Raw genomic sequence first — 57671 nt, 5'->3', positions numbered from 1 at the left:
GCCGATCCTCGCGATCGTGCCGCTGATCGGCCTCTGGTTCGGGTTCGGCTTCACCAGCCGGGTGGTCGTCTGCGTCCTGATCGCCCTCTTCCCGATGATCGCCAACACACTGTTCGGCATCCAGTCGGTGGACCGTACCCACCACGACCTGTTCACCCTCCAGCGGGCGAGCCGCTGGGCCCGGCTGCGCAAGCTCGAACTGCCTGCCGCCCTGCCCTCGGTCTTCACCGGGCTGCGCACCTCCTCCGGCCTGTCCGTGATCGGCGCGATCGTCGGCGACATGTTCTTCAAGCAGGGCGAGCCCGGCATCGGCACCCTGCTCGACGTCTACCGCTCCCGGCTGCAGTCCGAGGATCTGTTCGCCGCGATCATCCTCGCCTCGTTCTTCGGCGTCGCGGTCTTCGCCGTCTTCACCCTCGTCGCGCGGCTCGCCGTCGGCTCCTGGCACGCCTCGGCCGACCGGACGTAGCCCCGCCCTTTCCCCGCCTTCCCTTCACCTCCGGCCTTCCCTTCACCTTCCCTCTGGTCCCTCAGGGAGTCAGTCATGCCTTCATCCGCCAGACGCGCCGCCATCGCGGGCGTTTCCTCCGTCATCACCCTGGTATCGGTCACCGCCTGCGGCGGTGGTTCCACCGCCTCGACCGGCTCCGCGGACAAACTTCCTGCGGCCCCCGCCGCCCAGCGCCTGGCCGGCGTCTGCCCCAAGACGGTCGTCGTCCAGGTCGACTGGGAGCCCGAGGCCGAACACGGCCCCCTCTACCACCTGGTCGGCCCCGGCTACACGGTCGACACCGCGAAGAAGCGGGTCACCGGTCCGCTGGTCGTCGACGGCAAGGACACCGGCGTCGACATCCAGATCCGGGCGGGCGGCTCCGCCATCGGCTATCAGAGCGTCCCCTCGCAGATGTACGTCGACAAGAGCATCACCCTGGGCACGGTCACCACCGACGTGGCGATCACGGCGTCCGCCAAGCAGCCGGTCACGGCCGTGGCGGCGCTGATGAAGAAGAGCCCGCAGGTCCTGATGTGGGACCCCGCCACCCACCCCGACTGGAAGACGATCGCGGACATCGGCAAGTCGAACGCGAAGGTCGTCTACGTGGACGGCAGCACCTACGCCTCGATGCTGGTCGCGAAGGGCCTCATCAAGAAGAGCCAGCTGGACGGGAGTTACGACGGCGCACCCGCCCGCTTCGTGTCCAACCCAGGCATCGCCCAGCAGGGCTTCGCCACCGCCGAGCCGTACATCTACCAGCACGAGGTGTCGGCCTGGAAGAAGCCGATCAAGTACCAGCTGCTCGCGGACGTGGGCTTCAACGTCTATCCGGAAGCCCTGTCGGTGCGCAGCGGTGAGCTGAAGTCGCTCAGCCCCTGCCTGAAGAAGCTCGTCCCCGTCCTGCAGCAGTCGGCCGTCGACTTCGCGGCTGAGCCGTCGGCGACGGTCAAGGTCATCAGCGACCTGGTGCAGCAGTACAACACCGGATGGGTCTACTCCGAAGGCACCGGCACTTTCGCCGCGAAGCAGATGGTCAAGCTCGGCATCCTCGGCAACGAGTCCGACGGCAGCATCGGGAGCTTCGACATGAAGCGCGTCGCTTCCGCCCTGAAGACCTTCACCCCACTCGTCGAGCAGAGCGGCGCCAAGGTCAAGCCGGACCTGACCGCCAAGGACGTGGCGACCGACGAGTTCATCGACACCTCGATCGGACTGAAGTGATGACGACCGGAAACCTGACCGCACTCACCGACCTCGTCGACGACGGACCGGCGACGAAGGTGACGGAGCGTCAGCCCACGCCCGGCATCGAGGAATTCTGCACCGAGGCCGCCGAAATCCTCGGCTCCGACGGGGTGATCCGCGATCCGTCCGCACGGGAGAAGGCCTCCTGCGACTGGGCGCACATGTCACCCATCCTGTCCGCGAAGCTCCCCGCCGGGCACGCCGAGGCCGTCCTCCGCCCCACCTCGCACGAGCAGCTCCCGGGCATCCTGGCCCTGGCCCACCGCCACCGCGTTCCCCTCACCCCGCGCGGCAAGGGAACCGGCAACTACGGCCAGGCGATCCCGCTGTACGACGGTGCCGTGCTCGACCTCACCGGCTGCGGCCGCATCCTGGACGCCGGCGACGGCTGGATCCGTGCCGAGGCCGGGGCGAGGATGTCCGACCTCGAAGCTCACGCCCGCACGCTGGGCCAGGAGCTGTGGATGTTCCCGTCCACCTTCGGCACCACCCTCGGCGGCTTCCTGTCCGGCGGCAGCGGCGGCACCGGCTCGCTCGTGCACAGGACCAACAGCGACGGCTTCGTCCGGGAGCTGACGGTCGTGCCCTGCACGGCCGACGCCGAGCCCTTCACCGTGCGGGAGTCGGACACGCTGCCGTACATCCACGCCTACGGCACCACGGGCTTCATCGCCACCGCGACCGTACAGCTCCAGCGGGCCCGCACGTGGACCGGGCTGTTCGCCGCCTTCGACGACTGGGCATCCGCCACCGCCGCCCTCTCGGCCCTCGTGCGGATGGAACCGGCACCGCGCCTGGCCTCGCTGGACGAGGCCGGTCTCGTCAGGGTCTACCGACCGGACCCGGCACTGGACCCCACGGCCCTGAGCGTGCGCGCGATCGTCGAGGAGGAGGCCGTCGACCAGGCACGCGCCATCGTCGAGGCGTCCGGCGGCAGAGTCCTGGACGTCCGGCCCGCACCGGACGGCCCCGCGCTCATCAGCTCGATGTCCTTCAACCACCCGACCTACCACCTGATGAAGGCCGAGGACGGCTGGTTCCACCTGGAGATCGGCGGCGACGTCCTGCTCGGCGACACCACCGAGATCAGGAAGGTCTTCCCGGACACCCTGCTTCACCTGGAGGGCATGCGCTCCGGCACGGTCGGCATGCTCATGGCTCGCTACCAGGACGAGCAGACCGTGTACGACGGCATCGCCGCCCTGCAGGCGCTGGGCGTCGGTGTGCACAGCCCGCACAACTGGCACGTCGACCGCCGCCTGGACCTGGTCCGGGAGGCGGCCCGCACCGCCGACCCGCTGGGCCTGCTCAACCCCGGCAAGATCCCCGCCGCATCCGAGGAGACCTCGTGACCTTCACCCGGTTCATCGACCTCCGCGGCCCGGACATCGAGCGGCTCGGCGAGGACACCGTCGCCGTGCTGCCCGTCGGCGCGGTCGAGCAGCACGGGCCCCATCTGCCCGTCGCCACCGACTACTACATGGCCGAGGCCGTCGCCGAAGGCGCCGCCCGGCTCGCCGGGGAGAGCTGCGACATCACGCTGCTGCCGGGGCTCGCCTACACCAAGTCCGACGAACACGCCTGGTCGCCGGGCACGCTGTGGCTCAGCGCCCGCACCCTGCTGTCCGTCCTCGACGACCTCGGCCGCTCCCTGGCCGCCGGCCCCGTACGCCGGCTCGCCTTCCTCAACGCGCACGGCGGCAACAGCGCCCTGCTCGGCGTCGCCCTGCGCGAACTGCGCACCCGGTACGGCCTGCGCACGTTCCTGCTGCACGCCTCCCTCCCCGCCGACCAGGGTGGTACGTCCCCGGTCACGGAGTACGGCATGGGCGTGCACGGCGGGCTCAAGGAAACCGCCGCCATGCTCCACCTCCACCCGGACCTGGTGGACATGGACCAGGCCCGCCGCAGCGTCCCCGAACACCTGACGTCGTACGAGCACATCGGCTTCGGCAAGCCGGTCTCCTTCGGCTGGACCAGCGACGACTTCGCCACCGGCAACGGCCTCATCGGCGATCCCACGGGAGCCACGCCCGAACTCGGCCGCAAGCTGGTCGACGCGTCGATCGCCGCGTCCGCCGCCGCGTTGCGCGAATGCGCGCGCTTCCTGCCCGACCGCCCCTTGACCTCCTGAGGGAGCCCGCCATGGCCAACCCCCCGCTGCACACCCCGCTGCACGACATCACCGCCCACCACATCACCGAGGGCGACACCGTCAAGCTCGCCGTACTCACCGGCCCCCGGGACGGCTCGCCGACCACGGTCGTCCTCGAGGTCTGGGAACCGGGCGGCGCCCAGCCCCTCAACTGGCACCCCGAGTCGGTCGAGACCTTCGTCGTGCTCGCCGGCCACGGCCGCGCCGCCAGCGACGAGCACGAACGCGACCTCGCCCCCGGCGACATCCTGGTCCTGCTCGCCGGGTCCAAGCACCGCATCGTCAACACGTCCGCCACCGAACGCCTCTACACCCTCACCGTCATGTCCCCCGACGAGGGCTTCGCCGACCTCATCGAAGGCGGGCCGCTCGCCACGCTCGACGAGCAGGACCTGGCCGTACTGCGGGCGGGCACGTCGTGACCGATTCCCCGGACACAGATCTCCTCGGCGCCTTCTGGGCGTACGAACAGGCACTGGCCGCCAACGACCTGACCGGCCTTGACCACTGGTTCCTCGACGCGCAGGGCACCCTGCGCGCCGAGGGCGACACCGTGCTGGTGGGCCACAGGGCCATCGCCGACTTCCGGCGCGGACGGGGCGGGGCTCCGGCGCGGGTCGTCGAGCGCGTGCACGTGGTCCGGCCGGCAACCGGGGTCGCGGTCGTGACCGCCGAGACCCGGCGGCAGGACGGGACGCGCGGACTGCAGACCCAGGTGTGGCAGCACACCGACGCCGGGTGGCGGATCGCCGCCGCGCACGTGAGCGCCGTAGCCGCGCCGACGCCGGACGAGCGCCCCGATCCGGCGGTGTGGCGTGTGGCGGGTCGCCACGAGGAAGGTGGGCCGCTGGTGGCGTCCACTGGACAGGGCCCGCTGGCGCACGTCCGCACCGCCGTGAAGGACCTGTTCGCCGTGGCCGGGCAGCGCGTCGGCGCGGGCAACCCCGCCTGGCTGGCCGAGGCGCGCCCGGAACCCGCGCACGCAGACGCCGTACGACGGCTGCTCAACGCCGGCGCCGAGCTCACCGGCATCGCCCAGACCGACGAGCTGGCCTTCAGCCTCGCCGGGACCAACGCCCACTACGGCACCCCCGTCAACCCCGCCGCGCCCGGCCGGATCACCGGCGGCTCCAGCAGCGGCCCGGCCGCCGCCGTGGCCCGTGGCTGGGCGGACCTGGGACTGGCCACCGACACCGCCGGCTCGATCCGCGTACCCGCCTCCTACTGCGGCCTTTACGGCTGGCGCCCCACCCACGGTGCCACCCCCACTGGGGGCCTGCTGGCGCTGGCACCCTCCTTCGACACCGCCGGCCTCCTGGCCCGCGACCCCGCCCTGCTGCGGACGGCAGCCGAGGTGCTGCTGCCCCCGGACGACGACCCTGTGCCGGTTGCCGAGCTCATGGTGGACGAGGAACTGGCGTCGCACGCCGAGCCCGAGGTGCGCGCCTCCTTCGAGGCCGCCTGCCGCGCGCTCTCTCTGCGCACAGAGCTGCCCCTGACGCGTACGTCCACCGGAGCCGCCGAGCACCTGGAGGAGTGGTTGGCCGCCTTCCGTACGGTCCAGGCCGCCGAGGCCTGGGAGCGGCACGGGGCCTGGATCACCCGTCACCTGGGCGCCCTCGCTCCGGACGTCGCGGGGCGCTTCGAGAACGGACGCCGGGTGAGCGCGGCCGAGCGGGCCCAGGCGGAACAGGTCCTGGCCGGCGCGCGCAAGGCACTGGACGCCGTACCGCCGCCCGGGAGCGCCCTGCTGCTGCCCGCCACGAGTGGTCCCGCCCTCCACGCCGGCGCGCCGTCCGAGGAGGTGGAGGCCGTACGAGCCGCCACTCTCCGCCTGACCTGCCTCGCCTCGCTGGCCGGGCTCCCGGCGGTCGTCGCGCCGCTGCTGCGGGTGCGCTCACTGCCCGTGGGGCTGTGTGCGCTGGGCGCCCCGGGTACCGACCGGGCGCTGCTGGACCTCGCCGCCCGCACGACCGAATCGAGGAGTCCCACGCATGCCTGAGTCCCACGGTCTGATCGGGCCCAACTCCCGCAACGCCTGGCGGGCCGACGGCAGATGCGTCACCCTGGCCCGACCGCACCGAGACCCGCGTCCGGTCACCGTCGAGGCGCTGCCGCAGACCGTGGTCGCCGATCTCGCCGCCACCGCGCTGATCGTCGTCGACATGCAGAACGACTTCTGCTCTCCCGACGGCTGGCTCGCCTCCATCGGCGTGGACGTGACCCCCGCCCGCGCCCCGATCCCCGTCATCGCCGGCCTGCTGCCCCCGCTGCGCGCCGCCGGCGTCCCGGTCGTCTGGCTCAACTGGGGCAACCGCCCCGACCGGGCCAACCTTCCCCCCGGCGTCCTGCACGTCTACGACCCGGACGGCACCGGCGGCGGCATCGGCGCCCCACTGACCGGTGGCGCGGGCCGGGTGCTGGAGCACGGCAGCCCCTCGGCCGCGCTCGTCGCCGGGCTGGAGGCGGCGGAAGAAGACATCCAGGTCGCCAAGTACCGGATGAGCGGCTTCCAGGACACCGAGCTGGACAGTGTGCTGCGCAACCTGCGGGTCGACACCCTGCTGTTCGCCGGCGTCAACGCCGACCAGTGCGTCCTGGCCACCCTCATGGACGCCGCGAACCTCGGCTACGACGTCCTCATGGTGGAGGACGCGGTGGCCACCACCTCGCCCGCGTACTGCATGGACGCCACGCTCTACAACGTCCGCCAGTGCTTCGGATTCACCCTCCCCTCCGAGGCCCTGAGAGAGGCCCTGAAGTGAACCTCCTCCAACCCGGACTCGGCCCCCTGGACGGCGACCACTACCTGCCCGCCGACCCCTCCCGGGTGCACTGGGGCCTGCTCCCCAACGCCACCGCCAAACCGGCGCTGACCGTCCGCTCGGGCGAGACCGTCACCATCGACACCATCAGCCACGAGGGCATCCTCGAGGACCAGGGCCGCGACCCGGCCGCCTTCTTCAGCGCGGCCGGCATCCCGGCGAACGGCCTCCTGCACGACGCCATAGAACTGGCCGCCTCCGCACGCGAACACCTGCCGGAGACACACGGCCCGCACGTCGTCACCGGACCCGTGGCACTGCACGGCGCACAGCCCGGCGACGTCCTGGAGGTCGAGGTACTGACCCTGCGCCGCCGCGCCCCCTACGGGGTGATCAGCAACCGGCACGGCAAGGGGGCCCTCCCCGGTGAATACCCGCGGACACCTCCGGGCGAGCCGGCCAGCATCGTGGCGACCGTGGGCGACGACGGCCGGGGCCGGCTCCCGGTCGGCGACGGCCGCCAACTCACCTTCCCCCTGCGCCCCTTCCTGGGCATCATGGGTGTCGCACCGGCCACCGAAGCCCCCGTCCACTCCGTACCGCCGGGCCCGCACGGCGGGAACATCGACGTCCGCCACCTCGGCACCGGCACCCGGCTCTTCCTCCCCGTCCAGGTCCCCGAGGCCCTCTTCTACGTCGGCGACCCGCACTTCTCCCAGGGCGACGGCGAGGTCGCCCTCACCGCCTTCGAGGCCCCGCTGCGCGCCACCCTCCGCCTCACCGTCCACAGCGACCCGGCCACCCGCTCTCTGGCGGCCCGCCTGCGCGCCCCCTTCGCGGAGACGCCCACCGAGCACATCGTGCTGGGCCTCGACCACGACCTCGACGAGGCCCTGCGCAACGCCGTACGCGATGCGCTCACGCTTCTCACGGACCGGTTCGACATTCCCGGCCCCGTCGGCCTCGCCTACCTCAGCGCGGCCGCGGACTTCCACGTATCCCAGGTGGTCGACATGGTCAAAGGCGTCCACGGCCGCATATCCAAGGCGGACCTGGCGTAGGGTTCCTTCGGCCGCGATGGACGGAGTGTCGAGTTCGCTGATCACCACAATGGAAGGGTGATCACCACAACCGAAAAGCGTGCCTGCTGCGCCGGCATGGCCCATCGCCTGTCAGGCCCCCCATGAACTGCCCCACCTGCTGGACCGGTTGCGCCGCCTGTCCGGCGAACGCAGCCGCCGTTCCTGTGCTGGACGGCGTCTCGGCCCGCCGACGATGCCCGGGAAGGCGGTAGGGGAGACGGTGATTATGCCGGTGAGTGCGGCACTGCCAGGACTGCAATGCGAAAGTCGACGAGGCGGCCCCGGTGATGCCGGTCGCGCGGTCAGGTCCACCCGGCCAGCCCCGGTGTCGTAGCCGGTGGCGCCGGTGAGTGGCTTGGCGGATGCCACCAGCGCGGCCTTGATCCGCTCGCCGGTCCGGTCGGGGTGCTCCTGGGCGAACATCGCGGCGGCGCCGGCGGGTGTGTGGCGTGGCCATGGAGATGCCGCACATCGCCGCGCTCGGTGCCGCCGGGTCACCCTCGCTGTCGTGCGCGACCCCCGCCGATCGGCATCTGGCCGGCCGTCATTTCCCCCAGATCTTCCGGTACGCCTCGCGGTAGCCCGACGGGTCCCAGGTGGTGGCGCCTTCGCTGTTGTCGGCCGTGGCGATGTGCACCGGCGCCACGTATCCGCTGTGGGGACGGCCGGAGAAGGCGCGGTTGAACTCGTCGACGATCTGCCAGCCCTGGAGGGACAGCGGCTCGGGCACGGTGGCGGCCTGGTACTGCCTGCTGTTCACGCGCTGGAAGGCGGACGGGTCGCCGTCGCCGGCCCCGATGTTGAAGGGTGGGCCGGAGCCCTTCTCGCCGGCGGCGCGGAAGGCGGGGGCGGCGTCGGCGAAGTACAGGTCGTTGATGGCCACGGAGTGGGTCCAGCGGTTCTGGAAGCGGGACAGCAGGGAGGAGATCTCCTGGGGGGTGCGGCTGCTGGCGTCGGGGATCGGGATGTTCTCCACCGAGAGCAGCCGCACCCCCTGGCAGCTCGCCAGGTCCTTGCGGATCAGGTCGGACTTGTTCCGTGCGAAGGGGATCGAGGCATCGGTGATGAGCACGACCCCGGCGCGGCCGTCGGAGTCGGAGATGATCCACTGCGCGCTGATCCGGGCCACGTCCTGGACGCGGGTGGTGACGTTGGTGAAGAGGTCGGGCTGCCTGCTGGGGCCGGGTTCGGGGACAGCGTGCCAGCCGACGAGCGGGATGCCCTGTGCGTTGGCGCGGGCGGTCTGCTGGGCCGTCGAGTCGGGGTCGAACCCGCCGATGACGATGCCCGAGGGCCGCAGGGCCACGGCTTCGCTCATGGCCGACTGGATTCCGGCCGGGGTGCCGCCGCCGTCGATCACCCGGACGTTCCAGCCGATGGCTCGCCCGGCGTCGCGCACCCCGTTGGCGGCGCCCGCGACGCCGGGGTTGGTCATGGTCTGGGCGACGTAGACGATCGTCCTGCCGGACACCGCTTCGGGGCCGCTGGTGGGCCCTGCCCAGGGGATGTCGTTGCGCTGTGCGCGCGTGACGGCTTCCCTGGCCCGGGTGTGGACGGCGGGGCAGCCGTTCGGGCCCGTCGCTGTCTCCTCCGCGCTGTCGGAGGAGGAACCGCGTTCGCAGCCGACGAGGGCGGCGGCCGTGGCCAGCACGGCGCAGGAGGCGAGCCGCGCGGTGCGGGCTGCGGGGGCGGCCTTGCGGGTGCGGTGCACGGGAGCTCCAGTGAGGGGATCGGCGCGGCGGGCGCGTGCGAGGGGTCAGGGCGGTGACGTTCCGCTCTCCGGCGCCGGGGCGGACGGGGATGGGGGCGGCGGGGCGGGTGTGTGGCGGGTCGCGCCGCCGCGCAGTCGTCGGCGGGCCGCGTAGCCGGCCAGGCCCACGGCGATGAGCAGGGTGCCGCCGTTGAACAGGGGGACGGTCCAGAACTCGGCGCCCAGCTGGCCGATGCCGGTGAGGCCGACGGCGAGGACGGCGACGGCGACGACGGTGCCGAGGGCGTTGGGCCGTCCGGGTTTGATCGCGGTGGAGCCGAGGAGGGCGCCGACGAAGGCGGGCAGCAGGTAGTCCAGGCCCACGCTCGGGTTGCCGATCTGCTGCTGGGCGGCGAGCAGTACGCCGGCGAGACCGACGATCAGGCCCGAGGCGGCGAATGCGTAGACGGTGTACTTGCGGGTCGGAATGCCCACGAGGTCGGCCGCGCGCGGGTTCGAGCCGACGACGTACAGGTATCGGCCGAGCGGCAGGCGCTCGAGCACCAGCCAGAGGACGGCTGCGAGGGCGAGGACGTAGAAGGCGGGGACGGGGAGGCCGAGGAACGAGGAGTCGTAGAGGTCGGTGAAGGCGGGCGGCAGACCCTGTGGGCCGGCAACGATCCGGCTGCCGTCGGTGATCCATCCGGTCACGGCGTACATCATGCTGCCGGTGCCGAGGGTGGCGATGAAGGAGTCGATCCGGCCGAACTCGACGACGACGCCGTTGAGGACGCCCACGGCGAGTCCTCCGGCCAGCACGGTGAGGCAGGCGAGCGGCCAGGGCCAGCCCGCTTCGACGATGAGCCACAGCACCATCACATGGGCCAGGCCGAGGCCGTAGCCGATGGAGAGGTCGAATGCGCCGGTGATGATGGGCACCATGGCGGCGAGGGCGAGGATCGCCGGGATCGACTGGTTGGACAGGATCGAGTCGAGGGTGTCCTGCGTGGGGAAGGTGTCCGGCAGGGCGAGGGAGAAGGCGAGGTAGAGCAGGGCGGTGAGGGCGAGCAGGCCGTAGGCGCCGACGAGGTGGCCGCCGGGGCGGTGCCGGTGCCGGGGCGGCGGCGTCATGAGCGCCGGGCCGTGGACGGGGGCAGGGCCGAGGCCGCCCGGGTGAGTCCGGCGACGGTCAGGGCGGGGCCGCTCAGTTCCGCTGTGACGGTCCCGCGCACGAAGACCAGCGTGCGCCGGCAAAGGCTCGCCACCTCCTCGAAGTCGGTGGACAGCAGCAGGACCGCGAGGCCCGCCTCCAGTGCCTCCCGGAGCAGGCGGTGGATCGCGGCCTTGGCGCCGACGTCGACGCTCGCGGTCGGCTCCTCCAGGATCAGCAGGTGCAGGTCCGACCGCAGCCAGCGGCCGATCATGACTTTCTGCTGGTTGCCGCCGGACAGGGTGGCGATGGGGGTCTCGGTGTCCCGGGGGCGCACCGCGAACCGTTCGATCAGGGCTGCGGCCCGGGCCCGTTCACTGCGGGGGCCGATCCAGCGCGGTCCGGGCGGGCCTCCGGCGCCGGGATTGGCCAGGAGGTTCTCCCGTACGGTCAGCTCGGCGAGGCAGCCCTCCCGCAGCCGGTCGTCCGGTACGAGGCCCACCCCGCGGGCGACGGCCTCTGTGACCGTACGGGGACGGTAGGGCCGCCCGTGCAGCAGGGCCCGCCCGTCCAGGAGGGGCCGGGCGCCGGCGAGGGCGCGGCCCAGGTCCATGTGTCCGGCTCCGGAGAGGCCGACCAGTCCGAGGATCTCTCCGGCCCTCAGTTCGAGGCTGACGGGACCGGTTTTGGCGGTGCGCACGCCGTCGAGGGTCAAGGCGGGCGGTGCGTCGGCCGGGGCTCCGGTGGTGCGGTGGAGGGACGGTTCGTCCAACTCGCCGACGATGTCGTGGACCAGCCGGGCCGGGCTGCGGCCGGCCAGCGGGCCGCGGCTGACGAGACGGCCGTCGCGCAGGACGGCGAAGGCGTCGGCGACCCGGTAGACCTCGTCCAGGCGGTGGCTGACGTAGAGGATGGCGTGCCCTTGGTCGCGCAGGTCGTGCAGGACGCTGAAGAGCCGGGCGCTGTCCGCGGCGGGCAGGCGGGCGGTCGGTTCGTCGAGGACGATGATCCGTGCGTGTGTCGCCAGCGCCCGGGCGATGGCGACCAGCGAGCGGTCGGCCGGCGCGAGTGTGGAGACCGGGGCGCCGGGGTCGAGTCGGGCGGAGACGGTCCGCAGGGCGTCGGCGCAGCGCGCGCGGGTGCGCCGCCAGGAGATCAGCCCGGACCGGCGCGCGTACCCGGTGCTCAGGGCGAGGTTCTCGGCGACCGTCATCCACTCCACGAGCCCGAGGTCCTGGTGGATGAAGGACATGCTCCGGGTGGCGGTCGGGCTGCCGAGAGCCTCCCCGGCGACGGTGATCTGTCCCGCGTCGGCGTCGTGGACGCCGGCGAGGACCTTGATGAGGGTTGATTTCCCGGCGCCGTTGGGCCCGAGCAGGGCGAGGACACTGCCGGGATGGACGTCCAGATCGACCCCGGCCAGCGCGAGGGTGCCGCCGAACCGTTTGCTGAGCCCGCGAATGCGGATCAGGGGTTCGGGCCCGAAGGGCGAAGCCGCCCTCACCGGCATGTCGGGAGCATCGCACACCCGCTCAAACTACAGCACTTCAGGCATTCTTCGGAGCGACGCGACACCGATGGGGCGCCCTCCTGGACGGGAAACTGGACGGCAAAGGGGTCGGCATGGGGCCGGTCGCCTGTCACGCGGCGTCGAGCCCGCACTCGGCCCAGATCACCTTGCCCTCCGGCAGATAGCGCGTGCCCCAGCTCTGCGAGAGCTGCGCGACGAGGAACAGACCGCGGCCGCCCTCGTCGGTACTGGCCGCGCGCCGCAGGTGCGGGGCGGTGTTGCTGGCGTCGGAGACCTCGCAGATCAGGGTCCGGCCGTAGAGCAGCCGCACCCGGATGGGCTCCGCGCCGTGCCGGATGGCGTTGGTGATCAGCTCGCTGAGGATCAGCTCCGCGGCGAACGCGGCCTCCTCCAGTCCGCGGTCGGACAGCCACCGCATGGCGGACGCCCGGACCTCGCCGACGAGGGCCGGGTCGGCGGACATCTCCCAGCCCGCGATCCGGTCGGGGTCCGTGGCGTGGACGCGGGCGACGAGCAGGGCGATGTCGTCGTGCGGGTGCGCGGGTGCGACGGTGTCCAGGACCACCCGGCAGGTCTCCTCGGGGGCGCGCTCGGGGCGGGCCAGGGCCTCGCGCAGCTGCTCCAGGACCTCGTCGACGTCACGGTGCCGGTCCTCGATGAGCCCGTCGGTGTACATGACCAGCTGACTGCCCGCGGGCAGATCGACCTCGGCGGCGTCGAAGGGCAGGCCTCCGAGGCCGAGCGGGGGACCGGCGGGGAGTTCGGGGTAGGTCACGGTGCCGTCGGGGTGCACGAGCGCGGGCGGCGGGTGCCCGGCGCGGGCCATCAGGCACCGCTGTGTGGTCGGGTCGTAGATGGCGTAGAGGCAGGTCGCGCCGATGACGCCGGCGCCCTTGCCGTCCGGGTCCTCCCGGTCCAGGCGGCCGACGAGGTTGTCCAGGTGGGTGAGGACCTCGTCGGGCGGGAAGTCGAGCTCGGCGAAGCTGCGGGCGGCGGTGCGCAGGCGGCCCATGGTGGCCGCGGAGAGCATGCCGTGGCCGACGACGTCGCCGACGAGGAGTCCGACGCGGGAGCCGGACAGGGGGATGACGTCGTACCAGTCGCCGCCCACGTCGGACTCGGCGGGCAGGTAGCGATGGGCGACCTCGACGGCGTCCTGGTCGGGCAGGCCCTGGGGGAGGAGCCGGCGCTGCAGGGCCAGGACCATGCTGCGTTCGTGGGTGTAGCGGCGGGCGTTGTCGATGGACAGGGCGGCACGGGAGGCGAGTTCCTGGGCCAGGGAGCGGTCGTCGTCCCCGAAGGAGGCGCCGAACCGGTAGAAGCTGGCGATGCCCAGGACGACACCGCGGGCGAGCAGCGGGACCGCGATGAGGGACTGGACGTGGGCCAGCAGGCGCGCGGTGTGCTCGGGGTCCTGGGCGAGCCAGCCCGCGGCGGCCTTCAGGTCCGGTTCCAGCACGGCCTCGCTGCTGGTGAGGCAGCGCAGCTGGGGCGTGGTCGGACCGAAGTCGATGCGCTCGCCGAGCGCGGTGAAGGGCAGGCCCTCTCGGATGCCGTGCAGGACCGTACGGCGCAGGTCGGCGAGGGGCTCTGCGGACTCCTCGCCGCGCAGCACGGCGTCGGGGAGGTCGATGGTGACGAAGTCGGCCAGTCCGGGGACCGCGGTCTCGGCCAGTTCCTCGGCGGTGCGGCGCACGTCCAGGGTGGTGCCGATGCGGGTACTGGCCTCGGACAGCAGCTCCAGACGCCGGCGCGCGGCCAGGGCGTAGGCCCCGACGTGCGGCTCTCCCAGCATCACCAGCGCCCGGGCGGGGAACGCCGCCTCGGAGATCTCATCCGCCTCGCCCCGGCCTCCGCCGGCCGCGAGGGGCGGGCCGGGCTCGGAAGCGCTCTGGCCCCCGCGAGTGGTGAGGGCCGCGCCGGGCTCGGCGACGCCCTGACTCCTGCCGACCATGCCCGACTCAACGACGTCCTGGCCCCTGCCGAGCGTGTCGGGCCCGGCGACGCCCTGACTCCTGCCGACCGTGCCGGGCTCGGCAGCCCGGTGGTGACCACCGGCCGCGTCCGGCTCGGCGGAACCCCGGTCACCGTCGCCCGCGACCGGGCCGACCCGGCGCCCGTCGCCTGCCGCCGAGAGGGCCGCGCCGGGCTCGGCGCTCGCGTGCCGCCCGGCCGGGCCTGCGTCTCCGTCGGCCGTGATGACCGGGCCGCGGACCGCCTCAAGGTGGCCGGGCGGCAAGATGATCGCCGGACGCGCGGCCGAGAGCGGGGCGGTGAGGGTGGACAGCTCGTCCGTCTGGTGGGGCACGGCAAGCGGCTGCCCCACCGGGGCGCCCGGCAGCACGGCCTCGATGGCGATGCCCCGCACGCCGGAGCTGCTCGTCACCGGGCGGCTCACGAGGGTCACCCGCCGGCCGCCGGGAAGGGCCACCTCGACGGCACCCCGCTGCGCGCCGGAGATCAGCTCGGCGGCCTTCTCCTTCAGAATCGCCTCGTCACGGGAACGGAACTCGTTCGCCAGCGCGTCCATCGCCACGCCGCGATGCGGCGCGCCGGTTCCGGCCCCGGCGGCCAGGTACGTCCGCAGCAGGGCGCCCTCGTGCGCGGAACTCTGCGCCAGAAGCCGTCGTTCGATGCCTTCCGCCGCCCTGCGGATGGCGACGCCCAGGGCGGGCCGCTCGAAGCCACGCGGATAACCCAGGCACAAGACGCCCTCGATGCGTCCGCTGAGCGGGTCCCGGACGGGCAGCGCGACGCAGGCGCTCTGCTGCGAGCGCTCCGCGAAGTGCTCGGCGCCGTAGACGCGGATGAGCTGCCGCTCCGCCAGGGCCAGCCCGATGCCGTTGGTGCCGGCCACCTGCTCGGCGAACACGAACCCGGGCACGACCTGGATGGCCGGCAGGCTCCTGGACATCGACGGGTCCCCGAAGCGCCGCAGCAGCACCGTCCCGTTCGCGTCGGCGACGGAGATGTTGACCTGGCTCCCGGCGAACGCGGCCTGCAGCCGGTCGAGCACCGGCACGGCCGCCCGGACGATACGGCCTCCCGGGTCGAAATCCTCCCGGTAGGGCAGGTCGACCGTGTCCGGCGACAGGCCCAGGGAGCGCGAGCGCTGCCACGAATTCAGGATGGACGTCCGTACGCCCTCCGCGACCGGCTCGCCCTGGAGGAACAGCTCACGCAGACTGGCGGGCCCCGTGCCGTCCGTCGCACGTCCCGCCGGCTGGGGTTCCTCGCCGGACCGAACCACGCTTCGCCTCACTTGCTGCCGCGACACTCCGTTGCTCGGAAGAGAGCCTGGCATTGACGAGGATACGGGCATTACGGTCAGGCGTCACGGAGCGCCTGTGCCACACCGCTCGGTGACCATGAGTGGAGGCCGCGGGTGTCGACGACCAGGTGGCGCTTGCGGCCGTTGATTCCCCTTGCCCGCGTCGTAGCCGTGTGGCCTTCGAGACGGTCGACGGACTGGACGAACTTCGTCAAGCCCGACTGGACGGGCTACATCAGCAGCTGGTGCGAAGCGACAGTCAGCGGTACGCGGAGGACGATAGCGAGCACACCGTCGTCCTGGAGCGCTACAACACCGTCCTCGATGAGTTGTTCGCCGGCGCGGACGTGTATGTGATCACACCGCTCTGGACGACCGAAGCCGAGGTTCCCTCATCGCAAGCCGTCACCGAGTATTGGCGGAGCCTGCTGGTGGAGGACGATCCCGACCCTGAGTTCCGCACGTACTGCCATCTCTTCGCCGCCCGCAGGCCCTGGCGGCGCGGCTGCATCGACGAGCTGCTCCGAGACATCGCCGACGACAAGGTGGCGGGCGTCCTCATCACCGACACCCGCATGCAGCGCATCCACCACCCCTACGACGGTGGCGCCGACGTCTTCCTCGCCACGCCCGACGAACGGGACCGGATGCGCGATCGGCATGCCGACTGGCTTTCCCGTCACCCCTCGGGTCTCTGACCGGCTCGGATCACCGCTCCACTCAGAATGGTCTTCACCGCAAGTACCGGATCGAGAGGCTCGACGAGTGCCTTGGTGGCGACGGCCACGAGGCGCGCGGGCGCACTACCGTCGAGCAGCGCGCTCACGTACTCGATGGCCTGCGCGGGCGAGAACATCGGCAGCCTCTGGCGCAGTGTCCGCACAGCCTGCATGCGTCCGCGCGCAGCGGCGACTCCGCAGAGCGCCTCGTGTAGGTCGTCTACCGCGGTGCGCACCGGCAGCCCACGTATCCGGGCCCGATAGTCGCTCTCCCACTCGCCAGTATGTGCGGAGACGACGCCGATCCGGTGCAGTCCCCCGTCGACGCGGTCGACCAGGTACGGCCCATTGCCGACCAGCATGTGCCCCTGGTCCCGAGTGCGTACGAACTCCTCGGACTGCCAGTAGACGATCCACACCAGTTCGTGCTCCTCGACATGGACCACAGCCATCCGCATCGCGTCCGCACTCACAGCCCGCCACTGCTGATACTCACGCTCCAGCTGTTCTTCGACAGCCCGAACGGCGGCTTCTCGCTCGATCACGCGTGCAGCATCCCGTACCGGCCCTTCTGCCGACCAGCGAATTCCCACGGCCCAGCGCGGCGTGCGAGGGGCTGATGGACCCTGCTCCGGAATACGGCGGCTGCGGAACGAGTCCTCTGCGCCAGTACGCTCAAGCGGCCTCCTTACGAGGCGCGCGGCGTCGGGTCAGGCGGGTGCGGAGGCCGAGCCGTCCGCCGGTGACGACCAGGGCGATGATCAGGACGAGACCGGTGAACAGGCTGGGGGCCCACTGGGCGGAGGTGGCGAGGCCGAGGCCTACCGTCCCGGTGCCCAGCAGGAGGATTGCTATGACCGTGCCCCAGGAGTTGAAGCGGCCGGCGCGCAGCTGGGTGGCGCCGACGAAGGCGGCGGCGTACGAGGACAGCAGATAGGGCGTGCCGGCTTCTGGCGAGCCCGAGCCGATCTGCGAGGCGAAGACGACGCCCGCGCATCCGGCGATGGCAGAGGAGGCGACGAGGGTGAGGAAGCGAAGGCGGTCGGTGGGCACGCCCTGCAGACGTGCCGCGTCCGAGTTGAAGCCTGTCGCGTACAGGCGGCGCCCGGTCGCGGTGTGCTCCAGGACGAACCACAGCGCGATCGCCACCACCAGGAGGTAGAGGACGGGGATGGTGAAGCCGCCCGCGCTCTTCTGCCCGATGCTCGCGAAGGGTTCACGCAGGAGTTTGACGCCGGTGATCGACGTGCCGTCGGTGAACATCGTGATGAACGCCTGGATGAGCGACCCGGTCGCCAGTGTCGCGATGAACGAGTCGACCCGCAGTGTCACCACGACGATTCCGTTGATCACACCGATCACCAGGGCGGTGCCCATGGCGAGGGCGATCGCGCCCCCGGCGCCGATGTCAGTGGAAATGATCACCTTGGCGGTGATGACTCCGGTCAGCGACATCGTGTAGGCGATGGACAGGTCGAAGACGCGCGCGGCCAGCGGCGGCACCACGCTCAACGCGACCAGGCCGGTCACCGCGTTGCTGTTGAGCACCTGCTGGAAGGTCTGCCAGGTGGGAAACGTGTCGGGCGCCCAGAATGAGAACACGACGATGATCACGATCCACACGTAGACCGCGCCGATGTTCGTGAAGGACAGTCCCGTAAGGGCACGGCGTCCCAGCGGGGGGCGAGTCGGCGGCGCGGCGGGTGGCGCCTCGGTCGGCTCGCCGAGGGACGGGCCGGTGCCGGTGGGGTCGGCGGCGGTGGTGCTCATGCTTCGGTTCCTTCCATGGCATGGACGAGCGTCGGCTCGGTGATGGCGTCGCCGGCGATCTCCCGTACGACCTGGCCGTCGCGCAGTACGAGGACCCGGGTGCACAAGGCGAGCAGGTCGCCCACGTCCGACGAGGAGACGATGACGCCGAGCCCTTGGGCCGCCTGCTCCTTGATCAGGTCGTAGAGCTGGAGCCGGGTGGCGATGTCGACACCGGCGGTCGGCTCGCACAGCACCAGCACCTCGGGTTCGAGGGCCAGGCAGCGGGCCATGACGACCTTCTGCTGGTTGCCGCCGCTGAGTGTGGTGATCGGGGCGTCGCGGCCGGCGGTACGGATCCCGACCCGGTCCACCCAGTCGTCGACGACTGCGGCCTCGTGCCGGCCGTCGAGGAAGCGCCGTCCCGTACGGAACCGGGACAGCAGCGGCAGCGTGAGGTTCTCGGCGACGCTGAAAGCGGCGATCACACCGTGGGCGGCCCGGTCGCCGGGCACCAGGGGGATGCCGAGGCGGGCGGCGCGGGAGGCGTCGGACCACTCCGGCGACCGGGCGGGACAGCGCAACTGCCCTTGGACGTCACCGGGCCAGGCGCCGGTCACGACGTAGGGCAGTACGTCGTGACCGGAACCGGCGAGCCCGGCGATACCGAGCAGTTCACCCCGGGCCAGGGAGAAGTCGAGCCCCCGGAGCGGACCGCCGGTCAACTCCCGGGCTTCAAGCGCGGATTCGCCGGACCGTGAAGTCGACGGGACCTTCGGGCGCTGGGCGGAACGCTCCGTCGCCTCGCCCGACATGAGGGAGGCGAGGCTCTGCGGGGTCAGCCCCTGTACGGGCCGGGTGGCGATGCGCCGGCCGCCCCGGATGACGGTCACCCGGTCCGCCACCTGGAAGATCTCGTCGAGGCGGTGCGACACGTACAGCACGCTCGCCCCGCCCCGGCGTACCTCCCGCACGATGTCCAGGAGCTTGCCGACCTCGCCCGGCGGGAGGACGGCGGTCGGTTCGTCCAGCACCAGCAGGCCCTGGTCGGCCTCCCAGCCCTGGAGCGCGGCGGCGATGGCCACCACCGTGCGTTGCACGGGCGTGGCGTCCACCAGGGGGCGGCGTACGTCGATGTCCAGGCCGAACCGGTGGACGAGTTCCACGGTGCGCTGCTCCTGCTCGCGCCAGCGGATGTTGCCGAGGCGGCTGCGGGCGAAGCCCCGGCTGAGCGCCAGGTTGTCCATCGCGCTCAACTCGCCCACCAGGCCGAGCTCCTGGTGGACGAAGCGCAGCCGGTCGTGGTCCGAGCCGAGGTCGAAGGGCTCGCCGTCCAGGCGGGCGTCGGCTCCCGCGTCGGCCTGGTGGTAGCCGGCGAGGATTTTGATGAGGGTGGACTTGCCGGAGCCGTTGGGGCCGACCAGGGCGTGGATCTCGCCTTGCGCGATGTCCAGGTCGACGTCGCTCAGTGCCTGGGTCCCGCCGAAACGCTTGGACAGTCCGGTGATGCTCAGCACCGGGCTTGTCGTCACTGTGTCCGTCATCCCGGTCACGACCCGCCCTGTACGGCCAGGTCCTCGACGGCGGTGGTCGGGTTCGTGCGACCTGTCATGAGGTCGGCGAGCCGTTCCGCGGCGGCGATGGTCGGCAGGTTGGTGTTGGCCCGCGGCACCTCGGGGAAGACCGAGGCGTCGGCGACCCACAGCCCTTCGACGCCGAGCACGCGGCCGGTCGGGTCGACCACCGTGCGCGGGTCGTCGGGCGCGCCCATGCGGCAGGTGCCGCAGATGTGGCCGGTGTCGCCGATCGTCTCCAGCAGCCACTGGTCGATGGCGGTGTCGTCCGTGAGCGCGTTGGTGCCGGTGCCGGCGAGGTCGACGGCGATGTGCTCGAAGGCGGTGTCGAACGAACCGGAGCGGAGCAGTTCCAGGCAGCGGTGGACGCCATCCCGCATCCGTGTCAGGTCCCCGGGGTCGTTCAGGAGGTTCTGTTCGATGACGGGGTGGACGTCCGGGTCGGGTGAGTCCAGGCGCAGGGTGCCGCGGGAGAACTCCTGGTTGGCCCACAGACAGAGCAGCCCGGGACCGCCCGAGGCGTGGCCGCCGCCCGCACCGCCCCAGGTGCCGCGGGCTCCGTCGGCCACCAGGTGCGAGTCGTTCATGTCGGGCAGGGCGAGGGTCTGGTTGATCGACACGATCATCATGTCGTTCTCGCTCGCGCCCGCGAGACCGGACGAGTAGCGCAGACAGCAGTTGGTCTGCCGTTCGTCCAGGCCGGGCCGTGCCTCGGGGCGCTGGTGGAGCCAGAACAGCGCCAGCGGGTGCTCCTGCATGCCCTCTCCGACCGGCAGCGACGCCACCGGGCCGCCCGGTCCGATGCCGGAACGCAGCAGGATCGAGGGGGAGTTCACGGCCCCGGCGCAGAGCACGACCCGCGCGGCGCGGACCTGCGTCCAGGTGCCTAGTACGCGCACTCGCACACCGACCGCGCGACCGCCCTCGACGATCACCTGGTCGACCGTCGCGTCACCCACGATCCGCAGGTTCGGCCGCTGCCGGGCGGGCTCCAGGTAGCCGTCGTTGGCGGTGACCCGGGCGCCGTCGCGGGAGTTGATGCCGTAGGGCGAGACGCCGGTGCCGGTGGGCCCGTTGTGGTCGTCGCACCACGGGTGGCCGATACCCAGCGCGGCTTCGGCGAGGGCATGGTCGGCGGGGCCCCACGCCTCGCGCCCGAGCCTCTGTACCGGGATCGGGCCGTCGGCGCCGTGGTGGGGCCGGTCGCCGAAGTCCGTGTCGCTCTCCATGCGCCGCAGGTACGGCAGCATCTCCTCGTAGGACCAGCCGGGACAGCCGTAGGACGCCCAGCGGTCGTAGTCGTCGGGCAGCGCGCGGATGGCGATCATTCCGTTGACCGACGACGAGCCGCCCAGGCCCCGGCCGCGTACGTGCGGGCGGCGCTCCTGGGCGCTGCTGCGCCGCGACTCCAGACCGGGCCACTGGAACGGTGCGCACGCCGTCTCGTCCAGCGCCCGCCAGCCGTTCATGCTGCGCATCTCGGGCGGGGCCTCGGCGGAACGCCAGTCCGGTCCGGCCTCCAGGAGCACGACCTCCTGGGTGGGGTCCTCGCTCAGCCGGGCGGCCAGCACGCTTCCCGCGCTGCCACCGCCGACGACGACCCAGTCGGCCTCGATCACCTTGCCCATCACGCGCCCACCTCCACTCGCGGGCTCTCGGCGACGGTCAGGTCCTTCTCCAGTGGGCGGGAACGTATGAGATTGAGCAGCTGTGTGGACATGAGGTGACTCCCATGTGCGCCTCGTCGCGCGATCGGGTGGTGAGCCAAGCTGAAGTAGCTTCAGTACTGCGAAGCGTCTGTGCTGCGAAGGATCAGTGATGTGGGGGAGGGCCGTGGCGGGGACGTCGGGAAACGGACGTCAGCTCTTGCCCCACAGCTTCTTGAACTGGGCCTGGTAGTCCTCGACGAGCGGGAACTGCGTCTTCGTCGAGATCAGGTTGTCCTTGTCGATGAGCATGAACGGCAGCTGGGCGTCCTGTGTCACCTGCATCGACTGGCCGGTGAAGTGCCGTGCCAGCCCGTCGGCCTGCGCCCACGCGTTCTCGATGTTGTTGAACGCGACGGCGGCCTGTGTCTGACCCGATTCGATGTACTGGTAGTTCGTGGACTCGCCGACGTTGACGATCGTGTGGACCTTGTTCTGCAGTCCGGCGGCCCGCAGTGCGGCCGGCACGCCCACGTTGAGCAGGGCGAGCGAGAAGACGATGTGGGTGACCTTGGGGTGCGCGCGGACGTAGGAGACCACGCGGTCCGGCATGTCCTTGCCGATGGCGCTGATCGGAACGTCGACCTTGTCGTACCCGCAGCCCGCGCACCACTTCTCGTAGTCGCTGCGGAAGGCGTCGGCGACCGGCTTGAGGATGCCGAAGGTCGGCATGTCGAAGTAGACGGTGTCGGCGTCGCCCTTGCTGTCGGAGGTCACCCAGGACGCCATGATCTTGCCCTCGATGTCCACGACGTCGGGCCCGTCGATGAGCATGCTGATGCCGTCGCCCGCGGTGTCGTCCGTGGAGGACTCGACGACGGGGATGTTCATGCCCTTGAGCTGCTTCAGCTGCTTGGCGAACACGCTGCGTGGGAAGCCGGAGGCGATGACCGCGTCGGGCTTGTCGCGCACCGCTTGCGTCCAGGCGGCCTGGACCGACTGTGGGGTGCCCTGGGTGGGGATCTTGTTGACACTCCAGCCGAGCACCTTGGCGGCCTCGGTGAAGTAGTTCGCCAGGTCCTGGCAGGACTGCACGCCGCACAGGATGAAGTCGATCTTCTTGCCCGTCGGGATCGGCTTGCCCACCGGCTGCGTGATGCCGATGCTCGTCGGGCGCTTGGAGTACTGGGCGAGGACTTGCTCGGCCGCCTTGACGCCGGCGGGGTTGCCGCCGGCCGCCTTGGCCGAGGTCCCGGCGTCGGCGTTGCCGCCGCACGCCGCCAGGGCGAGGAGCGCGGCGGTGGTGAACAGGGCCGTTGTGGCGCGGGTGCGGCCCTTGGAGCTGGTTCTGCGACGACTCATGGCACTTCTCCTGTCGACCGGGCTACGGCTCACGCCGTGCCTCCATGCCGTGCAACCTGAGTTCAGTTCAGGTGAATGTAAGCGCGCGGGGTCCGGCAGGCAACAGTCGTGCACACGATTGATCGAGTCTCGTCAACCAGCAACGTCAGTCGCGTCAGCCGGCGTCGGTCGGCGGAGAGGCGAGAGCACGTGTCAGTCGGGCAGCAGAACCGCCCGGCCTCGCACCCGCCCCCGGCGCAGCCGGTCGAACGCCTCGGGTGCCGCGGACAGCGGGAACTGCTCCGTCTCGACGTGGAGTGAGCCCGCGCGTGCCAGGGCGATGACCTCGGCGAGTTCGGGACGGGTGCCCCAGAACGGCAGGGAGAGCCGGAAACCCGCGGGAAGGAAGCCCGGCTTGCGTACCGTCAGCCGGCCGCCGCCGCTGCCGACCACCGCCAGTTCCCCGCCGGGGCGCAGCAGTTGGACGGCGAGGGCGAACGTCGCCTCGTTGCCGACGAAGTCGAGTACGGCGTCGACTCCCACACCGCCGGTCTCCGCCCTGAGCACCTTGGCCGTGTCCGCCCCCATCGGGACGCCGAGATGCGCGCCGGAGCGCAGGGCGAGGTCCACCGCCTCCTCCCGGATGTCGACGGCCAGTACCCGGCTCGGGGTGGTCGCACGCACCATCTGGACGGCCAGGTGCCCGAGCCCGCCGACACCGATGACCAGGGCGGCGGTGCCCTCGCCGAGCGCGTGCCGCACTCCGGCGAGGGCGTGATACGACGTGAGGCCCGCATCGGAGAGCGGCGCCGCCTGCGTGGCGGGCAGGTCACCGATCGGCACCAGGTGGCGGGCGGAGGGGACGAGGAGGTACTCGGTCATCCCGCCGTCCCGGCCGAGCCCGACCCCGTGCCAGCCGAGGTCGCCCCGGCGGTCGCAATAGTTGTCCCGGCCTGCGGCGCAGCGGGTGCAGTTCCCGCAGCCCCACGGCCCGTAGACCACCACGCGCTCACCCGCCGCCGTCCCTTCGGCCTCAGGGCCGAGGGCCGCCACATGGCCGGCGACCTCGTGGCCGAGGGTGAACGGCGGCCGGTAGGGGAGTGCTCCCTCGGCCGCGTCGATGACATGGACGTCGGACTGGCACAGCCCTGCGGCTTCTACCCGCACCAGCACCTCGGTTCCACGCGGGACCGGCCGCTCCAGCTCGGCGAGCGCCGGTTCCCGTCCCCATTCAGTAAGCCGCACCGCTTGCATGCACACCGTCCCGGGTCTTGTCAGTTGACCGGCCGAGACGATAACAGAGATGAAGTCAGTTCAGTAACGATTAGGCGGCGGCGAAACGCGGCCGACAGGGAGTGCGCGATGGGCGGGAACGAGCGAGGGACCCGGTTCGAGGGCAGCGTCGTACTGGTGACGGGAGCCGCCTCCGGGATGGGGGCGGCGGTCGCCAGGCAGATGGCCGCCGAGGGGGCGCGCGCCGTGGTCGCCGCGGACGTGAACGGCGAGGGAGTCGAGGCCGTCGCCAAGGAGCTGACGGCCGGCCGTGCGGTGTCGCTCGACGTGGCGGACGCCGCCGCGGTCGACGCGGTCGTCGAGGACGTACTGCGCGAACACGGACGGCTGGACGTGGTGGTGCACGCCGCGGGCGTCGACGACCCGCAGGCCAAGCAGCTCATCGCGGACGCCCTCGTCGAGGGGCGGCCCATCGAGGTGACCGATCGGCTCGACGACGCGTCCTGGCGGCGCGTCACGCGCATCAACCTGGACGGCACCTTCCACGTGCTGCGGGCCGCGGTACGGGCGATGCGGCCGGTGAGGGCGGGTGCGATCGTCGTCATCGGCTCCTCCTCGGCCTTCGACACCCCGGTCGGATATCCCCACTACGCGGCCTCCAAGGCGGGAGTGCACGCCTTGAGCCAGGCGGTGGCCAAGGAGGTCATCGCGTCCGGGATCCGGGTGAACGTGGTCGCGCCGGGCCCGACGGAGACCGGGATGGCGGCGCGCACGCCCGAGATCCTGCGCAGCGGTTTCGCCGACCCCCGGGTGCGCCCCTACGCGACGCCCGAGGAGATCGCCGACATCGCCCTGTTCCTCGCGAGCGAGGCCTCGGCGAACCTGGTCGGCGCGGTGCTGCTGGCCAACGGCGGCCGCTTCACGGCCTGATCCGATGGGTCGGCCAGGCCGGGGGCGCAGGTCCCGGCCGTCCATGGTCGAAAGCGCTCGAACCAACCCGTGCACGGGTATTGCCCCTCCCCGGTGCGTTGCTTACGGTTCATGAATTGAGTTCAGTTTGTAATGCGCGCGGGCAGCGCTGAGTGTGCCGGGCGCGCGGGTGCGGATGTGAGGACTGCGAGGAGAGGTCGACGTGGATCAGTTCCTGCTCATCCTGGTGAGCGGACTTGCCAGCGGCGCGGTGTACGGCCTGATGGGCCTCGGGCTGGTGATCATTTATCGGGCGACCGACGTGGTCAACTTCGCCCTCGCCAGCCTGGCGACCCTCGGGCTGTACGCGGCACTGGCGCTGAACGAACGCGGTCTGCCCCTGCTGCTGGCCGCCGTGGCCGCGATCGTCACGACCGCCGCGGTCGGCCTGGTGGCCCGGGAGGCGGTGATCAGGCCGCTCGCGCAGGGAGAACTCCTCTCGGCGCTCGTCATGACCATGGGCGTCTCGCTCATCGCGGAGAGCGCCATCAGCACGATCTGGGACGACCAGCCACGGCTCTTCCCGAGCCTGGTGGAGGGCTCGGTCTCCCTGGGGAGCGCCGCGATACCGGCACAGAGTCTGCTGACCATCGCTGTGGCCGCCGTCGCGATGGCTCTGGTGGCGTATCTCTTCGGACGCACGAGCATCGGCACCGCGATGCGCGCCGTCGCGGAATCCGCCGACACCGCGCGGATCCTCGGCCTCGGTTCGCAGCGCATCGCCCGGATCGCCTGGGCGCTCGGGCTCGGCCTCGCGGCGCTCGCCGCCTTCCTGTACGCGCCCCGGGCCGGACTCGTGCCGGCCGTGCTCAGCGCACCGCTGTTCCGCGCCTTCGCCGGGATCTTCCTCGGCGGTCTGACCAGCATGTACGGGGCCGTCATCGGCGGACTGACGGTCGGCGTCCTGGACAACCTGGCAGCAGGTTACGTCTCGGCCGGCTACCGCGACACGTTCGTCTTCTCGTTCACCATCCTCGTGCTGCTGATCCGCCCGCAGGGGCTGTTCGGGGTACGCACCTTCCAGCGGGTCTGAGGGAGCGGTACATGTCCTTCGTCAGTCGTTCCGGCAACTCCCTCGTCAGCCGTTCCACCCTCTCGCTCGTCAGCCGCTCCACCGCCGCCAAGGCGGCGCTCGGACCGCTCGCCGCGGCCGTGCTCCTCGTCGTACTGAACACCGGGGCCATCCCGCCCTACCAGGCGTATTCCGTGGGCCTCGCGGCCGTCTACACGATCCTCGTCCTCTCGGTGAACCTGCTCGCCGGGTGGGCCGGCATCTGGTCGATCGCCCATCCCGCGTTCTTCGCCCTGGGCGCCTACTTCGCGGCGTACGGCAGCACGCACGGCTGGTCACTGGAGCTCGTGCTGCTCGGCGCGACCGTGTGCGCCGCGGCCCTCGGGGCGTTCCTGGGGGCCGCTGGGGCCCGCTTTTCGATGCTGTACGTCGCGCTGCTCACGCTCGCGTTCACCATGGTGTCGCTGGAGGTCATGGGCCAGTGGACCGGCGTGACCGGTGGCGACCAGGGCATTCCGATGGAGCAACTGGACAGTGCCCTGGGTCTCGGCACCCTGGCCAGCGCCGGCACCCAGGCGCAGTACCTCGCGGTGGGTGCGGCCGGGATCGCGCTCGCGCTGGCCGCGGTGGCCCGGCCCAGCGCCCTGCGGATGCGGCAGGTCGCCGCCAAGTCCCATCCGATGGCCGCCCGCTCGATCGGCATCGCACCCGAGGCCCAGTCGGCGCTGGCCTTCGCGGTCAGTGCCGTGTTCGCCGCACTGGCGGGCGTGCTGCTCGCCCTGGTCGTCGGATTCGTCAGCCCCGACCCCTTCTCCCTGGCCCTGGCGATCGCACTCATCTCCGCGTGCGTACTCGGCGGCGCGGGCACGCTGCTGGGCGCGGTCGTCGGCGGCGCGTACCTGACCTGGGCCCCTACGGTGGCCGAAAGCGCGGGAGTGGCACAGCCGATCCTTCAGGGGGTCGTCCTCATCGCCGCGTTGCTGTTCCTGCCGGGCGGAGTGGTGCTCTTCCTCGGACGGACGGCACGCCGGCTGCTGCGACGACCGTCCGCGCGCCCCGCGACACCGGTGGAACCGTCAGAGGAGTCCCCGCAGCGCGTGCCGGCACCGGCGCCAACCGCGGACGAAGTGCTGCGACTTGAGGACATCGCGGTCACCTTCGGCGGGCTCAAAGCGCTCGAGGGTGCCTCCCTGTCCGTGCGGGCCGGCGAGACCCTCGCCGTCATCGGGCCCAACGGCGCCGGAAAGACGACCCTGTTGAACGTCCTGTCCGGACTCGTCGGAGGCGGACGCGTGGCGGGCAGCGCCCACTACGCGGGCAAGCCCCTGCTGAAGAGCCGTGCCACCGCCCGCCGGCGGCTCGGCATCGGGCGAACCTTCCAACACGCCGAGACGTTCCCGGAGCTCACCGTCCTGGAGAACGTGCTCTGCACCCGCCGCCGTATCACCGCACACGACCGGGACAGGGCCACCGAGCTCCTGGAGCGCTTCGGTCTCGCGCACGTCGCGGACCGCTACCCGGCCGAGCTGCCGTTCGGCCTCCACAAGCGGCTCGACCTCGCCCGGGCGCTCGCCGAGGAACCCGGACTGCTCATCCTGGACGAGCCGTTCGGCGGCCTCGACGCCACCGAACGCACACTGCTGACACGGCAGATCGTGCGGCAACAGGAACACGGCACAGCCGTCGTGATCATCGACCACGTCCTCGACGACCTGTTCGCCGTCGCCCACCGGGTGGTCGCCTTCGACTTCGGCCGGCCGATCGGTGAGGGCGGCCCCGGCGAGATCCTGGACGACCCCCGCGTGCGCTCCTCCTACCTCGGCGAGGGCGGCACACGGGACGAACTCCCCGCCCGCGACGGCACCAAAAGCCCCGCCGTGCACCTCGACGCAGTGGACCACGCCTACGGCGGGGTCACCGCGCTGCGCGAGGTCGGCCTCACCGTCCCCCGGGGCAGCGTGCTCGGAGTCGTCGGCGCCAACGGCGCGGGCAAAAGCACCCTGGGCAGGATCCTGCACGGGACCCTCCCGCCCACCCGGGGCCGCCGAAACGCCGGAGGCGACCTGCGCACCGCGCTGGTGCCCGAGGGACGCGCCCTGTTCAAGACACTGTCCCTGCGCGAGAACCTGGAGGTCGCCGCCTACGCCGCCGGCATCCGCGGAGCCGAGCTGCGAGCGCGGCTCGCGGAGACCACGCAGTGGCTGCCACCACGACTGCGCGAACGTATGGGAATCCCCGCCGCCGGCCTCTCCGGAGGCGAGCAGCAGGTCCTGGCGATCGCCCGCGCCCTGATGGCGCGGCCGGACCTGCTGATCGTCGACGAACCGGCGCTCGGACTGTCCCCCGCGATGGCCGACGAGGTGTACGCCCGTATCGGCCGCCTTGCCCGCGAGGGCATGACGATCGTCCTGCTGGAGCAGTCCCTCGGCCGCGCCGCGTCCGCCTGCCACGAGGTGGTCGTGCTGCACGAGGGCGGCATCGCGGTCCGTGGCGAACCCGCCGACCCGAGCTTCCTCGCCCGCGCCGAACAGGCCTACTTCGACGGGGAGGACGATGCCGCCGTACCGGTCCGACAGCGCTGAGACAGCCCGGATCCCGTAGCGAGATTTCCCTTTGGCCCCTGAGGAGAGTGGCGTGCGCACGGAAGACGTGGATCTGCTGATCATCGGCGCGGGAATGGCGGGGCTGACCGCCGGCGCCCGCGCCGTCCGAAGCGGCCTGTCCGTCATGATCGTCGAGATCGGCGCGGACGTCGGCGGCTCGGCACGCTTCGCCGGGTACGCGTGGACCGCCCCGAGTCACGAGGTCATGGACCGGCACAATCCGCGCGGAGGCCGAGAGTTGAAGCGCGCTTTGGTGGACCGGTTCGCGGACGGCATCTCCTGGATCCGCTCCGTCGGCGTGGCGGCCAAGAACGCACAACGCGTTCTCAGCTTCGGCCGTGGGCACCAGTTCGACACCCACCACTACGTCGACACCTGCCGACGGCTGATCGTCGAAGGCGGCGGCGAACTGCTGCTGGAGACCGACACCGAACGGCTGGTGGTCGAGCGGGGAGCCGTGGTCGGAGCGGACCTGAGAGCGGCCGACGGCACGCGGAGCCATGTGCGCGCCCGCACCACACTCGTCGCGACCGGCGGGTTCCAGGGCGACCCCGCCCTCCGCACCGCGCACGTGCACCCCCACGCCGACCGGATGCAGCTCCGTTCCAACCCGCACAGCCGCGGCGGCGGTTACCGTCTGGCAACCCAGGCCGGCGCGGCGACCGGTCACGACGACGCCGGCTTCTACGGCCACCTCATTCCCAGCGGCATCCCGTTCGCCGACCCTGCCGACTTCGTCGACATGTCGCTCTACTACAGCGAGCACGCCCTGCTCCTCAATCTGCGGGGCGAGCGGTTCGCCGACGAGACGCTGGGCGACCACCTCACGGCCATGGCGCTGCTCGACCAGCCCGAAAGCCGCGGTCTGCTGATCGCCGACGCCCGCGTCTTCCGCGACTGGATCGTCGGCTCGTACGTCGAAGGTGCCGTCGCCGTCGACAAGTTCGCCCTCGCGAGCAAGCGGGGAGGCCGTACCGGGCTCGCCGAAGACCTCGATGAACTGGCCTACCTGCCCGAGGAATGGGGCTACCACGGCGAGACCGTCCGCAACGCCGTCAAGCTGTTCAACGAGCAGGCCTCGGCAGGATCGGCACCCTCGCCCGGCCGGGAGCTGGACAGCCTGCCGCTGGACGAACCGCCGTACTACGTCATCGAGACGGAGCCCGCGATCACCTTCCCGTTCCACGGCGTGCGCATCGACGACCAGGCCCGCGTGCTCGGCGAGGACGGCCGGCCGATCCCGGGCCTGCTCGCCGCCGGATCGGACACCGGCGGCCTGTGGCACCGCGCGTACGCGGGCGGCCTCGCCGCGGCCCTCGTCTTCGGCCTCACGGCCGCGGACACCGCCACTGAACCAACTCAACGTCCTTGACCACGCCGGTCGACGACCTCACCACCCTCGCAGGAGTCCAAGATGACAACGATCGATCACAAAGCCTTCTTCATCGACGGGGCGTGGAGAGCGGCCTCGGGCACGGACCGCTTCGACGTGATCTCCCCGAGGTCGGAGCTGCGCATCGGGAGCGTCCCGGCCGCCTCCAAGGAGGACATCGACGCCGCGGTCGGCGCCGCCCGGCGCGCGTTCGACGAAGGGGAGTGGCCCCGGCTCACCCCCGCGGAGCGAGCGGGCTATCTCTCGCGTCTGGCCGACGGGATCGAGAGGCGGCAGACCGAGCTCGCCGAGCTGATCACCGAAGAACTCGGCTGCACGCTGTTCCTGTCGCAGGTCTACCAGGCCGTGGCGCCCGTCATGAGCTTCAACTACGCCGCCGAGATCGGCCGAAGCCTGCAGACCGCCGAGGTGCGCATCAGCGACCTCTCCTCGCTCGCTGGCAAGTCGGCGGGAGGCAGCATCATCCCCATGGCGGGTGCCAGCCTTGTCGTCAAGGAACCCGTCGGCGTGGTCGCCAGCTTCCCGGCGTACAACTTCGCGCTCCCGGCGATCGGTCAGAAGGCCGGGCCGGCGATGGTCGCGGGATGCACCGTCATCGTCAAGGTCACCGAGCCCAACCCGCTGGCCATCTTCGTCATCGGCGAGATCTGTGAGGAGATCGGCCTGCCGCCCGGTGTCCTGAACATCGTCGCGGCGCGCGCCCCGGAGTCCGAGTACCTGGTGCGCCACCCCGGTGTGGACATGGTCAGTTTCACCGGCTCGGCCGAGGTCGGCGCCAAGATCGCGGCGGCCTGCGGAGAACTCGTCCGACCGTGCGTGCTGGAGCTCGGCGGCAAGTCCGCGGCCATCGTCCTCGAGGACGCGAAGCTGGAAGACGTACTGCCCACCCTCGTCGGGGCCACCGCCGGCACCAACGCGGGCCAGAGCTGCGTCGCCCTGTCGCGCCTGCTGGTCCCCGAGTCCCAGTACCGCGCCTACGCGGAGGCCCTGGCCGATGGCTTCGCCTCGCTCAAGGTCGGCGACCCCATGGAAGCCGACACCGTGGTCGGACCGCTGGTCACCTCCCGACAGCGGCAACGCGTCGAGTACTACGTGGATGTGGCACGCAAGGAGGGCGCGACGATCGCCTACGGTGGCCACCGCCCGTCGCACCTGGAGCGCGGCTGGTACTACGAGCCGACACTCGTCACCGACGCCCACAACGACATGAGGGTCTCCAGGGAGGAGATCTTCGGACCCGTCGCCTCACTCATCCCGCACCGCGGTGAGGACGACGCCATCCGCATCGCCAACGACAGTGACCTGGGGCTGGCGGGCTCCGTGTTCACGGCGGACGCGGCACACGGCTTCGAGGTCGCCCGGCGCGTGCGCACCGGCACGTTCTCGGTCAACACGTTCGCGGCCGACCTGGGTTCGCCGTTCGGCGGGTTCAAGAAGTCGGGGATCGGACGCGAGCACGGTCCCTACGCCGTGGAGGAGTACCTGCAGACGAAGACGATCTCGATCGACCCGAGCCAGCAACTTCCGGAGTCGGTCACCAGGAACGTTCCCCACGGAACCGGACCCGGGACGCGCGGCTCCGCCGGCTGACCTCAGCCCCCGTCAGTCGCCCACTCCCTCTCCGCCACCCGAGCACGATGGAGACCCCATGCACCAACGTCACCCCGACATCGACCCCCAGCTGCTGTCCGAGACCGAGGAACAGCGGGAACTGCGCACGGTTCTACGGGACTTCTTCACCGAGGAGAGCGGCCCGGAGGCCGTCCGCAGGCACCTGGCCACGCCGCGCGGCCACGACGAGAAGCTGTGGGCGCGGCTCGCGGGTGAGATCGGGGTGCATGGGCTGGCGATTCCCGAGGAGTTCGGCGGGTCCGGTTTCACCTTCGCCGAACTGGCCGTGGCTCTGGAGGAGTCAGGGCGTGCGCTGTACTGCGCGCCACTGCTCCCCACCGTGGTCCTCGCCGCGCACGCCCTGCTGAACAGTGCGGACCAACAGGCGTGCGCGCGCTATCTGCCGCGGATCGCGGCCGGCACGCTCACCGCGACGGTGGCCGGGTTCGAGGAGGCCGAGCCCGGCGTCGGCGTCGTCGCCGAGCGGAGCGGGCCGGCGTGGGTGCTGCGCGGGGCGGCCGACTTCGTCCTGGACGGAGCCGGCGCGGATCTGATCGTGGTCCGGGCCCAAACCGCCGAGGGCGCCCGGCTGTTCGCCTGCGAGCCGGCCGACGACACCTGCCCGCGGACACCTCGCCGTGTCCTGGACGAGACGCGCCGCCAGGCGCTGGTGGAGTTCCGTGGCGCACCGGCCACACCCGTGGGCGAGTCGGGTGAGGTGACGGCGGCACTCGACGCCGGGCGGGCCGCGCTCGCCGCCGAGCAGGTCGGCGGCAGCGGCCACGCGCTGGACGCCACCGTCGAATTCGTCGCCCAGCGGCAGCAGTTCGGGCGCCCCATCGGCTCCTTCCAGGCGGTCAAGCACCGCCTCGCCGACGTGCTGGTAGCCCTGGAGGCAGCACGCTCGGCATCCGCGTACGCGACCGCCTGCGTGGCCCTCGCGTCACCGCAACTGCCGGTGGCCGCGAGCGCCGCGGCCGCGGTCTGCTCCGAGACCTACCGCCTGGCCACGGCCGAATACGTCCAGCTGCACGGCGGGATCGGCTTCACGTGGGAGCACTCGGCACACCTGTACGTGCGCCGGGCACGGAGCAGCGAGGTGCTGTTCGGCACCTCGGACCAGCACCGCACCCGGCTTGCCGAACTCGTCGGCCTCACCACGCGACCCGCAGCCTGAATGGGCACGGACATGACACCCGGCACCGACGTCACCCTCGCCACGCCCTTCACCCTCGGTGATCTCACCCTCCGCAACCGCCTGGTCGCCACCGCTCACGCCATCGCCGCCGTCGCCGACGGCGCCCCCACCGACACCGACCATGCCTACTGGCGGCGACTGGCGAGGGGCGGCGCCGGGATGGTGATCACCGGGGGCACCGCCGTGGCCCCCGAGTCGACCCTGCCGCAGCGCTACCTGACCGAGGCATGGCGCCCCGAGATCAAGGACGCCGTACGCCGCCGCGCCGGGGCCATCACCGAAGGCGGCGCCGTCGCGATCGCGCAGCTCGTCCACCTCGGCCGCGAGACCCTCGGCGCGGGCACCTACTACGCCCCGGTCTCCGCTGCCGCCGTCCGTTCCCCTCGTGAGGCGACCGCGCCGCACCCGCTGAGCGCGGAGGAGGTACGCCGAGTCGTCGACGCCTTCCGCGTCTCGGCGGCGAACAGTGTGCAGGCCGGCTTTCACGGAGTCGAACTGCACGCCGGCCACGGCTACCTGCTCGCCCAGTTCCTCTCCCGCGTCAACAACACCCGCGACGACGAGTACGGCGACCGTATCGCCCTGCTCGCCCAGGTGATCGACGCCATCCGCACCGAGATCGGCCGACTCCCCATCGGCGTACGGCTATCGGTGGAACCCGGAGACAACTCCGGGCTCGGCCTGGACGACCTGACCGAGCTCCTTCCGCGCCTGTACGAGGCATCGCCCTTCGCCTACGCCAACGTCACCACCGGCGTCCGCAACACCTACGTCCCCGGCATGGCCACCACCCGCCCACCCCTGCTGGAGTCGGTGGCCCGGCTGCGTACGGCGATCGCGGTGCCGTTGCTGATCAGCCAGGGGTTCCGGTCGGTGGCCGACATCGAGCGGGCGCTGGACTCGGGGGCCGATCTGGTGGGCATGGCACGGCCCTTCATGGCGGACCCGGACTTCGCCCGCAAGGTGATCGCTGGGGACGAGCGGTCCGTACGCCCCTGCACGGGCTGCAACGAGGGCTGCCGGACCTTCGAGCCCACCGGGTCCTGCTCGGTGAACCCCGAGCTCGCCCCGCCGGGAGCCACGTCCCGCCCGGCCGTACCGCTGTTGCTGACCCGGCGCGCATCCGGCGCCGGACCTGTCGCCGTCATCGGCGCGGGCCCCGCGGGCATGGAGTGCGCCATGGCTCTCGGCCGTACCGGCGTCGAGGTCGTCGTCTTCGACCGTGCCCGGGAGGCCGGCGGTCAGGCGCGTCTCGCTGCCCTGGCCGCGCACCGCTCGGGCTGGCAGAAGCTCGTCGCATACCAGCGCGACCAGCTCGCCGACCTCGGTGTGCGCGTGCGGCTCGGTGCGTCCGTGACCTCCGCCGAACTGGCCGAGTACGCCCAGCTCGTGCTCGCCACCGGCGCCGAGGAGACGGTCGTCCCCGTGCCGGGGGAGCTGCCCACGCTCACCAGCACGGACTTCCTCGACCAGTACGCCGACCTCGTGCCGCGCGCGCCCAGGGTGGCCGTCCTGGACGACGGCTTCGGCTGGTGGCAGGGCATCAGCGCCGTGGAGAGCGCGCTGGCGGCGGGTGCTCGCGAGGTCACGGTCGTCACCCCCGGCACCGGGTTCGCGACCGGCCTGTCACCGGAGAACCGCACCCAGCTGATGACCCGCCTCACCGGCGCGCCGCTCCGCATCGCCGCGATGAACACCGTGACGGCCACGACGGCCGGCGAACTGCGCCTGCGCAACGTCATGGACGGCCACGAGACGCTCCTCGCCGCCGACCTCCTGGTGACGGTCGGCGAACGCCGCCCGCGCCGCCCGGACTTCACCGCGGCCGACGGCCAGACCGTCCGCGCCATCGGCGACTGTGTCGTGCCGCGCCGCATCGCGCACGCCCTCGCGGAGGGGCGTGCGGCCGCGGAGGCGGTCGCGGCGAATCTGCCATGAGCCCGCACTGTTCTTCGCTCCGGAGGATGCCCTTGATGAGGCGGCGGTCGGCGATCTGCCTGGCGGTCGGCCAACCGGAAAGAATGTCCGTTTCCTGAGCGCGTGAGAGCAGGCGGTACTGCTCGCTGCCGTCGAGCAGTTCATCGTGGGTGCCCGTGGCGACCACGCGGCCCGCGTCGAGCACGACGATCCGGTCCGCGGCGCGGATGGTCGACATGCGGTGGGCGATCACCAGCAGCGTGCACTCCTGCGCGGTCTCCCGGATCGACCTGCGGAGCGCCGCTTCGCTGACTGCGTCCAGATGGGCGGTCGGCTCGTCCAGCAGCAGCAGGCGTGGCCGGGTCAGCAGGGCACGGGCGATCGCGATCCGCTGGCGCTCGCCACCGGAGAGCGCCATGCCGTGCTCCCCGGCGTCGGATTCCAGGCCCTGCGGGAGGCGGTCGACCAGGTCGGTGAGGTGCGCCAGCTCGACCACCCGGTCCAGCTCGTCCTGTCCGGCTTCCGGGACGGCGTAGGTCAGGTTCTCCCGCAGCGTGCCGTACATCACCGGGGCATGCTGCTCCACCAGGCCGACCCGGGCCCGGTGGTCGGACCGGCCGAGCGTCCCGATGTTGCGGTCGTCGAAGAGGATCCGGCCGCGATCGGGGTCGTAGAACCGCTCGATCAATGCGAAGACGGTGGATTTGCCGACCCCGGAGTTGCCGATCAGGGCGACATGGGAGTGCTCCGGTACCTCGAAGGTGACGCCGCGCAGGACGGGGCGCCGTGGTGCGTAGCCGAACCACACGTCCCGGAACTCCAGCACGGGTGCTCGCGGCCGTCCGCCGTCGCTGCCCGCCCGGTAGGACGCCGGAGTCCCGGGCCGGGGCACGGTGTCCTGCTCGGTGGGCAGCGTCATCACTTCCGTGACCCTGCGGTACGCGCCCATGCCCTGTTCCATGGTGCTCAGGGACTGGAAGAGCGTTCCGATCGGCTCCACCAGATAAATCATGTACAGCAGGAAGACGGCGAGGTCGGCGATCGACCCCTGCCGGTCGGCGACCCGCATGCCGCCGATGAGGAGCACGACGATGAACGAGCCCTTCACGGCCAGCTGGATCGCCGGTGTCACCATCGCGTCCAGCTTCGCCATCCGTACGCTGCCCGTACAGGCCGACCTGGCGCCGCCCGCGATGCGGTCGCACTCGCGCTGCTCGGCGCGGCTGGCCCTGACGGTACGGATGGCACCGAGGGCGCGCTCCAGATCAGCGGTCATCAGGCCTGTCGCCCGCTGGGTGGACAACGACGCCGTCTCGATGCCGCGCAGCACCGAGGCGACGATCACGGCGGCGATCGCCACCATGCCCAGCACGACGAGGAACATCTGCCAGTCGAGCCAGATCATCAGCGCCACCACGCCGACCAGCCCGATGGCACCGGTCACCGCCTCGGTGAAGCCCTCGGCGACGAGCAGCCGCAGGGTGGTGCTGTGGGTGCTGGTGCGCGAGATCAGATCGCCGATGCGGTGGCGGTCGTACACGGCCATGGGCAGCCGCAGCACATGGCTGATGAGCCCGAGCCGGACCCCCAGCACGATCCCCTCGCCCGTGCGGGACAGGACGAACTGGGCGAGGCCCTGCACCAGTGCCTGGGCGAGGAAGACCACGACGAGCAGCGTCAGGACGTACCCGATCGAGCCGCCCGACGTGGTCGCCTCGATCACCCGCTTGACCATCAGCGGCTGGGCCAGGCTCAGCGCCGAGGCGCACAGGGTCAGCAGCACGGCGAGGCATATCCACCGGCCGTGCCCGCGCACCAGGCGCAGCACGTCCCGTGGGCCGGCCCGGCACCGCGATCTTCACCTGTCCTGCCTCGCCGTCATGATGCCGGAGGACCAGCGGCCGAGCAGCCAGGGCCGGCCCGATGGGTGGCTGACCTCCTGTAGCGCCCGGCGGCGGAGGGCGGTGCCGATCCTGTCCGCCGAAGCACAGTCCGGAAGGACGACGAACCAGTCCGGTCCTTCCTTGGAATCGGGAAAACCGGCCATGCCTGTGCCCATGCTTCTCCTTGACGCCGTGCCACCTGGTGAGCCATGGGGCTGGGCGGCGGAGCCGCATCCACAGCCACCGCCGCCTGTGTCTGTGGGCACTCGGACAGGATCGGTCGGGCCCGTGCCGGGTGCCCGGGTACGGAGGGCGGGTCAGAAGAACCTCCTCCTGAAGAACCAGAACCTTTCCGGTCCAGCCCTGAAGCCGATGCCGGTCTTACGGAAGGAGCCGATCGGGGTCAGCGTCGGACGCTCGTAAGCACGCATGTCGTAACACCTCCTTTCCACTACCCGAAGCCCGGTTGGAAAGTTCCAGGAGTGTGATCCTCGACGTGCGTCTGCGATGAAGGATCTCTTCCCCCGTAGGCGCCCACTTGGCCCACTGCCCACATCTGGCAGCTGGGCGGGAAACAGCGTCGACCGCAGTCGATTGGAAGCGTCAGCAACCAATCTCGCGGCGGTGTACGTGTCGGCCGGCCGTCGGCTCCCGGAAAACAGGGCTGTCCCATCGGGTGGGTCGACGGAGGCTGAACCGAAGTAGGTGAGGGTGTCAGTCATTCTATTGAAGTCAGTTCAGTTCAGTGGGAACCTCGGGAGTGTCGTACGGGACCGACACCGAGGAGGAAGCATGCTGGCCGCCAGGCTGTACGGAGCCAAGGATCTGCGGATCGAGGAGATGGCCGAGCCCGAGCCGGGACCGGACGAGGTGAAGATCCGCGTGGCGTACGCGGGGATCTGCGGCACCGATGTGCACGAGTACTTCGAGATGCCGCGGGCCACGCATGTGCCCAATCCGCTCACCGGCGCCACCCTTCCGCAAACCCTGGGGCACGAGTTCGCCGGAACCGTGGTGACCTGCGGTGAAGGGGCCGACCGGGTCGCGCCCGGCGCCCGGGTCTGCGTACGGCCCATCCGCACCTGCGGAGTGTGTCCGCGCTGCATGTCGGGACTGTCCCACCTGTGCACGGCCCTGGCGGCGATCGGTGTGACCGCCCCGGGCGGCGGCCTCGCCCAGTACGTGGTCGTGCCGGCCGACTCGGTGCACCAACTGCCCGACGGTGTCCCGCTGGAGCAGGGCGCCCTGGTGGAGCCGATGGCGGTGGCCCTGAACGCGGTGGAGCGGGCCCGTGTGCCCCGTGGTGGCAGCGCGCTGGTGACGGGCGCGGGCGCGGTCGGGATGGGCGCGTTGTTCGCGTTCAAGGCGCACGGCGTCGAGGACGTGCTGATGGTGGAGCCCTCCCCGGCACGCCGCGCGGCCGCCGAACGGCACGGGGCCCGGGTGCTCGACCCCGGCGCCGTCGACGTGGCCGCGGAGGCGATGGCCCTCACCCGGGGGCGTGGCGTGGACGCCGCCGTCGAATGCTCGGGCCGGGCCGATGCGCTGGACGCCGCGATCCGCTCGCTGGCCGCCCGGGCGCCGGTGGTGATGGTGGCGCTGTACTCCGGCCCGGTGGCCATCGACGCGTCCGTCGTGCGCCTGGCTGAACTCGCCCTGCTGGGCTGTGAGGCCTACCCGGACGGGGTCTTCGAGCGGGTCATCGAGCACATGGCGAGCGGTCGCTACCCGGTGGACGGCTGGCTCGACCACATCCCCCTCCACGACACCCTCGCCGGGTTGCACGACGTCCGGGACGGGCGACGGCTCAAGGTCCTCGTGGACATTCCGGACGCCGGCGGGGACTGAGCGGGGCGGACCGGCGGGCGTCCTGCGGGGCAATCTCGGCAAGGGGGTTGACAGTGGATCACCCCCTCCGCAGACTCATAGTGAATTCAGTTCAGTTTGGAGGATCTGAGATGGCAGTGGAAGACGAAATCCAGTTCGAGCGTGACGGCCATGTCGCCCGCGTCTGGCTGAACCGACCGTGGAAGAAGAACTGCGTCACGGTGCCGATCCTGGACCGGCTCGACGAGATCATCACCGAGGTCGACGAGGACCCCGAGCTGCGGGTCCTGGTGTTCCGCGGCCGTGGCGGCACGTTCTGCTCGGGGTTCGACCTCGACAGCCTCAAGGCGGACTTCGTCGGCAAGTCGACCGCCATCGAGGTCGCGGTGAAGTCCGCGAAGGTGTGCGACCGCCTCTACTCGATGAAGACCCCCTCGGTCGCGGTCCTGGAGGGCTACGTCACCGCGGGCGGCTTCGAGATCATGATCTCCTGCGACTTCGCCATCTCCGCGGACGACGCCAAGATCGGCGACTTCCACATCCGCCGCTCGCTGTTCGGTGGCGCGGGCCCGATCTACCGCGTGCCGCGCATGATCGGCATCCGCAAGACCAAGGAGCTGATGCTCACCGGCAAGCTGCTGTCAGGCATCGAGGCCGCCGAGTTCGGCCTGATCAACAAGTCCGCCCCGGCCGACAAGCTGGACGAGACGGTCGAGGACTTCATCGGGGACCTCACCGACAAGAGCCCGTTCACGATGTGGCTCACCAAGATGACCATCGACCGCAGCCTGGACGCCGACACCCAGTCGCTGATGGTCATGGAGCACCTCGCCGTGGGTGTGGCGCTCAACTCCGAGGACGCCGCCGAGGGTGTCTCGGCGTTCCTGGAGAAGCGCGAGCCCAAGTGGCAGGGGCGCTGATCCGCATGACCACGGATCCGCGCAGTCCGGCGACCGCACTCCAGGGCTCACGCTGCCCCGGCTGCTCGGTGTCGGTCTACCCCGCGGACGACGCGTGTCCGCGCTGCGGAGGGCCGGCCGACCCGGCGGCCCTGTCCGGCGCGGGCACCCTGTGGACCTGGACGGTGCAGCGCTACGCACCCAAGTCACCGCCGTACCAGGCCCCGCCGGGCGGCTTCGTCCCGTTCGCGCTCGGCTACGTCGAACTGCCGGACGGCGTACGGGTGGCCGCAGTCCTCGACGTCGACGACTTCGAGGAGGTCCGCATCGGCATGCCCCTCACGGTTACCGCGGGCGAAGGGGTACCGCGGGCCCACCCCACCACCGGCCACAAGGGGAGCGCATGAGCGCCGACGTCCTGATCTGCGGTGCCGGGCGCACCCCGTTCGGCCGCACGGAGGCCAGCGGCCGTCAACTGGCCGTCGGCGCGGTGAACAGCGCTCTGGCAGATGCCGGAATCGAGTGGTCGCGGGTGGGAGCGGCGTTCGGCGGCAGCGACAGCGCCGGGCTCGCCGACACCCTGGTGGCCCAACTCGGCCTGACCGGGCTGCCGTTCGTCAACGTCAAGAACGGCTGCGCGACCGGCGGCAGCGCCCTGGTCTCCGCCGTGAACGCGATCCGCTCCGGCATGGCGGACGTCGTCCTCGCCGTCGGCTTCGACAAACACCCGCGCGGCGCCTTCGACCCACGCCCCGAGGACTGGGGACTGGGCGCCGAGTACGGCAGCGGCGGACTGATGGTGACCACCCAGTTCTTCGGCATGAAGATCCAGCGCTACATGCACGACCACGGAATCACGCCGCGGACCCTCGCCCTGGTCGCCGAGAAGGCGTACCGCAACGGAGGGCTGACCCCCGAGGCATGGCGGCGCAAGCCAGTGTCCGCCGAGGAGATCCTCGACTCCGGCATGGTCAGCGATCCCCTGACCCGCTTCATGTTCTGCTCGCCGGGAGCGGGCGCCGCCGCGCTCGTCCTGTGCTCGCCCGAGGTCGCCCGCACCCTGGACGGCCCGTCGGTCACCCTGCGCTCGGCGGCCGTACGCACCCGCCGCTTTGGCTCGTTCGAGGTGTTCAGCCCCTGGATCCCCGGGGGCGAACTCACCAGCGTCAGCCGCGACGCCTCCGCCGCCGCCTTCGAGGAGGCGGGGCTCGGTCCCGGCGACGTGGACGTGTGCCAGCTCCAGGACACCGAGAGCGGCGCCGAGATCATGCACATGGCCGAGTGCGGGTTCTGCGAGAACGGCGAACAGGAGTGGCTGATCGCCTCGGGTGCCACCGAGATCGGTGGCACCCTGCCGGTCAACACCGACGGCGGCTGCATCGCCAACGGCGAACCCATCGGCGCCTCGGGACTGCGCCAGGTCTACGAGGTCGTCCAGCAACTGCGCGGCCGGGCAGGCGAACGCCAGGTCCCGGGCGGACCGAGGGTCGGCTTCACCCATGTGTACGGCGCCCCGGGCGTGAGCGCCTGCACGGTGCTGTCCCGCTGATCCGCGACGGAAGGATCCGCGACTCAAGGGTCCGCGACTCAAGGATCCGCGACGGAGGAAGGAGAGAGGAAGGACATGAGCGGTATCCCGGATCCCAACGCGTTCCGCGCGCAGGCCCGCCAGTGGCTCGCCACGGTCGCCCGCCCGCGCAGGGCCGACGGGGCGTGGGGCAGCGGCTCCGACTCCGTCGCCGTGTTCGAGAACTGGACGCAGCAGCAGGAACGCGAGCACACCGCCCGCACCCAGGAATGGGAACGCACCCGCTACGACCAGGGCTGGGGCGCCCTCAACTGGCAGACCGCGTACGGAGGCCGTGAGCTGCCCGCGTACTACGAGCAGCTCTACCGCACCGAAGAAGCGGCCTTCGACGTGCCGCACCGCACCGAGATCTTCCCCGTGACCCAGCAGCTCGTCGCCCCCGCGATCGGCATCTGGGGCACCGACGAGCAGAAGGGGCGCTGGCTGCGGCCCATGCTGCGCACGGACGAGCTGGCCTGCCAGCTCTTCTCCGAGACCGAGGCGGGCTCCGACCTCGCCGCGGTGCGTTCGAAGGCGGTGCGTGAAGGCGACCACTGGGTGCTGCGGGGCCACAAGGTGTGGACCTCCGGGGCCGGGGTCGCGACCTGGGGGGTCGCCGTGTGCCGCACCGACCCGGACGTACGCAAACACGCCGGCATCACCGTCTTCCTGGTGCGCATGGACGCGCCGGGCGTGACCGTACGGCCCATCCAGCAGATGACAGGCGGGGCCAGCTTCAACGAGGTCTACCTCGACGACGTGATCGTGCCCGACACCGACCGGCTGGGACCGGTCGGCGAGGGCTGGCGGGTCACGCTGAGTGTGCTGGCCGCCGAACGGCTCGACTCCGGAAACCTGGGCCTCGACAACGCCGACCGGGCCCTGGACCTGGCCAGGAACCTGCCCCGCCCGCTCACCGGCGGCGAACAGCGACAGGCCGCCGACCTCTACCTCCGCGCCCTCGTGCAGCGGCTCATCGGGCTGCGGGTGACCGGCGCCCTCGTCGCCGGACGCGAACCCGGAGCCGAGGCCTCGGTCGGCAAGCTGTACGCCACCGAGACCATGCGCCGCACCAGCGACCTGGCGTCCGAACTGCTCGGGCCGCGCCTCGTCGCCGACACGGGGGAGTGGGGCACGTACGCCTGGACGGAGCACCTGCTCGGCGCGCCCGGTTACAGCATCGCGGGCGGTACCGACGAGATCCAGCACAACATCCTCGCCGAGCGGGTGCTCGGCCTGCCCAAGGAGCCCGTCCGATGAGCACGGTCACGCAGCTGTCGGAGCTGGCCGCACGGGTCCGTGACGCTCTCGCCCGCAGCCATCCGGGGGGGCCCGTGGGCGAGTTGAGGACCCTGCCCGGTGGCCACTCGGGGCTGACGTACGCGGTGAACGCGGGCGAGGCGGCGTACGTCATCAAGGCGGTGCCTCCCGGGCAGCGGCCCGTCGGGCGCAACGACGTGCTGCGTCAGGCACGGGTCCTGGGCGCGCTCGCCGGAACCGCGGTGCCGGTGCCGGGTGTCGCCGCCGTCGACGAGAGCCAACCGGCCTGGTTCGCCATGGACTTCGCCGCCGGTGAGGCCGTAGAACCCGTCCTGGACGAACCCGAGGTACCCGCCGCCACGGCTCGGGCACGCATGCTGCAGATCGCCTCCGTGCTGCGCCGGCTGCACGAGACCGACATCGACACACCCGGCCTGGACGCGCCCGAACCACTCGACGCCACCGGCGAGCTGGAACGGTGGAGCCGCACCCTGCACGCCGTACCGTCCGAACTGCGGCCGGGAGGCGAGGAGTTGCTCAAACGCCTCGCCGACGACGTGCCCGACGGCCACCCGCCGGTGCTGCTGCACGGCGACTTCCGGCTCGGGAACGTGCTGTGCGTCGGCGAGCGCGCGGTGGCCGTCGTCGACTGGGAGATCTGGAGCGTCGGCGACCCACGCATCGACCTGGGCTGGTTCCTGCTCTTCGCCGACCACCGCAACTTCCCGCAGCTGGGCCGCGCGGTGCCCGGCCTGCCCACCGAGGCCGAACTCCTCGACGCCTACGGCGGTGGCGGCCCCGCGCTGCCCGCGATGGACTGGTTCCGCGCCCTGGGCCGCATGAAGATGGCCGCGATCATGGGCCACAACCTGCGCCGGCACCGTGAGGGCAAGCACCACGACCCGGACCAGGAGCGACTGCCGCCCACCATCGCCGCGATGATCCGCACGGCGCGCGACATCCTCGGCTGACCCGGACCCGCCAGCCACACCCCAGCATGAGGAGCAACTCGTGGACTTCGGATTCTCGCCCCGGGCGAGTGAACTCCAGCACCGTATGCGGTCGTTCATGGAACAGCACGTCTTCCCCGCGGAGGCCGTCTACGACCGGCAGCTGGCCGAGGCGGACGACCCGCACGCGCTGCCGCCGGTGATGACCGAGCTGAAGGAGAAGGCACGCGCCGAGGGCCTGTGGAACCTCTTCATGGCGCACGGCGACTGGGGCGCGGGACTCACCAACCTCGAATACGCGCCCCTCATGGAACTGGCGGGCCGCTCCATCATCGGCCCCGAGGTGTTCAACTGCTCGGCGCCCGACACCGGCAACATGGAACTGCTCGCGCTGTACGGCACCCCCGCACAGCAGAAGGGCTGGCTGCGGCCCCTGCTGGAGGCCGAGATCCGGTCCTGCTTCGCGATGACCGAGCCCGAGGTCGCCAGCTCCGACGCCCGCAACATCCGCACCCGCATCACCCGCGACGGCGACAGCTATGTCGTCAACGGCCGCAAGTGGTACACCTCCGGGATCCTCGACCCCGACTGCAAGCTGATCATCCTGATGGGCAAGACCGACCCGGACGCGCCCACCTACCGCCAGCAGAGCATGCTGCTCATTCCCCGCGACACGCCGGGCGTCACCGTCCTGCGCGACCTGCCGATGTTCGGCTACACCGACCGGTGCGGACACGGCGAGGTGCTCTTCGAGGACGTCCGCGTGCCCGTGGAGAACATCCTCGGCGGCGAGGGCGACGGATTCGCCATCGCCCAGGGGCGGCTCGGCCCCGGACGCATGCACTACGCGATGCGCGCCGTGGGTTTCGCCGAGCGCGCCCTGCAGCTGATGTGCGAACGCGCCACCGACCGCGTCGCCTTCGGCGGGCCTCTCGCCGACCGCGGCGTGGTGCGCGAGTGGATCGCCCGCAGCCGTATCGAGATCGAACAACTACGGCTGCTGGTACTGAAGTCGGCCTGGCTGATGGACACCGTGGGCAACGCCGCCGCCCGGATGGAGGTCGCCGCGATCAAGGTGGCGGCGCTGGAGGTCGCCCACAAGGTGGTCGACCGCGCGGTCCAGGCACACGGCGCGGCCGGGGTCAGCGACGACACCGTACTGGCCCGGCTGTTCTCCATCACCCGGGCACTGAAGATCGCCGACGGGCCCGACGAGGTGCACCTGCGCACGGTCGCCCGCCAGGAACTCGCCCGGTACAAGAAGACCGATCCGAAGGCCGAACGGCAGACGGCCGACACGAAGGCCGAACGGCAGACCTTGGACACGAAGGCGGGGGCAGCGTGAGCGCCAATATCCTCGACGGCAAGGTGGCCGTCATCACCGGCGGATCCCGCGGCATCGGCCTGGGCATCGCCACCGCCTACCGGGCGGCCGGCGCGCACGTGGTCATAGCGGCGCGGAAGGCGTCCGGACTGGCCGAAGCGCGCGAGGAGTTGCTACGCGTCAAGAGCGACGGCGACCTCCACACCGTGGTGGCCAACGCCGGCGAGCCCGACCAGGCCGAGGCCTGCGTCGACGAGACCATGGCCCGCTTCGGCCGCGTCGACATCCTCGTCAACAACGCGGCGACCAACCCGTACCACGGTGACCTGCTCGACCTGGATCTGCCGCGGGCGGAGAAGACGGTACGGGTCAACCAGTACGGAATGATCGCCTGGACCCGCTGCGCCTGGCGCGCCTGGATGGCCGAGCACGGGGGAGCGGTCGTGAACATCGCCTCCGTCGGTGGACTGATCGTCGACCCGCACATCGGCTACTACAACGCCACCAAGGCGGCCATGCTCCACATGACCCGGCAGCTCGCCTACGAACTCGGGCCGCGCGCACGGGTGAACGCCATCGCCCCTGGCCTGATCAAGACCGAACTGGCGCGTGCGGTGTGGGAGGTCCGTGAGACCGTCCTCACCGCCAAGCTGCCGATGCGGCGCCTGGGCACGGTGGAGGATGTGGCGAGCGCGGCGCTGTTCCTCGCCTCCGACGCCTCTTCCTGGATGACCGGCCAGACCCTGGTGCTCGACGGAGGCGCGACCGCCCTGCCGATCGGGGTGGACGAGTGAGCGCCCCGCGACCCGCTGAACGGGGGGGACGACCGAGCGCGCCGCGCCCTGCCGACGGCGAGGGACGACCGAGCGTGCCGCGTCCCGCCGGTGAACTGTTCTCGCTGGAGGGCAGGACCGCCGTCGTCACCGGTGCGTCCGCGGGGCTCGGCGCCCGGTTCGCGAGCGTCCTCGCGCAGGCCGGCGCCACCGTGTTCGCCGCCGCCCGCCGCGTCGACCGGCTGAAGGAACTCGCCGACTCCGACGCGCGCATCCACCCGGTCGCTTGCGACGTCGCACGAGAGGCCGACCGTACGAGGCTCATCGAGACGGCGCTGACGACCACCGGCCGCATCGACATCCTCGTCAACAACGCCGCGACCTCGGGCGAGACCCGTGCCGAGGACGAATCGCCGGACGCCTTCACCGACGTCCTCGGCGTCAACCTCACCGCGCCCTTCCATCTGGCCCGGCTGACTGCCGAGGCCCCGGCCCCGGCGAGCGGCGGCAGGAGCATCATCAACGTCTCCTCCATCCTCGGCCTGGTCTCCGCCGCACCCCTCGGCGGTGCGAGCTACTCCGCGTCCAAGGCCGGCCTCATCGGCCTGACCCGTGAGCTGGCCGGCCAGTGGGGCCGTAGCGGAACACGCGTCAACGCGCTCGCCCCGGGCTGGTTCCACACCGAGATGACCGAGGACCTCTTTAGTGACGAGCGCTCCAGTCGTTGGGTCGAACGCAACACCCTGCTGCACCGCGGCGGCGACGGCCACGAACTCGACGGCGCGCTGCTGTTCCTCGCCTCGGACGCGTCCTCGTACTGCACCGGCCAGGTCCTGACCGTCGACGGCGGATGGACCGCGCGGTGACGGGCGCCGGACCGGGTGCGGGGGAGCATGCTACAGCGGGCGCCGGACCGGGCGCGGGGGACCGCGCGATGGCGGATGTCGGTCCGGGTGCTGCGGATCGCGGTACGACGGGCGGCAGCCCACGTGTTGCGGACCGCGCGACGGCGGGTGTCGGTCCGGGTGCCGCGAATCGCCCTACGGCCGGCCTCAGCCCGCGTGCAGTGGATCGCGCGGCGAGCGTCGGCGTCGAGATCCAGGACGACGGCCTCGCCCGCGTCACGCTGCGCCGGGCCCAGGCGGGCAACGCCATCGACCTCTCGACGGCGCGCGGGCTACTCGACGCGGCGAGGGCCTGCGAACGTGCGGCCGTACGCGCCGTGCTGCTCACCGGTGAGGGGAAGTCCTTCTGCGTCGGCGGCGACCTCAGGGAGTTCTCCCGGCTCACCGGTGAGGCCCTGGAGAAGCACCTCGTCGCGGTGACCGACGCGCTGCACGACGCCCTGCGCACGTTCGCCTCGATCGACGCGCCCATGGTGGCCGCCGTCCACGGTGCCGTCGCAGGCGCGGGCATCGGCCTTGCCGCGGCCGCCGACGTGACACTCGCGGCCGACGACGTCACGTTCACCGCCGCGTACACCGGTATCGGCTACTCGCCGGACGCCGGGGTGAGCTGGCAGCTGCCCCGCCTCGTCGGGCCCAAGCGTGCGGTGGAGCTACTGCTGACGAACCGCCGTGTACCGGCGGCGGAAGCCGTCGCGATCGGTCTGGTGAGCCGTGTCGTCCCGTCCGGGGAACTGACCGCTGAGGCCGAGCGGACCGCAGAGGCCCTGCGCCGCGGCCCCACCCGCGCCTTCGGCGCCACCCGCCGCCTCGTCGCCTCCGGTCAGACGGCGGACCTCACCCGGCATCTCGACGACGAGGCCAGTGCGCTCGCCGCCGCGGCCGCTTCGGACGAGGGACGTGAGGGCGTCGCCGCGTTCCTCGACAAGAGGGCTCCGGACTTCAGGCGCGTCCCGTCCAGGCCTTGATCACTCAACGATCACTCAACTCGTCCTCCGAACCAAGGGAGCCCACCGTGTCGGAAGCATTCATCGTCGGAGCCGTCCGTACCCCGGTCGGCCGCCGCAAGGGCACGCTCAGCGGCGTGCACCCGGCCGATCTCGGCGCCCATGTGCTGCGGGCCCTGCTGGAACGTACGGGAGCCGACCCGGACGCGGTCGACGACGTGTATTTCGGCTGTGTCAGCCAGATCGGGGCCCAGACCGGAAACATCGCCCGCACCGCGTGGCTGTCGGCGGGGCTGCCGCAGCACGTACCCGGGACCACCATCGACCGTCAGTGCGGCTCCTCCCAGCAGGCCGTGCACTTCGCCGCCCAGGCGGTCGGTTCCGGCGCCGCCGACCTGGTGGTCGCGGGCGGGGTGGAGGTGATGAGCCTGGTGCCGATAGCCAGCCCCATGTTCGTCGGCGAACAGGCGGGCATGGGCAGTCCCTTCGCCGGAGACGGCTGGCGCGAGCACTTCGGGGACCAGGAGGTGTCGCAGTTCCGTGGCGCCGAGCTGATCGCCGAGAAGTGGGGCGTCTCGCGCGAGGACATGGAGCGGTTCGCGCTCACCAGCCACCAGCGGGCGCTCGCCGCGCAGGCCGGCGGAGCCTTCGGCGAGGAGATCACCCCGGCCTTCGGGCTCGCCGCCGACGAGGGCCCGCGCGCCGACACCACGCTCGAGAAGATGGCGGGACTGAAGACCCTCACCGACGACGGGCGGCTGACGGCCGCCGTCTCCAGCCAGATCTCCGACGGTGCCGCCGCCCTGCTCATCGCCTCCGAGGACGCGGTCCGCCGCCACGGTCTGACCCCCCTGGCCCGCGTGCACACCATGGCAGTGGTCGGCTCCGACCCGATCCACATGCTGACCGGCCCGATCCCGGCCACCGAGAAGGTCCTGGACAGGGCGGGCCTGTCCATCGACGACATCGACCTGGTCGAGATCAACGAGGCCTTCGCCTCCGTCGTCCTCGCCTGGCAGAAGGAGATCGGCGCCGACCAGGAGCGGGTCAACGCCTTCGGCGGGGCGATCGCGCTCGGGCATCCGCTCGGCGCCACGGGCGCCCGCCTGATGACCACGCTCGTCCACCAGCTGCGCAGGACCGGTGGCCGCTACGGTCTGCAGACGATGTGCGAGGGCGGGGGGATGGCCAACGCGACGGTGCTCGAACGCCTCTGACCGGCCGTGCTCGACGCCTCTGACCGGATCTGATTGGCAACTGAGTTCAACTTGGGTTTACTCTCGGGTACGGACACGGTGGGTGACGGCCATGGAGAGGGAGCATGACGAGGATCGTTGAACCGGAGGCGGGACCGCGGTCCAAGCGCGCGGCCATTCTCACGGCCGCGGTGGACTGTTTCGGTGAGACCGGCTTCGAGGCCACCAAGTGGTCGACGGTGGCGGAGCGTGTCGGCATCGGGCAGACGGCCCTCTACCACTACTTCGAGTCGAAGACCCACTGCCTGCTCACCATCATGCGGGTGGAACTGCAACGCTCCCACGACCGGTTCGTGGAGGCGACGAAGGACGCCGCGGACCCCGTCGAGGCGCTGCGGGCCGCGGTCCGCGCGGCCTACGACGTGTCACCGCAGGAGGTCCTGCAGATGCGCATCCTGCAGAACCACATGGATCTGCTGTCCGGTTCGCGCAGGTCCAAGCGCGAGGAGGACGAGCGGGTCGCGGCCCGTCAGCTGGTCCAGGTCGTCGAACGGGACTGGACGAATCTGCTCGTCAAGGGCATGTCCCAGGGCTCCTTCCCGCTGCGTGACGCACAACTGCTCGGTGCGAGTGTGCTCGGGCTGATCGTCAGTGTGTGGCGGTGGTACCGGCCGTCAGGACCGACCCCGCTCGCGGAGGTCAGCGAGCTGATCGAGGGCGCCTGCGTCCGGATGGTCGCCTCCTGACGCGCTGAGCGGTCACCGCACCTCGCGGCCCTCCGACGGACCCACGTCGGAGGGCCGCACTGCTTTCTCAGTACGTGACGAGCCATTGCCAGGGCTGTTTTCGCGGGATTAAAATCCAAACTGAACTGAACTTAACTCAGGTTGATCTGAGGAGGGGTCTTGCGACGACGCACGACACGCTCGCTCATCGCCGCAGCCACCGCCCTGCTCGCACTCGCGACGAGCGCCTGCGGCACCCAAGGCCCCGCGGCCCGGGACGACATCATCAGGATCGGCGCGTGGTACCCGCTCACGGGAGCCGTCGCCTCGTTCGGCATCCCCGAGAGAGCCGGCGCCGACGCGTACTTCAAGTCGGTCAACGCCCGCGGCGGGATCAACGGACGCAAGATCGACTGGGTCGTCAAGGACAACGCCTTCGATCCCCAGCAGACCGTGCAGATCGCCCGTCGGCTCGTCGACCAGGACGGAGTGGTGGCGATCGTCGCCACCAACGGCACCGCACAGTCCCAGGCCACCTTCCCCTTCGTCCTCGAACAGTCGAAGGTCCCCGTCCTCAACACCCTGGGCGGCGACGCGTCCTGGTACCAGCCCGCTCGCGACGGCCTGTTCGGCATGCAGACCCTCTACGAGGACCAGGCATCGGCGCTCGGGCAGTGGGCGGCGCAAGACGGGGCGAAGAAGGTGCTCGTCGTACACAGCGACCCCGCGGCGTTCGTGAACGTCGCCAAGGAGATCGGCCCGGCGGCCCGCAAGACCGATCCGTCGGTCCGGGTCGAAAGCCTGTCGGTCAAGTTCCAGACCACCGACTACAGCCCGGTGATCAGCAAGGTGAAGCGTGAGAAACCCGACGCCGTCGTGGTGATCCTCGCCGCCGCCGAGGCCGCGTCCTACCTGAAGGAAGCCAAGCTCCAAGGGCTGAACACACCCGTGTACGGCTACGCTCCGGTCGCGGCACAGTCCACCCTCACCCTCGCGGGCAAGGCGGCCGAAGGCGTCAAGGCGGTGCAGCTGGTGAAGTCGCCCAACGATGACGACGACCCGGCCATCAAGGAGTTCCGCTCCGCGATGGCCAAGTACGAGCGCGGGCAGCCGGCCGACTTCATCACCCTGTGGGGCTGGGCCGCGGCCAAGGCATTCGTCGAGATCGCCCAGACCATCGACGGCCCCATCACCTCCGAGGCGCTGACCGCCGCGTACAAGAAGGCCCGAGCGGTCGACACCGGCGTGGCACCGGTCCTGAACTTTTCCACGCAGAACCACCTCGGCACCCGCGACGTACAGAAGGTCGTTGTCAGGGACGGCCGCTGGGAGTCCCAGGGGGACTTCTTCACCCCGCCCGCCCGTGACTGAATCCCCCAGCGACTGATCCTGATCGCGACTGAACCCAGCCATTCCCCGCATGGAGAGGACTCCCATGGCCGGCGTAATCCCCGACTACATGGCCCGCATGGACAGTGACGACCCCCGTCGGGCACTCGAACTCCTCGAGCCGGACTTCCGATTCCTGATCGCCCTGCCCGGCCGCGAGGCGACGGGAACCTCCAGGGACGACTTCGCCGCCTACATCGCCGGCCGCAACGCCGTCGACAGGGGACACAAAATCCTCCGGCACAGCTCCGACGGCGACCTGGAGACCGTGTACGGAGTGGTCACCGAGTCCGGGAAGACCGTCGGCTCCTTCCTCTCGGCCGCCGTCGTCACACCCGACGGGCGCATGGCCCGCTACCAGTCGTACTTCAGCACCACCTACGACCTCATCGACCGGCCGGACTAGCAGTCCCCACCCCGGCAGCCACCCACCGATTCCTGGGAACCGACATGCCCGACACCTCCACGGACGCCGCCCCCGCGCCCTTCCTCACCGCCTGGTTCGACATCCTCGACAGTGACGAACCGACCCGGATCCTCGACCTGATCAGCGACGACTTCACCCTCTCCATCCTGTTCTCCACCGGCGACGGCAACGCAACCGACTTCGCCGGGGACCGTGCCGCCCTCGTCGGCTATCTCGAACAGCGCGAGAAGGGCACCCGCACCCACCATCTCCTGTCCGCGACCACCCTCGGCCAGGACGAACTCTTCCTCGGCGAGGTGCGGCGCGGAGGAGTACCCGAGGCGACCTTCGTCGCCGCGGGCCGGGTGGACGACTACGGACGTCTGCAGCGCCTGCTGATCGGCCGGTCGTCCGAGATCCGCTTCACCTGAACCCACACGACCGGAAGCGACTGGACATGCAAGCTCCGCCTCGACCGGACACCCACGGAGGACCGTCATGTACAACCTCGTCCTGCTGGCCGCCAGGCCCCCGGAGTGGACCCACGAGCAGTTCATCGACTGGTGGCGCGGCGACCACGCGGAACTGACCTACCGCCTGCCCGGGCTTCGCGCCTGGCGGCACACCGAGATCGACCAGGCGCTCGAGCCCCGCTCGGAGGGCTGGGACGGGATCTCCGTGCTCAGCTTCGACTCCCCGCAGGACCTGAAGAAAGCCCTCGCGAGCCAGGAGTGGGCGGACGCGATCGCACAGGTCGGGGACATGAAGGGCCGCCGCATCGCGGTGATGGGGCACGAGGCACAACTGTTCGGCGGCTGAGACCGCCGGACCGGGCCTTCTCAGAGCGTTCACCACCGCGTTCATCACACAGATCTTCACGGAGTACGGCCAGCGTAGCGAGGAAGCGGGATGCGACAGGTAGTGCGGGAGTTCCAACGAAGGGCCGAGCAGGCGGACTTCGTCGCCGTCATCGACGACGAGGGCAGTCATACGGCGCGCGAGCTGCTCGCCGAGGCCGGCCGGCTCGCCGAAGCGATGTTCCCAGGCGGCCAGGGCGGCACCGTCATGCTCCAGGCCGACAACTCATGGCGTACCGTGGCCGGCTCCCTGGCCGTGGGACTGCGCGGCGGGGTCCTCGCGGTCGTCAACCGGCACACCACCCAGGCCGAGTTCGCAGCAGCCTGGGAGGACATCCGCCCCGACGCGGTCGTCGCCGAGACCTCAGCGAGCGACGAATGGAGACTCCACGAGCTGCTGCCGGGCCCGGTGGACGCGGTGCTCGACGGCTGGACCTGCCGCGCCACACCCGGACCGCGTGAGGTGTCACGCTGGTCGGGAGGTGTCCTCATCGGGCTGACCTCCGGCTCGACAGGGCGGCCCAAGGGCGTGGTGCAGTCCGAGGAGGCCCTGCGCTACGCCTGCGCCAGCACGATCGACATCAACGGCCTGGCCCCCGGCGACGCGGTGGCCGCGATCGTGCCGCTGTCGTCGACGGCCGCCTACTGCTTCGGCGTGTACCTCTCCCTTCTGCTGGGCGGCCCGCTCGTCCTGACCTCGAAGTGGGACCGGGCCGTCGCGCTGCGACGGATGGCCGAGACCGAGGTCCGCTGGACCATGTGCGTACCGACGATGGCGCTGCAGATGGGGGCCGAGGCGGCCGGATCCGGCGTGCTCTCGGGAGTCCGCGCCATCACCGTGGGCGGCGGTCCCATGGACCGTGGCGCCCTGGCACGCGCCGAACGGTCACTGGGCACCAGGATCCTGCGCGTCTTCGGCATGTCGGAGTGCCTCGGCCACACCTCACCGCGCCCCGACGACCCCGAGGAGATCCGGCTCGGCAGGGACGGCCGCCCCTTCCCGGGCACGCACCTGCGCGCACTGACCCCCGACGGCGCCGAGGCCAAACCGGGCGTCACCGGCCGGGCCCAGGTCCGCGGCCCCTCCCTGTTCGTCGGCTACGCCTGCGACGGCCACGTCGAGCGGCCGGCGCTGACCGAGGACGGCTTCTTCCCGACCGGTGACCTGCTGCTGACCCACGAGGACGGCACCGTCACCATCATGGGCCGCGAGAAGGACATCATCATCCGCGGCGGCCTCAACATCGACATCACCGAGATCGAGCGGGCCGTCGCCGGGTACCCGCGCGTGGCCAGGGCCTGCGTCGCCGCGGTCCCGGACGAGGTGCTCGGCGAGCGCGTCGCACTGCTGGTCGTCACCGAGGACGGACACGGCATCGACCTGGCCGAGGTGACCGGACACCTGGAGAGCGTCGGACTGTCCAAGGCCAAGTGGCCCGAGTTCGTGTACGACGTCGAGGAGCTGCCCCAGACCAAGGTCGGCAAACTCGACCGGAGCGGAGCCCGCGAACTCGCCCACCGGCTACGGACGGGCACCCCCGACTCGGCCTGATCAGAGGCGATCCGGCTTGACCACAGGACGGACCCGGCGCGGTCGCACCCCCGCGCATCCCGCCGGGTCCGGTCCCCAGCGAAACAGAAGCATGGGAGAGACATGACAGCGCGGTTCGACCAGGGCCCATGGGCCGCAGCCGGAGTCCAGACCGTCCAGCCCGGAGTGCACCGCGTTCCCCTGCCACTGCCCAACGACGGCCTGCACGCCGTCAACGTCTATCTGCTGGAGAACCTCGCGGAGGACAACGGCATCGTCATGATCGACGGGGGCTGGGCGATCCCCGAGGCGCGCAAGGCACTGGAGGAGGCGCTGGCCGCCATCGGGCGCGACCTCGGCGACATCAGCCACATCCTGGTCACCCACATCCACCGTGACCACTACACCAACGCCGTGGAATTGCGCCGACTGCTGGGCTCGCGGGTCTACCTGGGCGCGGGCGAACGGCCGGGCCTGGAGATGCTCGACCGGCTGCGCAGCGACGTACCCGCCGGCTCGCTGGAGACCCTGCGCAGGGGAGGAGCGCCCGATATCGCCGACCAGATCGCGGCGATGGACCACGGCGGCTACGACCCGAGCGTGTGGGAGGCCCCCGACCAGTGGCTCGGGGCGGGAACGCTCCGCTTCGGCGAGCACGAGCTGCGCGTCGTACCGACTCCCGGGCACACCAGGGGGCACGTGGTCTTCCTGGACGAAGAGCGCGGTCTGCTGTTCGCCGGCGACCACGTCCTTCCGCACATCACCCCGTCCATCGGCTTCGAGCTGACCGAGGCCGACGGGCGCCCCCTCGCCGACTACCTGGACTCGCTGCGGCTTATGACGCGGTACGCCGACACCCGTCTGCTGCCCGCGCACGGGCCTGTCACCGACAGCGCCCACACCCGTGTCGCCGAACTGCTCACCCACCACGACGACCGGCTGGCCAAGAGCCTGACGGCGCTGGGCGAGGACACGCTCGACGCGCACGCGGTGGCGCGCAAGCTGGGCTGGACGCGCCGCGAGGTGCCGTTCGGGGACCTCAACGCCTTCAACCAGATGCTCGCCGTGAACGAGACGGCGGCCCACCTGGACGTCCTGGTGCTGCGCGGACGCGCCACGGTGGCGTTCGTGGGCGGGGTGAACCAGTACACGCGCGTGCGCTGACACGGCACGTACGCAGGGGGAGGGGCTCGGTCATCTCCGCGCCCCTCCTTCCTTGTCGGCGGACGGCGAACCGTGTCGGGGGACCTCATCAGGGGACTCCATCACCGGGCCGTCCAGCCGCCGTCCACGTACAGTTCGGATCCCGTCATGAAGGTCGCGTCCTGGGAGGCCAGGAACGCCACCGCGCCCGCGACCTCGTCGGGCCGGCCCAGCCGCCCCATCGGGGTGCCCTCGATCATGGCGGTGTGCCGGGGCGTGCCGCGCCACAGTTCCCGGGACAGGGGCGTCTCGATGAAGCCGGGGTGGATGGAGTTGACGCGGACGCCACGCGTGGCCCAGTGAAGTGCCGCGTTCTTCGTCATCAGGCGGACCGCGCCTTTGGCGGCGTGGTACGAGAACTGGCTGCCGAAGCCGCCGACGGTGCCGAAGATCGAGGCGATGTTGATGATCGAGCCGCCGCCGGAGCGTTCGATCGCGGGACCGCCGTGTTTCATGCCGAGCCACACTCCGCCCTGGGTGATGGCGATGACCTTGTCCCAGGACTCCTGGGTCTCCGTCTCCACCGTCCGCATCTCGGCGATGCCCGCGTTGTTGACCAGCACCGACAGACCACCCAGCTCGGCGACCACCCGCTCGACCGCGCCGCGCCACGCCTCCTCGTCGCTGACGTCCAGCGCGAGGCCGAGCGCCCGCGCCCCGTCACCCGTCAGCTCCTTCACCAGGTCCTCGCAGCGACCGGCGTCCACATCCGTCACCACCACCGTCGCGCCCTCCGAGGCCAGCCGGTGCGAGACGGCATGTCCGATGCCGCCGGTCGCACCGGTGACCAGGGCGATCTGTCCGGACAGTCGGTCTCCCACGGGCTCTCCTCGGTTCGGCGTGTGCGCGGTCGCGGTCATGGCAGCAGCTCCAGCCCCGAGCTCAGCAGCGCGGGGACCGCGGACCCGACCCGCTCGAATCCGCTGCCGACGGTCTGTCCCGCGAGGTAGCGGGCATGGATGCCCTCCGCGATGACGGCGAGCTTGAAACAGCCCAGGGCCTGGTAGTAGGGCAGGGCGTCGATGTCGCGGCCGGACTTCGCGGCGTACCGCTCGGCCAGTTCGGGGCCCGTGGGAAAGCCGGGGTTGGCCGTAGGGACGTGGCGCGCCGCGAGGACCGGTTCGCAGGTCGGATCCCAGTACATGAGGAGCATTCCGAGATCGGCGAGAGGATCACCGAGCGTGGCCATCTCCCAGTCGACGATCGCCGCGATCCGGCCGAAGCCGTCGGGCGCCAGGATGGTGTTGTCCAGGCGGTAGTCGCCGTGCACGATCGCCGGAGCGCCACTCACGGGCACGGCGTGGGCGAGCCTGCCGTGCAGTTCGTCGACGTCGGGCAGCGAACGCGTGGCGACCTTCTCCCACTGCCCGCGCCAGCGCCGCACCTGACGCTCCAGATAGCCGTCCGGTCGGCCGAAGTCGCCGAGCCCTACGGCGGAGGCGTCGACCGAGTGGAGTGCCACCAGCGCGTCCACGAGCGCGACGGCTGCCCGTCGTGCCTCGTCCGGCGGCAGTACGGCAGCGTCGTCGCCGTCGCGCAACACCGTCCCCTCCACGAAGTCGACGACGCAGAACGGCGCGCCGATCACCTCCGGGTCCCGGCACGACAGCACGGCGCGCGCGACGGGCACCCCGGTGCCGCCGAGGGCGGCGACGACGCGGTACTCGCGGTCCATATCGTGTGCCGTGGGGGTCAGCACCCCCAGCGGGGGCCGGCGCAGCACCCATCGGTGCGTCCCGTCGGTCACCTCGTACGTCAGGTTGGAGCGCCCGCCCTGGAGCAGCTGGATCCTCAACGGGCCGTCGCGCTCTGGGACATGGTGGTCGAAGTACCGCTGCAGCGCGGGCAGGTCGATGCCGACCACGGCGGCCTCGGGCGCGGTCACTGTGCGGCCACCCGCTCGCGCGCCGCCCGCACCGCACGCTTGGCGATGGCCCACCGGTGGGTCTCGGAAGGACCGTCGTAGATCCGGAAGGGGCGCACCTCCCGGTACAGCCGGGACAGCGGGGCGTCCCCCGAGATGCCGAGCGCGCCGCACACCTGCACGGAGCGGTCGACCACCCGGTTGACCGCCTCGGAGACATAGGTCTTGGCGATCGAGGTGTGCTGGGCGGCCGAGCGTCCCTGGTCCAGTTCCCAGCAGGCCCGCCACAGCACCGCACGGCTGGTCTCGATGTCGATCTCGGAGTCGGCCAACAGCTGCTGCACCATGCCGAGTTCGGCGAGCGGTTTGCCGAAGGCCGATCGCTCCGTGGCCCGCTCCAGGGCGATGTCCTGCGCCCGCCGTGCCACGCCGAGCCAGCGCATGCAGTGCGTCATCCGGGCGGGCCCGAGGCGGACCTGCGCGTACGTGAATCCCTGGTCCACCTCGCCCAGGACGGCGCTGTCGTCGACTTCGCAGCCCTCGAAGACGATCTCGCTGTGCCCGCCGAACAGGCCCTGGTCCAGCGTGTCTATGTTGCGGACGATCTTCATTCCCGGGTTGTCGGCATCGACGAGGAACATCGTCGCGCCGCCCGCGTCGCCCGGCCCGCCACTGGTGCGGGCCATAGAGATGGCGAAAGCGGCCCCGTCGGCGCCGCTGATGAACCACTTGCGTCCGTCGATCCGCCAGCCGCCGTCGACCCTCGTCGCGGTGGTGGCGAGGGCGCGCGGATCAGAACCGGCGCCCGGCGCCGGCTCCGTCATCGCGAAGCAGGACCGGACCTCACCCGCGGCCAGCGGCCGCAGGTAACGCTCCTTCTGTTCCTTCGTGGCGACCACTTCGAGCAGATGCGTGTTGCCCTCGTCGGGTGCCGCGCAGTTCAGCGCCAGCGGCCCGAGCAGCGAGTACCCGGCCGCCTCGAACACCACGGCCTGCCCACACAGGTCGAGCCCGAGCCCGCCCCATTCCGTGCCGACGTGGGGTGCGAACACCCCCGCGTCGCGGGCTGCCTGCTGGAGCCGGCGGCGCAGTGGCTCGGGACCGGCGTGGACGTTCCCGTCGCACGCCCGCTCCTCGGGTATCACCACGTCCTGTACGAACGCGGTGGTGCGCCGAGCGACAGCGGCGACCCTCTCGTCGATCTCGAACCCGATGGGCATGTTCACTCCCGAGCTTGGCTACTGACCATTAGCCATCTCAGGGGTGCAGGAGGCGTGATGTCAAGGGCCCGTTCTATACTGGCCGCTCCAGTAGACGAATTCGGCTAACGGTCGGTAGCTTCAGGAGTCCGCGTGAGCTCAGCCCAGAGCGAGGGGCACGGCAAGTCGCACAGCGCATCGCGCAACGGGTCGTACGAGAGGCCGCACCGGCCGGCCCGGGCCGAGGGCACGCCCGTCACCGACCGCCGGTCGGCGATCCGGCAGGCCGCGCTGCGGCTCTTCGCCGCACAGGGCTACCGCTCCACCACCATGGCCGACATCGGAGCCGCCGTGGGCATCCGAGGCCCGAGCCTCTACAAGCACGTGGCCTCCAAGCACGAACTGCTGGCCGAGATCATGATCGGCACGATGGAACAGCTCATCGCCGACAACATCCTGGCCGTATCCGGCACCGACGACGTCCGCGAACAGCTGCGCCGCTCCGTGGAGGCGCACATCCGCTACCACGCCCGCCACCGCCTGGAGGCCTTCGTCGGCAACCGCGAGATCGGCAGCCTGGACCAGCCCGACCAGGACCGGGTGCTCGGCCGCCGCA

General features: G+C 71.3%; 49 protein-coding genes and 2 pseudogenes (2 of these 51 running past the window's edge). 35 read left to right on the top strand and 16 right to left on the bottom strand.

From position 1 onward, the window contains the following. From M2157_RS01715 to M2157_RS01680, 8 genes are all read left to right on the top strand, one after another. Positions 1-469: the 3' portion of an ABC transporter permease gene (locus tag M2157_RS01715; protein ID WP_280859996.1), read on the top strand. It extends 413 nt beyond the left edge of the window; the window shows 469 of its 882 coding nt (coding positions 414-882); its start codon lies beyond the left edge, outside the window; its stop codon occupies positions 467-469. Between the two features lie 75 nt (positions 470-544). Continuing rightward, positions 545-1717: a hypothetical protein gene (locus M2157_RS01710; RefSeq protein WP_280864146.1), complete on the top strand. Its 1173-nt coding sequence runs from the start codon at positions 545-547 to the stop codon at positions 1715-1717. Then, positions 1717-3093, top strand: a complete 1377-nt coding sequence (locus M2157_RS01705; protein WP_280864145.1) for an FAD-binding oxidoreductase — start codon at positions 1717-1719, stop codon at positions 3091-3093. The genes M2157_RS01710 and M2157_RS01705 overlap by 1 nt, the downstream gene beginning before the upstream one ends. Then, positions 3090-3875 (top strand): creatininase family protein, encoded by a 786-nt coding sequence (locus tag M2157_RS01700; protein WP_280859993.1) that lies wholly within the window; start codon positions 3090-3092, stop codon positions 3873-3875. Before M2157_RS01705 ends, M2157_RS01700 begins: the two co-directional genes overlap by 4 nt. 11 nt (positions 3876-3886) lie before the next feature. Continuing rightward, positions 3887-4318 (top strand): cupin domain-containing protein, encoded by a 432-nt coding sequence (locus M2157_RS01695; RefSeq protein WP_280859992.1) that lies wholly within the window; start codon positions 3887-3889, stop codon positions 4316-4318. Next, complete coding sequence (locus M2157_RS01690) at positions 4315-5898, top strand: amidase (RefSeq protein ID WP_280859991.1); 1584 nt, start codon at positions 4315-4317, stop codon at positions 5896-5898. The genes M2157_RS01695 and M2157_RS01690 overlap by 4 nt, the downstream gene beginning before the upstream one ends. Further along, positions 5891-6661 (top strand): isochorismatase family cysteine hydrolase, encoded by a 771-nt coding sequence (locus M2157_RS01685; RefSeq protein WP_280859990.1) that lies wholly within the window; start codon positions 5891-5893, stop codon positions 6659-6661. Before M2157_RS01690 ends, M2157_RS01685 begins: the two co-directional genes overlap by 8 nt. Further along, positions 6658-7722: an acetamidase/formamidase family protein gene (locus M2157_RS01680; protein ID WP_280859989.1), complete on the top strand. Its 1065-nt coding sequence runs from the start codon at positions 6658-6660 to the stop codon at positions 7720-7722. The genes M2157_RS01685 and M2157_RS01680 overlap by 4 nt, the downstream gene beginning before the upstream one ends. Before the next feature lie 565 nt (positions 7723-8287). Here M2157_RS01680 and M2157_RS01675 read toward each other — a convergent pair. The 4 genes from M2157_RS01675 to M2157_RS01660 form a co-directional block, all read right to left on the bottom strand. Continuing rightward, positions 8288-9454 (bottom strand): substrate-binding domain-containing protein, encoded by a 1167-nt coding sequence (locus M2157_RS01675; RefSeq protein WP_280859988.1) that lies wholly within the window; start codon positions 9452-9454, stop codon positions 8288-8290. A 45-nt stretch (positions 9455-9499) separates the two neighbouring features. Continuing rightward, positions 9500-10564 (bottom strand): ABC transporter permease, encoded by a 1065-nt coding sequence (locus tag M2157_RS01670; protein WP_280864144.1) that lies wholly within the window; start codon positions 10562-10564, stop codon positions 9500-9502. Then, positions 10561-12093, bottom strand: coding sequence for a sugar ABC transporter ATP-binding protein (locus M2157_RS01665; RefSeq protein WP_280864143.1), 1533 nt, complete (start codon positions 12091-12093; stop codon positions 10561-10563). Before M2157_RS01665 ends, M2157_RS01670 begins: the two co-directional genes overlap by 4 nt. A gap of 130 nt (positions 12094-12223) precedes the next feature. After that, a complete protein-coding gene (locus tag M2157_RS01660) occupies positions 12224-15364 on the bottom strand; it encodes a SpoIIE family protein phosphatase (protein ID WP_280864142.1) in 3141 nt (1046 codons plus the stop codon). Positions 15365-15486: 122 nt separating this feature from the next. Between M2157_RS01660 and M2157_RS01655 the strand changes: the two genes are divergently transcribed. Further along, positions 15487-16083, top strand: coding sequence for a hypothetical protein (locus tag M2157_RS01655; protein ID WP_280864141.1), 597 nt, complete (start codon positions 15487-15489; stop codon positions 16081-16083). On the opposite strand, the gene M2157_RS01650 is transcribed toward M2157_RS01655, so the two are convergent. From M2157_RS01650 to M2157_RS01625, 6 genes are all read right to left on the bottom strand, one after another. Next, a complete protein-coding gene (locus tag M2157_RS01650) occupies positions 16065-16649 on the bottom strand; it encodes a YrhB domain-containing protein (RefSeq protein WP_280859983.1) in 585 nt (194 codons plus the stop codon). The two genes, M2157_RS01655 and M2157_RS01650, sit on opposite strands and share 19 nt — an antisense overlap. Before the next feature lie 130 nt (positions 16650-16779). Beyond that, a complete protein-coding gene (locus M2157_RS01645; protein WP_280859982.1) occupies positions 16780-17874 on the bottom strand; it encodes an ABC transporter permease in 1095 nt (364 codons plus the stop codon). Beyond that, on the bottom strand, positions 17871-19397 hold the full coding sequence (locus tag M2157_RS01640) for a sugar ABC transporter ATP-binding protein (protein ID WP_280864140.1): 1527 nt from the start codon (positions 19395-19397) through the stop codon (positions 17871-17873). Before M2157_RS01640 ends, M2157_RS01645 begins: the two co-directional genes overlap by 4 nt. A gap of 5 nt (positions 19398-19402) precedes the next feature. Continuing rightward, entirely contained in the window at positions 19403-21055 is a 1653-nt protein-coding gene (locus tag M2157_RS01635) for a GMC family oxidoreductase N-terminal domain-containing protein (protein ID WP_280864139.1), read from the bottom strand. Positions 21056-21286: 231 nt separating this feature from the next. Then, complete coding sequence (locus M2157_RS01630) at positions 21287-22435, bottom strand: substrate-binding domain-containing protein (RefSeq protein ID WP_280859979.1); 1149 nt, start codon at positions 22433-22435, stop codon at positions 21287-21289. A 192-nt stretch (positions 22436-22627) separates the two neighbouring features. Continuing rightward, positions 22628-23668 carry an NAD(P)-dependent alcohol dehydrogenase gene (locus M2157_RS01625; protein WP_280864138.1) on the bottom strand — a complete coding sequence of 347 codons (1041 nt, stop codon included), beginning with the start codon at positions 23666-23668 and terminating at the stop codon, positions 22628-22630. Between the two features lie 108 nt (positions 23669-23776). Between M2157_RS01625 and M2157_RS01620 the strand changes: the two genes are divergently transcribed. The 7 genes and pseudogenes from M2157_RS01620 to M2157_RS01590 form a co-directional block, all read left to right on the top strand. After that, positions 23777-24577, top strand: a complete 801-nt coding sequence (locus M2157_RS01620; protein ID WP_280864137.1) for an SDR family NAD(P)-dependent oxidoreductase — start codon at positions 23777-23779, stop codon at positions 24575-24577. A gap of 202 nt (positions 24578-24779) precedes the next feature. Then, entirely contained in the window at positions 24780-25649 is an 870-nt protein-coding gene (locus tag M2157_RS01615) for a branched-chain amino acid ABC transporter permease (RefSeq protein ID WP_280864136.1), read from the top strand. A gap of 11 nt (positions 25650-25660) precedes the next feature. Further along, on the top strand, positions 25661-28210 hold the full coding sequence (locus M2157_RS01610) for an ATP-binding cassette domain-containing protein (RefSeq protein ID WP_280864135.1): 2550 nt from the start codon (positions 25661-25663) through the stop codon (positions 28208-28210). Between the two features lie 52 nt (positions 28211-28262). Continuing rightward, the gene (locus M2157_RS01605; RefSeq protein ID WP_280864134.1) at positions 28263-29603 is read left to right on the top strand and encodes an FAD-binding protein; all 1341 of its coding nucleotides are present in this window, start codon (positions 28263-28265) and stop codon (positions 29601-29603) included. A gap of 42 nt (positions 29604-29645) precedes the next feature. Continuing rightward, positions 29646-31214, top strand: a complete 1569-nt coding sequence (locus tag M2157_RS01600) for an aldehyde dehydrogenase (RefSeq protein WP_280859970.1) — start codon at positions 29646-29648, stop codon at positions 31212-31214. A 58-nt stretch (positions 31215-31272) separates the two neighbouring features. Beyond that, positions 31273-32412, top strand: coding sequence for an acyl-CoA dehydrogenase family protein (locus tag M2157_RS01595; protein WP_280864133.1), 1140 nt, complete (start codon positions 31273-31275; stop codon positions 32410-32412). Further along, positions 32413-34209, top strand: a pseudogene (locus M2157_RS01590) (FAD-dependent oxidoreductase); the annotation flags it as partial. A 40-nt stretch (positions 34210-34249) separates the two neighbouring features. Here the strand turns inward: M2157_RS01590 and M2157_RS01585 are convergent. The 3 genes and pseudogenes from M2157_RS01585 to M2157_RS01575 form a co-directional block, all read right to left on the bottom strand. Continuing rightward, a complete protein-coding gene (locus M2157_RS01585; protein WP_280859967.1) occupies positions 34250-36178 on the bottom strand; it encodes an ABC transporter ATP-binding protein in 1929 nt (642 codons plus the stop codon). Between the two features lie 13 nt (positions 36179-36191). Beyond that, positions 36192-36397, bottom strand: a pseudogene (locus M2157_RS01580) (asparagine synthase); the annotation flags it as partial. A 153-nt stretch (positions 36398-36550) separates the two neighbouring features. Further along, positions 36551-36664 (bottom strand): keywimysin-related RiPP, encoded by a 114-nt coding sequence (locus M2157_RS01575; RefSeq protein ID WP_225886551.1) that lies wholly within the window; start codon positions 36662-36664, stop codon positions 36551-36553. Between the two features lie 361 nt (positions 36665-37025). Here M2157_RS01575 and M2157_RS01570 point away from each other — a divergent pair, with 361 nt between their 5' ends. The 18 genes from M2157_RS01570 to M2157_RS01485 all read left to right on the top strand — a co-directional run bounded on the left by M2157_RS01570 (position 37026) and on the right by M2157_RS01485 (position 53953). Then, positions 37026-38081: an alcohol dehydrogenase catalytic domain-containing protein gene (locus M2157_RS01570; RefSeq protein ID WP_280864132.1), complete on the top strand. Its 1056-nt coding sequence runs from the start codon at positions 37026-37028 to the stop codon at positions 38079-38081. 110 nt (positions 38082-38191) lie between these two features. Beyond that, on the top strand, positions 38192-38980 hold the full coding sequence (locus tag M2157_RS01565; RefSeq protein WP_266452198.1) for an enoyl-CoA hydratase/isomerase family protein: 789 nt from the start codon (positions 38192-38194) through the stop codon (positions 38978-38980). Positions 38981-38985: 5 nt separating this feature from the next. Continuing rightward, positions 38986-39366, top strand: a complete 381-nt coding sequence (locus M2157_RS01560; protein WP_280859965.1) for an OB-fold domain-containing protein — start codon at positions 38986-38988, stop codon at positions 39364-39366. Beyond that, on the top strand, positions 39363-40508 hold the full coding sequence (locus M2157_RS01555; RefSeq protein ID WP_280859964.1) for a thiolase family protein: 1146 nt from the start codon (positions 39363-39365) through the stop codon (positions 40506-40508). The genes M2157_RS01560 and M2157_RS01555 overlap by 4 nt, the downstream gene beginning before the upstream one ends. A 75-nt stretch (positions 40509-40583) precedes the next feature. Then, positions 40584-41786 (top strand): acyl-CoA dehydrogenase family protein, encoded by a 1203-nt coding sequence (locus tag M2157_RS01550; protein ID WP_280864131.1) that lies wholly within the window; start codon positions 40584-40586, stop codon positions 41784-41786. Beyond that, on the top strand, positions 41783-42757 hold the full coding sequence (locus M2157_RS01545; RefSeq protein ID WP_280864130.1) for a phosphotransferase family protein: 975 nt from the start codon (positions 41783-41785) through the stop codon (positions 42755-42757). Before M2157_RS01550 ends, M2157_RS01545 begins: the two co-directional genes overlap by 4 nt. Before the next feature lie 40 nt (positions 42758-42797). After that, positions 42798-44081, top strand: a complete 1284-nt coding sequence (locus M2157_RS01540; protein WP_280864129.1) for an acyl-CoA dehydrogenase family protein — start codon at positions 42798-42800, stop codon at positions 44079-44081. Further along, complete coding sequence (locus tag M2157_RS01535) at positions 44078-44854, top strand: SDR family oxidoreductase (RefSeq protein ID WP_280864128.1); 777 nt, start codon at positions 44078-44080, stop codon at positions 44852-44854. The genes M2157_RS01540 and M2157_RS01535 overlap by 4 nt, the downstream gene beginning before the upstream one ends. Before the next feature lie 74 nt (positions 44855-44928). Next, the gene (locus M2157_RS01530; RefSeq protein ID WP_280864127.1) at positions 44929-45699 is read left to right on the top strand and encodes an SDR family oxidoreductase; all 771 of its coding nucleotides are present in this window, start codon (positions 44929-44931) and stop codon (positions 45697-45699) included. 200 nt (positions 45700-45899) lie between these two features. Then, positions 45900-46706 (top strand): enoyl-CoA hydratase-related protein, encoded by an 807-nt coding sequence (locus M2157_RS01525; protein WP_280864126.1) that lies wholly within the window; start codon positions 45900-45902, stop codon positions 46704-46706. A gap of 47 nt (positions 46707-46753) precedes the next feature. Continuing rightward, positions 46754-47902 (top strand): acetyl-CoA C-acetyltransferase, encoded by a 1149-nt coding sequence (locus M2157_RS01520; RefSeq protein WP_280864125.1) that lies wholly within the window; start codon positions 46754-46756, stop codon positions 47900-47902. Positions 47903-48006: 104 nt separating this feature from the next. Continuing rightward, positions 48007-48627 (top strand): TetR/AcrR family transcriptional regulator, encoded by a 621-nt coding sequence (locus M2157_RS01515; RefSeq protein ID WP_280859957.1) that lies wholly within the window; start codon positions 48007-48009, stop codon positions 48625-48627. Between the two features lie 159 nt (positions 48628-48786). After that, positions 48787-49977: an ABC transporter substrate-binding protein gene (locus M2157_RS01510; protein WP_280864124.1), complete on the top strand. Its 1191-nt coding sequence runs from the start codon at positions 48787-48789 to the stop codon at positions 49975-49977. Positions 49978-50041: 64 nt separating this feature from the next. After that, positions 50042-50401: a nuclear transport factor 2 family protein gene (locus M2157_RS01505; protein WP_280864123.1), complete on the top strand. Its 360-nt coding sequence runs from the start codon at positions 50042-50044 to the stop codon at positions 50399-50401. Between the two features lie 44 nt (positions 50402-50445). Next, the gene (locus tag M2157_RS01500; protein ID WP_280859954.1) at positions 50446-50832 is read left to right on the top strand and encodes a hypothetical protein; all 387 of its coding nucleotides are present in this window, start codon (positions 50446-50448) and stop codon (positions 50830-50832) included. Positions 50833-50899: 67 nt separating this feature from the next. Continuing rightward, on the top strand, positions 50900-51220 hold the full coding sequence (locus tag M2157_RS01495) for an EthD domain-containing protein (RefSeq protein ID WP_057614575.1): 321 nt from the start codon (positions 50900-50902) through the stop codon (positions 51218-51220). Positions 51221-51310: 90 nt separating this feature from the next. Next, positions 51311-52810 (top strand): class I adenylate-forming enzyme family protein, encoded by a 1500-nt coding sequence (locus M2157_RS01490; protein ID WP_280859953.1) that lies wholly within the window; start codon positions 51311-51313, stop codon positions 52808-52810. Positions 52811-52912: 102 nt separating this feature from the next. Next, entirely contained in the window at positions 52913-53953 is a 1041-nt protein-coding gene (locus M2157_RS01485) for an MBL fold metallo-hydrolase (RefSeq protein ID WP_280859952.1), read from the top strand. A 101-nt stretch (positions 53954-54054) separates the two neighbouring features. Here M2157_RS01485 and M2157_RS01480 read toward each other — a convergent pair whose 3' ends face one another. Genes M2157_RS01480 through M2157_RS01470 form a run of 3 tightly spaced genes read right to left on the bottom strand, consistent with a single transcriptional unit; the run spans position 54055 to position 57076 of the window. Beyond that, positions 54055-54813 carry a glucose 1-dehydrogenase gene (locus M2157_RS01480; RefSeq protein ID WP_280859951.1) on the bottom strand — a complete coding sequence of 253 codons (759 nt, stop codon included), beginning with the start codon at positions 54811-54813 and terminating at the stop codon, positions 54055-54057. A 35-nt stretch (positions 54814-54848) separates the two neighbouring features. Then, the gene (locus M2157_RS01475; protein ID WP_280859950.1) at positions 54849-55877 is read right to left on the bottom strand and encodes a phosphotransferase family protein; all 1029 of its coding nucleotides are present in this window, start codon (positions 55875-55877) and stop codon (positions 54849-54851) included. Then, the gene (locus M2157_RS01470) at positions 55874-57076 is read right to left on the bottom strand and encodes an acyl-CoA dehydrogenase family protein (protein WP_280864122.1); all 1203 of its coding nucleotides are present in this window, start codon (positions 57074-57076) and stop codon (positions 55874-55876) included. The genes M2157_RS01475 and M2157_RS01470 overlap by 4 nt, the downstream gene beginning before the upstream one ends. Before the next feature lie 132 nt (positions 57077-57208). On the opposite strand from M2157_RS01470, the gene M2157_RS01465 reads away from it, so the two are divergent. Then, positions 57209-57671, top strand: partial view of a TetR/AcrR family transcriptional regulator gene (locus M2157_RS01465; RefSeq protein ID WP_280864121.1) — the 5' portion only. 254 nt of this gene lie beyond the right edge of the window; 463 of the gene's 717 nt are visible here — the first part of the coding sequence; it begins with the start codon at positions 57209-57211; its stop codon lies beyond the right edge, outside the window.

Source organism: Streptomyces sp. SAI-127, from assembly GCF_029894425.1.
Lineage (GTDB): Bacteria > Actinomycetota > Actinomycetes > Streptomycetales > Streptomycetaceae > Streptomyces.
This window is presented reverse-complemented; position numbering and strand designations above follow the sequence as displayed.

Coding starts and splice junctions, on each gene's coding strand:
- M2157_RS01710 (WP_280864146.1), top strand. CDS start 545: ATGCCTTCATCCGCCAGACGCGCCGCCATCGCGGGCGTTTCCTCCGTC.
- M2157_RS01705 (WP_280864145.1), top strand. CDS start 1,717: ATGACGACCGGAAACCTGACCGCACTCACCGACCTCGTCGACGACGGA.
- M2157_RS01695 (WP_280859992.1), top strand. CDS start 3,887: ATGGCCAACCCCCCGCTGCACACCCCGCTGCACGACATCACCGCCCAC.
- M2157_RS01685 (WP_280859990.1), top strand. CDS start 5,891: ATGCCTGAGTCCCACGGTCTGATCGGGCCCAACTCCCGCAACGCCTGG.
- M2157_RS01670 (WP_280864144.1), bottom strand. CDS start 10,564: ATGACGCCGCCGCCCCGGCACCGGCACCGCCCCGGCGGCCACCTCGTC.
- M2157_RS01665 (WP_280864143.1), bottom strand. CDS start 12,093: ATGCCGGTGAGGGCGGCTTCGCCCTTCGGGCCCGAACCCCTGATCCGC.
- M2157_RS01645 (WP_280859982.1), bottom strand. CDS start 17,874: ATGAGCACCACCGCCGCCGACCCCACCGGCACCGGCCCGTCCCTCGGC.
- M2157_RS01640 (WP_280864140.1), bottom strand. CDS start 19,397: ATGACGGACACAGTGACGACAAGCCCGGTGCTGAGCATCACCGGACTG.
- M2157_RS01635 (WP_280864139.1), bottom strand. CDS start 21,055: ATGGGCAAGGTGATCGAGGCCGACTGGGTCGTCGTCGGCGGTGGCAGC.
- M2157_RS01630 (WP_280859979.1), bottom strand. CDS start 22,435: ATGAGTCGTCGCAGAACCAGCTCCAAGGGCCGCACCCGCGCCACAACG.
- M2157_RS01625 (WP_280864138.1), bottom strand. CDS start 23,668: ATGCAAGCGGTGCGGCTTACTGAATGGGGACGGGAACCGGCGCTCGCC.
- M2157_RS01620 (WP_280864137.1), top strand. CDS start 23,777: ATGGGCGGGAACGAGCGAGGGACCCGGTTCGAGGGCAGCGTCGTACTG.
- M2157_RS01610 (WP_280864135.1), top strand. CDS start 25,661: ATGTCCTTCGTCAGTCGTTCCGGCAACTCCCTCGTCAGCCGTTCCACC.
- M2157_RS01600 (WP_280859970.1), top strand. CDS start 29,646: ATGACAACGATCGATCACAAAGCCTTCTTCATCGACGGGGCGTGGAGA.
- M2157_RS01595 (WP_280864133.1), top strand. CDS start 31,273: ATGCACCAACGTCACCCCGACATCGACCCCCAGCTGCTGTCCGAGACC.
- M2157_RS01575 (WP_225886551.1), bottom strand. CDS start 36,664: ATGCGTGCTTACGAGCGTCCGACGCTGACCCCGATCGGCTCCTTCCGT.
- M2157_RS01570 (WP_280864132.1), top strand. CDS start 37,026: ATGCTGGCCGCCAGGCTGTACGGAGCCAAGGATCTGCGGATCGAGGAG.
- M2157_RS01565 (WP_266452198.1), top strand. CDS start 38,192: ATGGCAGTGGAAGACGAAATCCAGTTCGAGCGTGACGGCCATGTCGCC.
- M2157_RS01560 (WP_280859965.1), top strand. CDS start 38,986: ATGACCACGGATCCGCGCAGTCCGGCGACCGCACTCCAGGGCTCACGC.
- M2157_RS01555 (WP_280859964.1), top strand. CDS start 39,363: ATGAGCGCCGACGTCCTGATCTGCGGTGCCGGGCGCACCCCGTTCGGC.
- M2157_RS01550 (WP_280864131.1), top strand. CDS start 40,584: ATGAGCGGTATCCCGGATCCCAACGCGTTCCGCGCGCAGGCCCGCCAG.
- M2157_RS01545 (WP_280864130.1), top strand. CDS start 41,783: ATGAGCACGGTCACGCAGCTGTCGGAGCTGGCCGCACGGGTCCGTGAC.
- M2157_RS01515 (WP_280859957.1), top strand. CDS start 48,007: ATGACGAGGATCGTTGAACCGGAGGCGGGACCGCGGTCCAAGCGCGCG.
- M2157_RS01505 (WP_280864123.1), top strand. CDS start 50,042: ATGGCCGGCGTAATCCCCGACTACATGGCCCGCATGGACAGTGACGAC.
- M2157_RS01500 (WP_280859954.1), top strand. CDS start 50,446: ATGCCCGACACCTCCACGGACGCCGCCCCCGCGCCCTTCCTCACCGCC.
- M2157_RS01495 (WP_057614575.1), top strand. CDS start 50,900: ATGTACAACCTCGTCCTGCTGGCCGCCAGGCCCCCGGAGTGGACCCAC.
- M2157_RS01490 (WP_280859953.1), top strand. CDS start 51,311: ATGCGACAGGTAGTGCGGGAGTTCCAACGAAGGGCCGAGCAGGCGGAC.
- M2157_RS01485 (WP_280859952.1), top strand. CDS start 52,913: ATGACAGCGCGGTTCGACCAGGGCCCATGGGCCGCAGCCGGAGTCCAG.
- M2157_RS01470 (WP_280864122.1), bottom strand. CDS start 57,076: ATGCCCATCGGGTTCGAGATCGACGAGAGGGTCGCCGCTGTCGCTCGG.